Origin of the sequence: Burkholderia seminalis DSM 23518, from assembly GCF_902832885.1 — a bacterium.
Classification (GTDB): Bacteria; Pseudomonadota; Gammaproteobacteria; order Burkholderiales; family Burkholderiaceae; genus Burkholderia; species Burkholderia seminalis.
This window is the reverse complement of the sequence record NZ_CADFDK010000010.1, coordinates 1-52,897: the sequence shown is the minus strand read 5'-3', so window position 1 is coordinate 52,897 and position 52,897 is coordinate 1. Positions and strand designations below refer to the sequence as shown.

Genomic DNA, 52,897 nt, shown 5'->3' with positions numbered 1-52,897 from the left:
CGATATCCGCCATACAACCTCCGACATGAAAATGGATACAAAAAAGGCCACGCGGTCGGCGTGGCCTTGAATGGGGTGTGATGCGATCAGCGGACGATCACGTGTCGCTCGGCGAGATCCCCGCGACCGGCTGCATCGAGCCCCGTGAGCAGCCCGCCAGCGACTTCAGCCAGCCGGACGACGCCCGTCGCCGGTCGCGGCGCTTCGGACGCCGCCAGCGGCGCGTAGAGCACCGCTGCGGCGACTTCAGAACCGTCGTTCGCGGCGTTGTCGTACGGGGCGTATTCGCCGGTACTGGTCACGCCGAGCACCTGCCCGGCCGGCAGCGCCGGACCTGCCTTCACGATGATCCGCTCGCGCGAGATCTGCCCGTTACCCTCCGACACGAGAAATTCGGCCGGGAGATTTGCCTGTACCTTCCAGTTCGACATGAGTTTTCCCCTCCTCGGGTTACGTCAAAGTTACTTGCCGCTCTTGCGAGCCGCGTAGATGGACGCCGCACGCGGCGCATTCGCGACCACGGGGGCGTCTTGCGACGCAACCGGGGCAGCACGATGGTTGATCGGCTTCTGCGAGGCCGTCACGCGCTCGAACAGCCGCGCTCGCACCTGATCGGGCGACAGACCATCCGAGACAAAACCGGCTGTCAGTTCGGTCAGGCTCGCGGCCAGACAGATGCCCGCGATGTCCTGTGCGTTGCGGATTGCCGCGTCGACTGTCGCGCGATCCCGCAGGCCGGTCGCCAGCACGATGCCTTCGGCGCAGTGCTCGATGCGCGCGTCACGGCATGCCGCGTACACATGTGACGCCAGCGCCGCAACGTCCGGCGCTGCCGGCGGCTGCGGCTGCGGCTGCGGCTGCGGCGCAGGATCGGCCGGCGGATTGACCGGAGGCACCTCGCCGTCACTCTCCAGCGCGGCCATGATTTCGGCGGGCACCGACGTGAAGCGTGCCGCGTGCCGCGCTGCGCCCGCGTATGCGGCAATGCGGACCGGATCGACAATCGTGTCGCAAAACCCTTGCTCCTTCGCTTGCGCGGCCGTGAGCCAGGTCTCAGCATCCATGATCGTGCGGACCTCCTCCGCCGTCCGGCCGCTGCGCTCGACGTATGCCGCCAACATACTGTCGGACGTACTGTCCAGCAGATCCGCAAGCCTGCGCAGATCCCCGGCCTCGCCTGCCGCGAACGTATGCGGGTTGTGAATCATCAGCCGCGCATTCGAAGGCATCTCGATCGTGTCGCATGCCATCAGGATCAGCGACGCTGCCGACGCAGCCACACCGTCGACGCGCCCCGTCACCTTGCCGGCGTACCGCCGCACAGCGTTGTAGATCGCGAACGCGTCGAACACGTCGCCACCCAGCGAGTTGATCGCGACGACGATCGATGTCGCTGTCGACGCCACCTCATCGAGCTTCGCGGCGAACATCTCGGCGTCGGTGCCCCAGAATCCGATTTCGCCATAGATCCGGATCTCTACCTCGCTGCCGCCCGTCGCATTCGCCTGCGCACGGATGTCCCACCACCGCTTCTTCTCTTTCATTCGCCATCCCCATTAGAAAGATCGCTCGCCCCGTCGACCGGATCGAGCGTGTCATATCGAATCCCGAGCCGGCGCTCGCGCGCGAGATCGTCCGCGTTCTCCTGATCGACCTGCTCCGGATCGTCACCACGCGAGAGAACTGCCCCTGTCCGGCTTGCCAGCCCAGACCGGATCTCCATCCGCTTGGCCGTGACGTCCTGCACCGGATGGATATACGGCCAGCCCTGCGGCACCCACCGCACCCGCAGATAGTCGCGACGGCGTCGGTAGTAGTCCGCCATCGGCATCGCTCCCGACAACGCGCAGGCGTCGACCCACCAACGCCACACCTTCCGGCAAAACTGGTGAATGAACACGTTCCACTGGAACTGCTCGATCGACCGCCGGAACTCGTTCAAGATCACCCGCAGCACCCGATCGCTCACGTCGCGCAGATCGCCCGTCAGGACTTCGTACGGCATGCCGACCGACGCCGCAGCAGCCATCAGTTGCTGACGCATGAAGGGGCCGTAGTCGGTCCCCGCGCCCGGCGGCTCCGCAAACTTGACGTCCTCGCCGGGGGCTAGCTCCTGCATGCTCCCCGGTTCAAGCGAAACGACCGGCGAAAAGCCGTCGACGTCGTACTGCATTTCCCCGCCCGTGACGGGGTCTCCCGGAAAGCCCGGCTCGGCGGGCGGCTTCGTGATGAATCCGGCAAAGAGGTTGCTGACCTCCTGCCGGAACAACACGGCGTCGTCGAAGTTGTCCAGCGACTTGAGCCGCAGCAGCACGGTCGACAGTTCGGGAACGCCGCGCACCTGGCCGGGCCGCAGCGCGAGAAACACGTGCGCGATCTCGTCGGCCGGCACGCGAACCGTCTGCATGTTGGACGTCGATGCGCGCCCGTACTCACCGGGATGACGCTGCAGCAGGTGATACGCAACGCGTCGACCGTCCGCATTGAACTCGACTCCGTTGACGATCTCGCCTCCGCCGGGAACGATCTCGTTCTTCTCCATCGGCAGCAGATCGCCTTCGAGCAGCCGGATCTGCATCGGGACCGCCAACCCTTCGCTGGGGCTGCGGAACTGGCGACGAACCAGTACCTCCCCGTCACTGAAAAACGCCCGCGCGGCAAGCGTCTGCACGCCCGCCATGTCGAACAGCTCGTCCGCGTCGATCTCCTCGCAGCTATCCTCCCAAAGTTGCTTTTGCATCTTTCGCACCGCAGCGTTCGGATGCTTTGGGTGCGCTTGGATGCCGTTGCCGATCGTGTTCGATACGAGTCGCGCGATCGCCGTCTTCGCCCACGGATCGTTGCGAATCGCGTCGCGAGCGCGCGAGCGCAGCAGCGGCAGGTTTTGCGCCGCCGCCGCGTTCGGCCCCGCGCTCGACGCACGCCACGACTTCGCCCGTGCGCCCGTCGTGCTCGCCGACTCATATGCCGCCGCCTTCAGCCGCGTGGGCACCACGAATCCGCGCCGCGCGAGTGACGGAAAGCCCCCCTTCATCGCACCCCCTTGCCGGCGTGGCGAATCCGGACGATCGACGAACGTCCGGCCGCGCCGTTCAGATCGCGAATGATCTCGGTGCGTGCCTCCCGCAGCTCGCCGATCGAGCGATATTTCACGCGCCGGTCGGCATACTGGACTTCCAGCTCGCCCTTCGCGATTGCAGACTGGATGTTCTGCAGATCCTGTTTTGTGTATGCCATGCCATTCCCTCGTTTAGCGCCGCTTCAGGTACGTCGAGCGACCAACACGACGCCCCTGAATGCGCGAAACCCCGCTCGGTGGCGGGGTTTCGGTGGGTTTTGCTACTTGCGGCGACGGCCGCGGAGTCTCTGTAACGGTCTCTTCAACCGGCGGATCGGGAAGCACCTCGGCAGGCAGCGCTGACGGCAACGCCTCCAGCACCGGCACCGCATCGAACAGCGAGACCTGCGACGCACGATGCTGCTCGACCTGCCAGTGCGCCTCCGTCATCAGGTGCACCTTCACGCTGCGGGCCGCGTGCAGCGCGTAGCCTTCGCAATCCAGTGCCTCGTTGCGCGGGCTGATCTTCTTCCACACGCGCTTGCCGCCACGTGGCCCCGGCACCTTGACCTCTGCAGTGAGCTGCGACAGGTAGTCGCTGCGTACGCCGCTATACCAGTGCATGCGGCCCGGCCCATCGCCTTCGAGCTTCAGCCGGTTTTCGAGGATCAGATCCTTCGCGCGGCTGACGCCGACCATATACGGCCGCAGCCCGTACTTCGCAGCCTTGCTGTTGTTGCGCGTCGAGTCGATCGACGCCTTCGGTACGCTGAAGATCTCCGCATCGACATTACTGCTGCCCTTGACGGCCATGACGTTGTAGCCGGCGTGCTGCGCAGCGCGCACATACTTGTATACCGCGTCCGACGTAGCGCCGTCCGACGAGTCGATCGACGCTGCTCGTACACGCAGCAGCCAGCCGTTCTCATGCCGGTATGCGTGCGACAACAGCATCGTCAATGCGCCCCATACACCGCCTGTCATCGGGTCTTGCTGTTGCTCCGTCACGTTGCCGTAGATCTCGCCCCATGCGACGAGCCAGCTTTCCTCGCCGCGCCCCCATGCACGCAGGACGATCGCGAGCCGGTCGTGCTGCACGTCGACGCCAAGCGTCAACACCAAACCGCCGAGTGGCACGGTCAGCTCCGCGTACGGCAGCGCACGTTGCGCGAGCACGTCCAGCTCGGGCAGATCGGTCTTGTACTTGTACGCCCGGCCCTGCGAGTTGTTCACGAACGAACGCATCTTCGTATCGTCGCCCTCGCGCAGCGCCTTGTCGGCCGTCAGCCACTTCTTGACCAGCTCGGCCATGTTCGAGCCAGGGAACGGCGACACCAGTTCGTTGATGCGGAAGCCGGCAACGCCGTGAAACGGTGCCGTCGCAACCCATCGCCCGCGACGGACAGCGCGAATACGCGTCGCGTCGTCCCACAAAGAGCCGCAATGCGGGCAGGTGTAACGGGCCGTCTCCGGTTGTGCGCGGCCGTAGACCTCATGTACGACTTCGGCGCCCTCGCTCCACGTGACGTTTTCCCACGCCAGCTCATGCTCCTCGTCACAATCAGGGCACGGCACCAGATACACGCGCTGATCCGATGCCGCGTAAGCCTGCTGGATGCGCGACAGGCCGTCGATGGTCGGCGTGCCGCCCAAGATCATCTTGCGTCGCCGGGCCGAGTAGCTCTTGTTCCGCTCCTCCAGCAGCGTGATCGAATCGCCCTGCTCGCGAACGTTCGTATTCGCGTCGTCCGGCTCCTCAACCGCAACGACCGGGGCCGGCGTCGACTTCACTTCGTCCGGCGCGTTCGACGTGATGAACTTCAGGAAGCCACGTGCGAACGTCTTGTGATCCCACAAGTTGTTTTTGTCGCGGGCCGCGTGAACCGGCAATTTCGCCGAGAGGCGAGGCGTCACCTCGACCATCGGCTCGAACTTCTCCAGGTTGAACTTCTTCGCCGTCTTCTCTTTCGGGAACATGACGATCATCGGGCACGGGTCAACGTCGATCCGCTTGCCGATGTAGTTCAGCAGCACGCCATCTGTCCACGCGACCTGCGCCGACTTCATACACACGATCTTCTGCACGGTCGGATCGTCCAGCGCGTCGTGCATACCGAACACCCACGGCGTGATGTTCGGGTTATACCGGCCGGGGCTAGCAGAACCCTTCGCGCTCAACCTACGATGTTTGCGCGCCCAATCCGTCGTCCCAATCCGCTCCGGCGGACGCAGCATCGTCGCGATCCGGCGAATCACCGCGTGGACTGTCTGGGTCGTATTCAGAAAGCTGCTCAAGGCATCCATATATATGCTCGTTCAACCATTCGACGTCCACCTCGACGCCGTATAGCGTGCGCAGCTCCTGCACCAGCTTGTCGGACAGCGACAGCAGCTCCGTTTGAAATGCGCCGACCATCAGGCCGTACGCCTGTTCGAGCTGCGCCGCATTGACGAGCTGCCCCTTCTTCTCGGCCAGCGTCAGGAGCTTGATCTCCCGATCGACGATCTCGGTCTTCGCCCGTTCGGCGACGAGATCGATTCCCGTACCGCTAGACCGGCCGGCCGCGACCTCGCGCAAATGCCGGATGTACGCGACGCGGATCTCGTCGATCGACGCCACGCGGTAATCGAGCTGGACCTTGTCGACGAACCGCGAAACGGCCGACTGGTCAAGGTCGAGATGGTCAGCGATCTGCTGCTGAGTTGGCATGAATATGACCCCCTATGAGAAGTCGCCAGTAGAGAAAAAACGCGGGTGCGAGCCCCCGCATGCGGGGCCTCTTACAGGGTCCCCCGCTTGCCTATCAATGGCTCATCCCGGACTTCCGAGGGAACGTCGGGAGAGATGCCTACGTTCATACGCAACCGGGCCCAAATATTGCGCCTCGGTAATTTGTGCACACTACTAATCGAACGCGTAAAAACCAGAACTGGTACGCGCGCAATGTACGAGGCAAACTGGAGGCTGGCTGCGGGCCTAGGGGCCGCGTTTGCACTCTCGCAACCATGGATGCGGATATGGCGACGATCCTTCTCGTCGAAGACGACGAAGCAACCCTGCATGCGTTTTCACTGCTACTTGAACATGCTGGCTACCGAGTTATTTTGGCTCGGAACGGTCAGGAAGCCCTCGCCAAGATATTGGAAATTGCAGTGGACCTTGTGATAACCGACTGGTCAATGCCCGGCATGGATGGGGTAACGCTTTGTCGGGCACTCCGCACACATCCTACGTTTTCCCGGCTTCCGATCGTGTTGATGTCTGCAAATCAGGCTCCCACGGACGAAGGGCTATGGCACGCATTCCTCCAGAAACCTGTTTCCTGGACGATGATCGCGCAAACCGTGCAGTCTCTTGTCACCGTGCCCCGCACATAGATTCCTATTGACGCGAACGATGCATCGGTCGGACCACACCATCAATTCAACTCGGTTCTATGCCGCACGTCGCACATAGGTGATCTATTCCTCCGGGGCCGCAAGAGACGTCTGCGGAAATCCACGAAGGACCTAACTATTGGACGTGTCGGCGCCCACCGTGACATCCGCGATCGCGCGATCGCGGGCCCGGTCCATCGCCCACACGATTCGGTCCATCGCATCGTCAAACACGAAGCACCGCGCAGTCACGCGCCCCATGCTCCGATCTTCATCCCACGTCGACCAGACCTCACTCGGCCCGGCGCTCGTCGACTCGATTCGCATTTCAGCGCCCCAATGCAAAAAGCCCTGAGGGCTTGCGCACTCAGGGCTTCGATATTCATTTCGTAAGGGCGAACGCCCTCCCAACAGATCCCGGCAGACAGTTATCGTTGTTGGTCGCGGCGCTCCCGCGATTCAGTATGCCTGTCGGGCGAAGGTTGCGACACGAGTATGCGGTCGCGCATTTATCCAGTGACGCGGTAAAGGATGTGCAAAGTTTACGCGATCCGCTCTTGAAATGGAATACGTTTCATCCTCGCAATTGTCGACGCAATGTGTCGTACACCGATCCATCGACCGTATCCAGCAGTGCAAGCATGTCGTGAAAGCGCCACGACCAGTTCTTCCGATACTCGTCGAGCGATACGCCGAGCGCGTGCGCCCGGCCAGCGTCGTCGACCTGCCGCTTGCCGGTACCGGAACAGTCGGGGCAAATGTGCCGGCCCTTCGCATCCGGAGCGGGCGACGCCGCGATCCGCCCCATCCCACCACAGTCGTCGCAAGGTTCGTATTCCCGAAAGACCAGCGGCCCGTTACGCCCTTCGAAGAACGGGATACGCTCCTCCGATACACACACCTTCCCGCTGCCCCCGCATGCATCACACGCGTGCGTTGATGTCGTGACGGCACGCGCGCGACGCACGACGCCACGCCCTTCGCACTCGAAACACTGATCGTTCACCCACTCATCCAGCAACCGCAGCGCGAACCGCTCAACGATGTCGACCTTCGAACGCTCGACAGCGTGCCCCGCACGTTGGTCGCGGCGCTCGTCGCGCGACAGGCCAGTGAACCGCGCACGCTTGAATCGGCCCGACGTCCGGATCATCTGCGCCAACAGCAACGTTGCACGTCGAACCATCGCAGGCGTCGGCAGCGGCCCGGCTTTGATTCGGGCCAGCAAGCTCCCGAGATCGTTCGCAAAGGCGAGCGCGCCCAAAGTAACTTTAGGATCGGCAATCGGGTCGGTGAACTGACCACGAACGCTCATCGCAACGCCCACCCGCTCTTTCAAATCGATCATGACTCTCTCCTACTCGTCCTAATGTCTCAATGTCCCAAGGGAAAAGGCTTGTGGGGGTGCGCGCCTGCGACATGCGCGACATGCGCCGCTCACGTCGCGCATGTCGCGCCCCCGCACACGCGCCCGAGGCCGCGCCTTGGGACATTGGGACATGGGACGTCCGCAGCGCGCCAAGACGGGCCAAGTGGCGCGCTTGCCGTGCAGGCACAGCGCGCCACGCAATCACAACGGACTGTCGTCATCACCCGCCGCGACCAGTTCGCGCTCCGCTTCCGGCTCTTGCTCTTCCTTCACGTAGTACCAACCGCGCGATCCGGTCGACTCGCGCTTGCGCACCCACCCGAGCGACTTCAACGCCTTGCCGATGCGGCGCTGCTCGGCCAGCGTCCACTTAGACGTGTCGAGCTTCAGAATGTCCGCGAGGATCTCTTCCATCGTCGTGCGCGACACGAATTCCAGGGCCTTGGCGATCTTGTCCTCGTACACGTCGCCTTCGTAGCGCTCCGCCTGCTCGATCTCGAACAGCGGGCGCTCATGCTCTTCGACGTGCCACACGACGCCCGAGCGATACAGGTGTACGGCTTCCGCCCATAGTTGTTCCCGAACGGCGAGAATGCCGTCGATGTCGACCAGACCGCCGACACGCAGCGGCCAGTAACGCCGGTTGCCCGATTCGTCTTTCAGGTACGTGTCGAAGTTGACCGAGCCAGCGAACACGCATTGACGCGGGACGTCCGTCGCCCGCTTGCCGTAGAAGTTGCGGAACCGGTCGACGGCCGTCGCGAAGAAGCTCTTCACCGCCGACGAGTCGGCCTTGTTCAGCGAATCCAGCTCGGCCAGCTCGATCACCCACTTCCCGGCCAGCACCGCGTACGTGTCTTTGTTGCCGATCTGGATCGGCGTATCGGTGAACCACGGTGCGCCGGCCAGCACCTTCAGCGCCGTCGATTTGCGATGCCCCTGCTTGCCTTCGAGGATCAGGACGTTGTCGACTTTGCAGCCGGGCTCCATCACGCGCGCGACGGCCGCGATCATCCACTTCATGAACGCGAGCTGCACATACTCGCTGTCGGCGACACGCAGGTATGTCGACGGCATCGTGCGCACACGCGGCACGCCGTCCCATTCCAGCCCTTCGAGGTATTCGCGCACTTCATGAAAGTGCGTCGCATCCGCCACCAACAGAACCGCGTTCATCACGATATCGGTGCGCACCGAGAGACCGTAGCGCTGCGACAACCAGAGCGCGCAGCGCTGATCGTCCATGTCGGTCCACTCGCCCTTCACGCCTTGCGGGAACGGCGGCGCTTTGCGCTTCATCACGCGGCCACCGAAGTCGTCCTGCTCGATGACGCCCTGCCACGCCTTGTGATTGGACAGGATCATGTGCACGTTGCCGAGCGTCGGCAGCAGCGTGCCCTTGTCCGACCGCGCGAGATCCTGCTCCCAGGTGTGTGCGCCGTTCTCTGCCTCGCGGCCATCCCATTCCGGCTGTTTCGCGGCAGCGGACGTCGCGACAGGTTTCGTCGCCGTAGCGTCCGCGGTCGCCACTGTAACCGTCGCCGGCCGGATCTCTTCGTTCGCTGGCGCGATGACGCGCAGGATTGCCGCCTGCACCTGCGCCTGGACGGGGTCGATGCCCTCTTCGACGTGCAGGTCGTTGAAATCGGTCAGCTTGCGCTCGCCGCGATTGGCGAATGCCGGATAGACGACGCTTACGTCGGCGACCGTGGCTGCCGCCTCGTACGCGCGCTTCAGGCCCGTGTTATCGAAGCGCTTACGTCGCAACGGCATCACATCGTTTCCGTAGCTCACCTCAACATACGGCACGCCATTGTCGTCACGACGGCGTGACGCGGCGACCATGTACCACGTGTTCTTCGCCTCGATCCGTACCGGATCAGCACCGAATACCAGCTCACCACTGAAGGCGAACTCGTCGGCGAGCCAGTCGCGCATGCGCTGCACGATCTTCCAGTCGTCGTCGGCGCAGACCAGCACATGCACATCCGGATACGTCGCACGCAGGTAGCGCACGGCCGGGAGGATGCCGCCAGCGTCGAAGCAGACATCGACTGCGAACGCCTCGTCGATCGCCATGCGGATCGATCGCGCGGTCGCGTAGCCTTCGGCGACCAGCACGATCTGATCGTCTGCGCCGACCTCGCCGAGCAGATACGTCGCGCCCTTCTTCTCCATGCCTTTGTTGAAGCGCTTCGCGCCGTCCGGCGTGATCTTCTGCAGACCGACGAGCCGAGCGTCGTCGCCGTACTGATACATCGGCACGAAGATCGTGCCGTCCGCGTCGAAACGCACGCCTTCGGCCGTGATGCGCTTGCGTTCGAGATAGGCAGACTCGCCATGCTCTGCTGCACGGTTCCACTGATCGCGCGCGCGGTTCGCGGCGAGCTTTGCCTGACGCGCATCGCGCTCGGCCTGCTCACGGTCGGCCGCTTCCTGCCGGCGACGCGTCTCCGCGAGCACTTCCTCGCTCATCGGTGCGCCGCTCCATTCGAAGCGCTCCGTGCCGGGATCGTCGCCCGAGAAATGTCCGAACGTGCCGCCATAGCCGATTACCGCGCCCTTGCTGATGACCTCGCGAAGCTGATACCAGTATTTCTTGCGCGGCCCATACCGATGATGTTTGCCGTCCGCGATCGGATGGCCGGCGGGCAGGTCGGGATGCCCCGCAGCACGCAATTGCTGAATAATCTGGTCCAGTGTCGCCATACAAGAATTCCCTCGATCAAAGTTACTTTGGCCGCATGTCGCGGCCAGATCACAATTGGTTGCGCTATGCGCTGTTAGCTCGCACGACGAGCCGCCTCCAGCTCGACGAGACGACGGTCGCGCTCGACCTTGTGAGATAAGCTTCGCCATGCGGCTCGCCCTGCCGCGTAGCACTGTCGTCCGCTCGGCGAGCGGCTGTACTGCGATGCACCGCGTCGCAACGCGCTACTGATTCCGTTCACGTTCACATGGGTCTCCGGTTATTTGCCGCGCAGTCGACGCCATTCCGCCGACATGAGATCGTCGAACGCGGCAAGGTCCAGCGCGCAGAAACGATCGGTAAGCTGGTCGCGGAACGCGTGACGTTCCGCCTTGGTCGCGAGCGTGGCGCATGCGCGCGCAGCTCGCTCGATGAACAAGCGCACGCGCCCCGTTGCGTTCGCTTCCGCAAGAATCGGAGCAAGGCGATCGGGGAACGTGGCGAGCAATTCGGACAGCAAGCGCCCCGCTTCGGCGGGGGCATACTCGAATCGGGATGCGAGTGTCGTGACAGCGCATGCCAATTGCTGCTCGGGCGAGCAGCAAAGGCCGATATGCTCACGGTCGGGACGACAGCACCCCATACCGGGCTTAAACCGCTCCATGACGACGACGTCGACGCGCGGCGAGGTTGCGAGCAGCGTGAATCAAACGCTGGAACAGACGCTGGCCCTTGCGGCCGGTCGCGATGATCTTCTCGGCGTGTTGGTCGTCGATCCGCTGATCAGCCAGCGCACGCGTCACGTCGTCGGCGACGAGGCCAACATGCGCCTGCAGGTGCAGCGCCGTCGAAACAAGGCGCAGCGTGCCGGGTTCGCTGACGTCGTCAGCGGCATGGTCGTCGACGTGTTCGGCAACCAGCCCGAAGCGTGCGTTCAATGCATGCAGCGCGTCGAGCGCGTACGCCTCGCCCTCTGCCTTTTCCTGCATCCACTCGATCAGCAGCTCGAACATTTCCATCGACAAGCGACTGTCGCCAACACCACGCAAGCGAAGGCGAAGGGATTCCGGCGTGATGTTCTTACCGCGCCTGATCGTGAGGTGGTTCGCCGCGTCGGCGACACCGCCGGGCGTGTTGCGAACGGACGTATAAAGCACGTCCAGCCATTCGGTACTGTCGTATCGGCAGGTCATAGCGGGAGATTGGTAGAGAGTGGCTTTCATCCTGTCGCGCGCACGGGGTCGCAACTAAGATCCAGCTCATGAGGTGCGTAACTACGCCTGTCACGCGTCGATGGGCGGTGACAACGAATCGTCGTGTGCGTCTAGAGAGGCAAACAGGTCAGGACGCGCGAGCTTCAAGAACAACAGACGCGCTCGCGGAATGCCGTTCCGACGCCATTCGGATACGGACGGCATCCGGACTTCGCACAGTTGGGCAGTCGCGGCCGTTCCACCGAATGCATCGATCACGGCGCACGCGTACGGGTCTCGATTCAGGAGCGTATTCATGCCGCCATGTTAGGCGTTCCTTACACTAAAAGCAAGGCATTCCTTACGCCCATTCAGTTAGGCTTTCCTAATGACGACACTAGCCGAACGCCTGGAACAGGCAATGAAGTTGCCGCCTGAGAAAAAGGCAGCAGATCTGGCGCGAGCGTGCCGAGTGCGAGCGCCCTCGGTCAGCGATTGGTTAAGCGGGAAAACCAAAAAGATGGAGGGCGCGAACTTGCTGCTCGCGGCCGAATTCCTGAACGTTGACCCGTGGTGGCTCGCCACTGGCGAAGGTCAGATGGTGCGCCGAGCCAATGCGCCCGCCCCACAAAGACAGGAGATGCTCGGCGCGCACGCTCAGACGCTGGTCGACGCACTCGCCAAAGCAGACAAGGTTGGATTGCCATCGACAGCATTTATCGCGCTGCTCGAAACCCTCAAGGTGTTTGAAGATCTACGCGGACAGCAGTCCGATGACCTTCTCGATCTGAATGCACCTGACCCGGAAGAGGGGTAAGGTTCCAGTCGAATACAGCGGCTCTGCGGTGCGTTCCGACGCACCCTGAACGTATCCCGCGCCCTCTGATCAGGCCACCCAGAATCTCAACATCCCAATCGAAGTCATCGCTGCCATGCGGGCCGATGATCCGTACCAGCATGCCGATACGCGACCGGTTTCGGCATCGACTGACGATCGCCACATCGCCCGGTTTGCAGCGCAATTCCCCTGTTGACATATCCCCGCAACAACCTCCCCTCGGCAATATTTTCGCTTAACCACTGTATAAACATACAGTATTTGGTCGGAAGAATACAACACCTTTCAGCAAGGTTCACCGCATTCTCCCGGGCCGCCTCGTGAGCAAAGGGCAATGTTACGGAAAAAATAGTTAGGCACTCCTATTGCGCAATGAAGAAGGAATGCCTAACATTCGGCTTCATCGCTGCCGCTTGCGCAGCCTTCGGAGAAGCCCATGAAAATGCTCGACCATCAGTCCACAGACCGCCACGAATGGCTTCGTGAGGAAAGCACGCCCCGCATCACGCCGTCCGAACCCGCTCGCCAAAGCAACTTTGAAAAATCGAAGATCTTCCGCTGGACGGTCATCGCCGCCCTGCTGTTTGTCGTCGTGAATGTGTTCCAGGACGATCCGGTAGTCGCTCCGACTACCGCTTATCACGTCAGCGTTTAAGCCGCCCCGACCTTGCCGGGGCGTGCGCCCCCGGCGTCATGGAGACCACCATGCCGCGAATCAAAGCCCGAACCCTCCCCCTCGTCGACGTCGAGCGTCGCGACACCCTCTCACTTCGCACCATCACGCGTTACGACCGGAACGCACGCCGTCCGTCGACTCAGATCCTCGTCGGCAAGTACATCGTCGGTCGCCGCCCCTTGGCCGATAGCGTGCATACGGAGTACCTGATCCTTGACGGCATCGAAATCGCCCACAAACAGATCTCGATCCCGAGCGAGGGCGACTGCGCAACCGCGATCAAGCGCCTGCGCGACGCAAAGCGTGCGGCTGGCGTGGCGGCATCGAATGCGATCGATAAAGCGAAGAAGGCAGGCAAGGCGCGCACCCCTGCGGCACGGGAGGTCGCGTAATGGACGACCGCACGCAACAGCTCGACCTCACCGCGCCGATCCCGACCGGCAACATCAAGGCGGCAGCCGCTGCAGCCGGCGCAACATCAGCGGACCTATGGATGGTCCCCTACGGACAGCTTCACTACGACCCGTCCGACAACATCCGACCGGTTGACCCGGAGTGGGTGAAACACCTCACTGCACTGATGATGGAAAACGGGTACGACAAGGGTTCACCTCTCCATTGCTACGCGCGAAAGGTCGCGGGCAAGGATCTGCTGTTCGTGTACAAGGGGCAGCACCGCTACCTTGCGGCCGGAAAGGCAATCGAAGCCGGCAAGGACATCGGCAAGATCCCGGTCGTCGTCCGCGACGCCAAGACGGTCAACCGCGCTGAAATGGTGATCGACGGCTATCTCAGCAACAACGGCAAGCAGTCGTCGCCGCTTGATCTGGCCGCTGCCGTCGCGGAGCTGCGCGACATTCATGGCATGACGCTTGCCGCCATCTGCAAGCGCTTGAACGTCACCGATCAAACGATCCGCGACGTCGGCCTGCTCGAACGGGCACCGGCCGAACTGCATCAGCTCATTCGGATCGGTCAATGTACCGGCACACTGGCCATCGAGCAGATCCGCCTGCACGGCGGCGACAAAGCGCTCGAACGCATCGTCGTCGGGATCTCCAAAGCCGCTGAAGCCGGCAAGACGAAGGTAACGAAGAAGTACCTCGAAGCGGTGCCCCTGCTCGATACGCATTCGGACCAGGAACCGTCGCCCGAGCGCGCAGTCCCTGCAGCCGTCAACAGCGGCATCGACACCGACGCTCACGCCGCACCGCTCGTCGCGTCGACGGCCGCGGATGCCACGATCGAGACGCAGGCACCGATGCAGGCAGCATCGCGGCAAAGCGCCCCCACCAAGATCAGCGAGAAGCAGTCAAAGCAACTTTTGCAGGCACTGCAGGCTGTACTCCATGACAAGAACTTCGGCCGACTGGCAAAGCCGACGATCGAAGCAGTTCATACCGCGCTGATGCCGCTCGCCGATCTACTCGGCCGCCCCTCAACCCCAAAGGTTTGGCCGGTGTCCGAGCCGGATGCAAACGGCTGCTGCGAGCCTGTCGATACGGTATGCGGACCTGAGCGAACCGGAAGAATTAAGGGGCCGCTCGCATACATTCGCGTCGCACAGCCCGCACCCGGCGCATGGATCTACGCGATCGAATACAACACCGGCACCAGCTTTGCGAGTGAACCGCTGAAGGTATCGCACCAGACGCGCGCGGTATGGACGCGCGCCCAAGCGATTCGCTCCGGCGCAGCGCGGCTCATCGAGACTATCAAATCGCCGGTCCACGGGCGATCGAAGGCAGAGCAAGCATCGTTTAAGCGCATTCTCGAATGGGCGAACGAGATCATCGGCATGCCTGACCCCGACATGACCGCCGAATTCTCCGCCGCCACCGCCAAGGGGGAACGCCCCGATCTGTCCGATGTGTTGACTGCCATTGGGCACAAGCAGCGGATCTCGTCGAACAAGGCACTGCTCGATGCCGCATTCCCTGCACGGAAAGCAAAGCCCGCTCTCGATCCCGCGTCCGCATGGCCATTCCCGACTGGAGCCGCAAATTGACCCCGCGCCCGGCCCTTTCTACCCCACGTCCGCTGCCGCGAAAGCGGGAACACGCGAAGAAGCGCCCGGCTATCGCACTGGCGAGCGTCAACGGCACTTCAATGCAGTCGGACAACGACGGGCTGACGCCCGCAAAAGCGATCCAGAAGGACGAAGCGCCGCTCGCGCGGCGCAAACCTATCCAGGCGAACGAAGCCTTGGCGGACACCCGCCAAGGCAGGCTCGCGCGGTTCGACGCCCTTCGCACCGAGATCCGCGCGTTGATCACCGAGATCTCGCACGCGGCCGACGTCGAGTTGCTGGACCTAATGGCCGACGAGAGCGGCTCGTTCGCCCGCCACAAGGCGGCGCAGGACGCGCGCACCTGGGCAGCAACCGCCGGCATCACGCTCGAAACCGGCCTCATGCAACTCGCACGCGCGTTCCCCAACCCCATCACACAGGCAACTCAACATGACTGATCAAGCTCTCTATGCCGCACACATCTCCAAAGCTCGTGAGATCGTGGTCGCGGCCGTGAAGCGCCTGCGTGCCGCTCACATCGACTGCATCGATCTGATGGAGCAGGCGGAGCGATACCTTCATGCAACACGGGCAATCGACCATTTCCACGCTGTCTACGATGCTGACCTAGCATTCGAGCCGAATGATGAGCGGACCATCGCAGGTCTCGCGAACGTGGGCAGCGCGCTTTTCGCGTTGCTGTCACCGATGATCCCGTCGCACACCCCCGACGAGGCGCTGGCTGAAGCTATCAACCGCCTAATCAACATGCGCGCCGAAGCGCGACTTCACCCTGCAACCAACAATCTGAACGGGAGGGCGCTGTGAGCCTGCTGACCCGCGCATACATACTTGAGAAGTACGGCCCGCGCATGACACTGGCGCAGCTCGCACAGCTGCTGCTGATGTCGGAGGGGACCATCCGCAATCAAATCAGTGCCGAGACGTTCCCGATACCCACTTACAAGGAAGGTGGCGGCCGATTTGCCGCATACGATGCAGTCGCGGACTACCTCGATGATATGTCCCGTCGCGCCCGCGCAGAAGCCGCATAGTCCACGTCGGGCGCGACTGGTGGCGCGCCGCGTTAAAATCATGTATATCCTCACCAACTTAATAATATCCGGGGCGAAAGATGGCAGTTAGCGAGCAGTGGTCGACCGCAGAACTCGATCCCAAGAAGATTCAACTGGACCTACGCAATCCACGTATCGAAATTGAACCGAACGCCAAGCCGGCCGAGATTCGCGCGAAACTTCTGAGATTCGAAGACGTGCTTGACCTGGCACGAGGAATCATTCGGAACGAAGGTCTCTTTCATGGCGAGCGCATCATCACCGTTGTTGAGGGAGGGAAGCACGTCGTCCTCGAAGGGAATCGCCGCGTCGCCGCTTGCCAAATGCTGCTAGACCCATCGCTCATTCCTGAGGAGTTTGTCGGCCGATTCCCTGCCGCCCCACCCGCTGTCAAAGCTACACTGCGCAAACTGAGCGCCGACGTAGCGCCGAACCGAGAAGCAGCCGATCCGGTGTTGACGAAGCGCCATACGGAGCGCAGCGCAAAACCTTGGTCGCCGGTAGCGAAGATGCGCCGAGCCGTGCGCATGCTCGAGCACGCCCCAATAGACAAAGTTGCTGAAGCGCTCGGCACAACGCCGGGCCAAATTCGAAAACTTGTGAAGCCGTACAGACTTCTCAAGTTCGCGCTCGATCTCGACACATGGACTGACGACGAACGCGCAGTGCTCGAGAACGAAAAACTTGTCACGAACCCCTATACGCGCTTCTTCACGTTGGCAGACACCCAGCGTATCTTGCAGTTATCGTTCGACGCCGATCAGAACCCTGTCAGCGCCCTGCCTCCGAAAGTCTTCAAAGAGCAGATGATCGCAATAGCACGCGACTTTCTGCTCCCAGACCCCGAGAAAGGCAAGCCACGTTGCGATACCCGTACGGAACCGATGAAGTATTTTGAACGGTTTCTCGAATCGCCCGAAGGCAAGAAGCACGTCAAACCTGCAGAGCCACGTCAGCAACCCAAAGGCGACGGCAAAGACCCCAAAGCACCGGATCAACCTGCAGGCGGCCCCGGTGGCGGCGCACCGCGTCCAAAAACGCAAAAGATATCTATTTTCTTCGAGAAGCTTGAGTGTCACGTAACCGATGACAATTTGATTGCATTAACTCGGGAAATTCGTGGGATCAACCACAAGACCACACCAATTTCGGCGTCTTTAATTCTTCGGGCGCTATTCGAATGCGCATTGGTTTATCAAATTAAAAAGGCCAAAAAATGGGGCGAACTCATGAAGCTCGAAAAGCAACCGGGCCGCGACCCCGCGCTCGCAAGCATGATCAGCTTTTGTTCGAACTTCCATAACGGGGTGTTCTTGGAGAATAAGATTTGTCGAGTTCTCTCCGCCGGCACCACGAAGCAAGCCAAAGACTATCTCGACTCGATGACGCACCTCAAGTATCAACAGGCCGACGCACCGACACTGGAAACAATTGCAAACAACATTCGTGGCGTCATTCAGTATATTTTGGAAGGAAACTGAACATGCCCAAGAAACTCCTCCCTCGCAAGGAACCTCTTAGTCCACTGCGATATCCAGGCGGGAAGGCACGGCTAGCCGCCTATATCAGTGGTGTCATCGAAGAAAATTATCTGAATGGTTGCACCTTTTATGAGCCATTTGCGGGCGGCGCCTCGGTTTCGCTGGAACTGCTTCGTCTAGGCTTTATCTCTAGTGCAGTACTGATCGAGCGCGATCCATTGGTATACGCGTTCTGGTGGTGTGTCTTCAATATCACTGAAGACCTCTGCGCAGCCGTCAATGCATGCCCGGTCACCATGGAGACATGGGCCCAGCTACAACCCACAAGAGAGGTAGCCTATCCGGCAGACGGGCAGTTTACGATCTTGCAGCTCGGTGTAGCTGGCCTATTCTACAATCGAACAAATTTTTCCGGTATTCTCGGAGCAGGGCCAATCGGCGGAGAAGCCCAAGCTTCTCGCTACAAGATTGACTGTCGCTTCAACAAAGAAAAAATAATCCGACAGATTCGCTCAGTGGCTCGCTTTGCCGACCGAGTTAGAATTTATTGCGATGACGCAATTTCCTTCATGCGCACTAATGCAGAGGAAATCGCAACGGGTTTTTCGTTTGTATACGTCGATCCGCCATATTATCAACAAGGCCCGAAGCTTTATCGACACCACTATACAGACGCAGACCACATTGCCCTTGCTCAGTTTCTACAAACTCAAGGCTATCCGTGGCTGTTGAGCTATGATGACCACCCTCGTATTCGCGAACTGTACGCCGCAAATACGGTTCAGCCGATCTATCTCGACTACAACGTCAAATCAAGTCGCACCGCTCGCGAACTTGCCATTTCGAACCTGATGATTCCGGTTCCAGTTTATGACGGCGTGCCCGAATTGCTGGACGTTGACGTAGAAGCGTAACTCAGTCTACTCATTCACCAACTTCAATTGCCCCTTCTTCGCAACCTGATCCGGCCGCAGATTCGTGTAGCGCTTCAGGTTGCGCCAATCCTTGTGGCCTGTCACGGCCGCGACCTCCGGAATATCCCACCCGTCCTCGAAGAGCGCACTCGTCGCTTCGTGCCGCAGATCGTGCAATCGAAGGTCGACGATGCCCTTGTCGACGCAGGCCAGCTTGAAGTACTTGCTCGCCGTGCTCTTGTCGAACCGAAAGATGTACTCGTTCGGATGCGGCTCGATCTTCGGGTCCGCCCTGCGCTTCGCCTCGTATGCAGGCGGCACCGGATATCGCGCCTGACGCAGCAGCACTTCGAGCGAGTCGCCGATCAGCGGCACCCACTCGTCGTTGCCCTTCTTCTGTCGCGGATGTTTGCGATCGCGGACGAGCGCGAGCCGGCGCTCGACGTCGAGATCCGACCACGTCAACCGAAATAGCTCGCCACGCCGGAATGCGCTCTTCATCGCAACGCGGATAACATCCGGCACCGCCTGTTCGCGCTCTGGATGTTCAGAAAACCACTCGAAGATCTTCACGATCTCTTCACGTGTCGGCCGCCGGTCGCGATGCTTCCCCGGCCCGATGAGCTGCAGGTGATCGAGGGTCGGCCGCGCGATGCTCGGAGCATGCGGCAACCGGAGATCCAGTAACGAGGCCATGTGTTTGTACACCGTCCCGAGTTTGGATATGTCCATGTCGATCGTGTACTGCCCCGCCCCCTCTTTCTTGCGCTCCTGGGCAAACTTGACCAGCCGCTTGGTCGACAACTTCGCCGCCACCTCATCATCAAAGTGACTTTCCAGCCGCTTGAGCATGTAGTCTTCGTTCGACTTCTCGGCGACCGGCCGGCCGGAATCGTTGCGAGCGTTTCGATACAAGCGCACCAACTCGCCGACCGTGATCGTGTGCTCGTCGACGGCGGCTTGCCCCTTGTCGATACCGCCCTCGATCTCTCGCGCCCATGCTTCTGCCGCGCCCTTGGTTCGAAACGTCTTTGATATACTCTGTCCCCGCCGGCGGACTTGAGCACGCCAGCGGTCGCCGATCTTGAGGATCGAAGCCATGAAACACCCCGTTTGTGGACTGTAGCAATGCGTCATCCACATACGCTGCTACAGGGTCGATTTGTAGCAGAATTGTAGCAGGCGGGGCGTTAAACTATGCTTCACAACCCGTCATTTCGCGTCATGTGCGGAAAGACGAAAATCCCGGAAAGGCACACGGGACAAGGCTAAGAGCCTGATTCACACGGGTTCAGTCCATCCCGCTCAAACTATCCGCTCCCCGTAGTTCAATGGATAGAACAAGCGCCTCCTAAGCGCTAGATACAGGTTCGATTCCTGTCGGGGGGACCATCTAAGTTCCCAACACTTCCCAAGTTTGCCCAAAAAGTCGCGCACAGCCTTGTGTCGCCTGGACTTTTGCTGCCATCATTGCCCAAGGTTGCCCAGTACAAGCAACCTAACTTGGGGGCATCTTTTGGGACATGCCTCCATGCCCCCAAACTCGATGCCCCCATGCCATGCCGAAGCGCGCTACCCCGCTGACCGAGATGCAGATCCGCAAGGCCAAGCCGGCCGAGAAGCCGTATCGCCTGGCTGACGGCAAAGGGTTGTATCTGGAGGTCATGCCGAACGGGTCACGCTACTGGCGGATGAAGTACCGCTTCGACGGCAAAGAGAAGCGCGCCGCCTTTGGCGTCTATCCAGAGGTGACACTGGCCGAGGCTCGACAGGCCTGCCTCAATGCACGGAAGCAACTCGCCGCCGGCACCGATCCGACCGAACAGAAGCGGGAAGTCAAACGCGCTCGGGCGATCGAAGCAGCGTCGACGTTTGAGGCTGTCGCGCGCGAGTGGTTTGCTGCTCAGAAAGACGGATGGACCGAGGTGTACGCGGCCAAGGTGATCAGTTCGCTTGAAGTCGATGTCTTTCCTAAAGTCGGCCATCGCCCGATCCGAGACATCGAGGCGCCTGACATGCTAGAGATCCTGAGGGCCGTCGAATCCCGCGGTGTACGCGAGACGGCTAAACGCATCCTCCAGCGCTCACGGGCGGTGTTCCAGTACGGAATCATGACCGGGCGATGCCCTCGCAATCCGGCTGCAGACATTGACGCCGAGACCGTTCTCAAGAAAGGCACCGGCGTCAAACACATGGCACGGGTCAAGCCCATCGAAATCCCGCAGCTCATGAGAGACATCGCAGCGTACCAAGGCGATCTCGTCACGCGGCTGGCGCTCCGCTTCATGGCTCTGACGTTCACTCGGACAACCGAGATGATCAACGCGGAGTGGGACGAGTTCGACGAGCGCGCGGCCGAATGGCGGATTCCGCCCGAGCGCATGAAGATGCGCGATCCACACATCGTCCCGCTTTCGCGCCAAGCGCTCGACACACTGGCCGCGTTGCGCGAACTAAACGGCGCCCACCGGCATGTGTTCTATAGCATCCAGGGCCGAAGCCACATCTCGAACAACACGATGCTCTATGCGCTCTACCGCATGGGCTACAAGTCGCGAATGACCGGACACGGATTCCGCGGTCTGGCCGCTACCGTGCTTCGCGAACTCGGTTATAGCCGCGATGTTGTCGATCGTCAGCTTGCCCACGCAGAGCGCAATCAAGTCACCGCGGCATACGTGCATGCTGAGTTTCTGCCTGAACGTCGAAAAATGATGCAGCACTGGGCCGACTATTTAGATGCACTTGAGGCGGGGGCCGCGATCATCCCCCTCGACGTCGCACGATAGGAGTTCGCTGGACTCCGCATCCAGCGAATCCTGTCGTAGATTTTGCGAGATTCCGCCAAGGCAGCAAAGCTCCTTGTACTGGGATGCACACCGTTTGACACCCTCACCCCGCATTGGGGAGTACCCAAAGCAGTTTGATACTCGAGGCGCCAATCGCAAGTGCGATCCCCATCCAAAGACAAAGGAGGTCCCACCAATACAACCCGTCCGACTTCCTACGCTTGGCGTTTCCGATCGCATCCGCAATTTCGCTAGTAGGTAAATCTCCTTGCTGAACTGCGCCCTCCTTGATGTCGGCCATTTGCTTGCTGTGCCCTTGCAAACGAGAGAATCGAATTGCCGGAATGACAACAGCAACTGCGCTAGCAAGCGACATCGACTCGGCGACATACTCAATAAGTCGAGCGGTCACATTTGCACCCATGTTTTTTCCGTAACTGGTGGAACATGAGCCGAAGACCGCTTCTTCTGAACTGCGGCTCCTGAATCAGCGCTTTTCGGTGGCACGAGGCCAACAACCAATCCCGCGCCAACCGCGTGAGCATATCTGACGAGCGTCTCAAGGGTCGGTCCGTGCTTTCCTTCGCCGTTTTCCAGCCGGCTAATATCACCTTGATCGATGTGCGCCAGCTCCGCCACCGTCGACTGACTCAGGCCCTGCTCTACCCGGACTCTTCTCAGCGCATCGCCCAAATCAACCAAGCTGTTTCGCAATGCGGCCCGAGCACTAAGACGCGGGTCATTGAGAATGGCCGCCTCAAGATCGTCAACGCTTGATATTTTCATAACCATAGTTGCCTCCTACGCGCGTTGGACAGCAGCGGCCGTCACAGCAGCCACATCATCCGCGATTGCCAGTACCTCGAGATCCCCTCCAGCATTTGCCCCGGTCGGAGGCCTTCTGAGGACAAAAACGACGTAGCTCGTAGCAGGGCGTCGCTTGTAGAACTTGAATCCACGATCATGGTGGTACCACGCACTCTCGTCAATTTGACGTGTCGCCATTCGCTTCACCAACACAAAGATGTCCGTCGCGTCATCAGGATCTGCATTGGCCAGCTGGATAATCTCGGCCTTAGCTGCAGGATGCCATTTGAGGTTGTACGAGCACATAGCCTTCCTAGTTATTATGGGCTACTCCCCATGAACTACAAGGGATGTTACATAGGGAAAACACACGGGAACACCTGATTCGACACCATTTCCACACCCTCAGTCGAATTAGGGATTTCCCTATCGATGCGGCTCCGGCGATCAAGCTCTCGCAACGACGCCGGACTGCCTTCGTCAATCGCCACAACAGCAATACGTACGACGACCCGAGGCCCTTCAGCATTCAGGCTACTTGCCCGCCTCTAGGCGTCTCCCGAAATGCAGCTCCCGATGACAATTCGGGCACAGCGCAACGGCATTTTCGATCGTGTCCTCACCACCATCTGCCAGTCGCACACGATGATGCACCTCCAAGTATGGACTGCCATCACTTTTCCTCGCGAATGGTGCGGACTTCCCGCATTCTTGACATTGTCCTTGCGCTAGATCCAACACCTCCGCAACCACGTCCGGATTCCGAAGATAGACGTCTGTGGAAACAGTGATCCTTTCAGGTAGCTTGGGTGCGGCTTTTAGCCGTGCCTGTCGTGCAGTTCGCGAATCGAAACTGGACCGCCTTACCGCCTCACCAAAATCAGCCTGAAGAGTGGCTAGGTCGATTTCCTGCCGAATTCCTCTCTCCTTCAGCAAGGCCATGAGATGGTCCGCCTCGAACGCATTCGCAACCGGTAAGCGGGTTTTCATCGGATGGTAGAGGCGAGCCTCCTCTTCGCTGATGGCGTCCCGGACATCGCAGATCACGAATTCCCACCGGACACCTCGCTCGTGCTGATGTGTCGATACCGATCCGAGCGGCACATTGGCATGCAAGCGGTACGTACTATCTCTAAGTACGCATCCGGCTCCAACATAGCCATAGCCACTTGCATAAGCGAGAACTCGGTCCCCCTCGTCCATCGCTCGCAAGTGTTTCTCGCCCTCATCACCGGGCTCGCCATCAAAACCTGCCGTGATTACGCCGCGCCGGACATTCTCGGCCCACCATTCGTTGACATCTCCACCATTTTCGAGATTCCCGATATTGAAGCGATGGCACTTCATGTCACGCAACTCCCAAGGTAAAGAAACGTATAGTTCCGATATCGGCCTTCGAGTATGAATCTTGATCTCCTCGGGCCATAAAGCTAGCGCATTTTTACTCCGCCTTATATTGCAGTGGGTCCGCCAGATACTGGTGTACCTGGTCATTTCGCCAAACCGTGCACCGCGGTGACAATTGAATCGGTTGCGGTGCGCGTCCAGCCAAACACAGCTTTCGCCATGTCTCTCGGCACACGCCCACAAACGGAGCGATTTGCCTCCAGCGCGAGTGACCCACCTCGGGCAGCGTGTCGACGTGCTTATGCATGGCGCACCTCCACCCCAGCAAGCACCTCGCGCCCGTAGACCCGCTCCACCCATGTCCCGCGTCCGTCCCCGTGGCCGAGCCATGTCGACACGCCTGCGGCCGCCTCCCGGCGCGATACGCCGGCAGCCTTCTGTCGCTCCAGATGCTCGGTTGCGTATGCGTAGCGGAGGCTATGCGGCGCGCGCTCATCGGTCATGCCAACCTTGCGCACCACGTAGTGGTAACGTTCCATCGCCCGCCTCAGATCCGGCTTGCGCACCAGCTTGCCGCCGTACTCGTTCGACAGTTCAATCGCACGCCCCACCAACTCGGCAGCGCGCTGCCGATCCAATGGCGGACTCCGTCGCGTCTTGCCACCCTTCGTCCCGTGGATGATGGTCACGAAGCCATCCCCGATCGGGCTCGAAAGCGCGCGCCGCCAATCAGCCAGCGATTTGATGCTTTGAACCGCCTCCCTCGCTCGCAGCCCAAGTTCGAGCTGCAGCTCAAGCACAACCGCAATACCCGGGTCGATCGCAGCAGCGGCAGCGCGGTATGGCTCCAGCTCGTCGCGCATCATCGGCCGCTTCGTTCCGGCCCTGCTCGCGCCCGACAGACCGAGCGCCGCATTGCTCATCTTGTCGGCAAATGGCCGGCGACCGATCCCTTCGAGTGCCGTTCGGATGTGCGTCATGTTGTTGATGGCCGTCCGCTTCGAGCGCCCTCGGCCCGTCATGTCATTCGACCAGGCGATCAGATGCTTCTCTTTGAGCTGACCGGTCGTGTGAACCTGGAAGCCCGTGTCCCACAGAAACCGAGCGAAACGGGCGAGCGACTTCTCTCGACCGTTGGAGGTCGAGTTTGCCTGTTTGCCACGCGCCCCGCGCGCAGCACGGCACAGGTCGGCCGTGAGAGATTTGTGCGACATGCGTACCCCGAATCCATGACGTGAGGCTCGACCCCCAGTTGTCTCCCTGTCCGCTGGACGGGGCCGCGAAAATGCAGCCGGGAGACAACAAACGGGGGCACGAGCCTCGGCCTGGTGAGATTGGGAGCGTTCTACGCCAGCAAGCCGGCGCAGCCCGGCACGCATGAACCCGATGAGGTTCGACGCGTGGCGGGAAGACGCTTCCCCCGTTTGATCCGTGTTTTGGCTTTGCGACCGATCGGGGGGCGCCAATGCCCCGACCGCGCGAGTTGATGCGTACCGAGCGAGTCGGTGCGAAATTTCAGACGCCGAGGCCGAGCACGCCGTCGATCGTCACGAGGACGATTGAGACGGGCGCAGCAAGGCACGGCGTTAGCGCTGGGGAGCGCACGTCACGGATTGATTGCCGCGGGAGCGGCATACGGGGATTGCACATCGCGCCTTTCGCAGGAAGCAAAAGGCGATGGAAGGTCTCGCCAAGCGGCGAAGCAGTCACGAGCCCATCAGGAAACGATGGACGGATTTTGGGCGTGGGCCCTACTCAGTTCATTCGGTGATCGAGTCACCGTGCCCGCAGAGCGGGCTTACATATGGCTGTTCAACAGCTAGGTCTTGCAGTCGATGCCCTTTAACCCGGGCTAGGTGTGAAGCAAGATTAGCGAGGCAAATACGGCTTGGCAACAGTTTTTCAGCGGTCCCTGGCCAGCGCAGAAGAATGGTGGTCACGCCTACAGAGTGACGCACGATACATTTCCTGATGCGCATCGCTTTGCTGGCCGATTCGCAAAGTGACGCCGCAGTCGACGCCGAAATTACACGTTGCAGTTTCGACACAGTGTGGCTCGCGGTGACCGCTACTTCCCCCGGCCCGCGCTCGCCCAATCTCTTCATCCCAGTGGGCACCAGGGAGAGCATGTATTCTCAAGGAGCCCTTTGCTTGGAGCACGACCATGTTCTATCGGAACATCAACGGTTACGACGTCTATCTCTACGTCGAAGTAAAGAACCACGGGTTCGCCGGCATAAATGGCCGGCCGGAGATCTTCGGCTTTCGGATCGCGGCTGTTCCGACGGGGTTGCCGGAAAACTCACTCGAAGCGTGGCGGAAAACGTGCGAACCAGAGGAAGGTTACCGGCGACACGATCTGGCCTTTGCCATTGCAGAGGAGGTTGCCGGTCAGTTCGTATTGTCGTTACCTCAGGTAGGACGGTAGACGACGGGGCGCCGGTCATGGACGCTCGGCGGATCTCGATCCGCGTTGCGGCTCGTTTCTCCGTCGCCTATCCTCAGTGGGATCGTCTGGGATATACCTCATGAGCCTCGCCCCTGCCATTGCCGGAACCGCTGCCGCGACGAGTGCAGCCGGCTTCACACTTACCGACCGCGTGTTCATCTACATCGGCGCGGCAATTCTCTTCGGGTTGATCGGTCTGGTCCCGCTGTTGGCCGGGAAGCCGGAGCCCGAGCTAAAGCCCGCGCCACCGGACTGGGATGTGATGGACGGGGAATCCAAGAATTCGGCCCCCCTCGTCACTGAGCATCCAATGACAATCGACGGCGAGGTGACGGAAGTGCGGGAAGTACCAAAGTTGACCGGCCGTGGTTCCCGCTGGGGACGATAGGCCGATCAATCTGGTGGTTACGGATTCCCTCGAGGACCAGCGAGTTGCGGGACGGCAAGTGCCGGGATGTACTGCAAACGGCCCGACAAACCTTGCATAAGTCCTCCAGCGACTGGGGCGGGTGCGCCCACAGCGCGAGCATCGAGGTACGGCAGGAACTCATGCGGATTGAGCAGCAGTCCAGCCAAGTGCTCGTTCAACCGTGTGCCAACTCGAGAGCCGTTCAGCAAGCCACCAACGCCGCTACCGAGCGCCGCCCCGACGCCGGCGCCAGCCGGCCCGAACATCGCCGCGCCGCCAGCTGCGCCCGCCGCCTGCGCAGCATTTCCGAGAACACTACCGACCATGCCGCCCTGGAAATCGCGTCCGTACAGTTGCCGCGCGAGCCAGCCGTTTGCGGTAAGGTTGTACGCTGTATCGCTGCCGGGCGCCCGGATCGAGTTTGATACCGTCGCACGCTGGAGATCTTGGCCGATCCCTTGCAAGGCGTTCATGGCGTTCGCGTCAATCCCATAAGGAGCACCATTCATCGCTTGCCGCAAAGCACTGCGGTACGGCATTAGTTGGATCTGGGGAACCTGACCGGCATTCATTGCGCGCGTGCCCAGTCCATTGGCAATTTGCTGCCCCACTTCCATCGTGTTCACCGGCACGCTCATCTGTGCATACATCTGCGTTGCTTGACGCTGCGCCGGAATGTAGCGACTCGTCCATGCTTGGAGCTGAGATTGGGCGTCAGCAAGCCCGGACGCGAGTTCCTTGTTGCCTGATGCTTTGGCACTTCCGATCATGTCCCCGAGCGCACGATTCGTGTAGTCGAGTGCACGACCATTGATCGACATATCGCCGCCCTGCTGCGGCCAGACAAGGGTTTCGCCGCGATTCGCCGCGAGTTGGTCCGCCTGTTGAGCGGCCTGTCGCATTGCAGGACGCTGGAACAGATTAATAAGTGCCTTCCCTGCGTTCGCCGTCTGGTCGCCAGCAGTCGAATAGAGTGGGAACGTTGCATCTTCTCGAGCCGTACGAGCGGCCTGTAATGCTTCCGGCGTCTGCGCGACATTCATCAGCGCTTGCCATCGAGCATCGTTGTTGTCGATCGCGCGCTGCTCGAGCGCTGTCTTGAATGCCGGATTGCTGTTCGCCATCGCCGTCTCTGTCTGGGCCAAGAAGGGTGTCGCCCCGACCTGAGCAGTCGTCGGCATCGAACCAGGCACATATACCGGTGCGGTGCGGATATTGGTCGCCACCTGTGCAGCGTCATTTCCGATTGCATTGGCGAATTGCTGCCCAACGTAGCCGCGTGGATTCAGCAGCGGCACCGCTGCGTTATAAGCAGCGCGGCCTGCTCCAAGCAGGCCCCCGACGACAGCCGGCGCGGCGACACCCATACCTGCGCCCACTAGGGCATTACGCCCGACCTGAGGCCAATACGGTTGATTGGGATCGATCGCCGTGCCTGCCGAAAGCGCGGCACCCGTCGCAGCGTTTCCGATCCCAGTGCCAACCATACGGCCGACTGTGCCGCCCATTGCCGGAAGCGCCGTGATGCCATCCCGAATCGCATTTCCCACGCGCAGCGCGCCGCCCATCGGCAAGAGCATCGGCGCCACGATGGCCGATGCCTGCGCGCCGGGCGAGGCCGTTTGCCTGAACTGTTGGTCCGCTGCTGATTGGGCCGAAACATCGTTGTTCGCGGTGTTGGCCAGCCAGTTGCCCGCTGCCGAGCCGCGCACGCCGGGAATCGCGTTCACCCCGGCGGAGATACCTTTCTCGACGAGGTTGGCGGCGTTGCTCGCGAGACTCGAAATGCCGTGCCAAGCGCCGGAGCCGATCTGCTGCAGATTGCTCCATGTGTCAGGCGACGCACCGCCTGCCGCGAGGTCCTGCGCGAGCACCGGCGACGCTGCGCGCGCCGCTGGCGCAGTGGCCTTTGGCAAACCACCCTGCGACGCGATGAAGGTGTCAAGCGGGTCCGCAGCGTTGGCTGGCGGCGTTGCCGCGGTATTCCTGGAGGATCTGCCGCCCGCCAGGCCGCCCTGGGACGAGATGAATGCATCGAGCGGATCAGCGCCGCTCGCGGGCATTTGCGGCGGTTGCGCTCCTGCGCCAGCGCCGGGAGTGATGAAGCCGTATTGGTAGGGCATGGCGACCTCCTTAGCGCAGCAGGCCGACGTTCAAGCCCCAGCGGAGGGCCTGTGCGTCCTGCGGATTGTTTTTGGCCGCAGCGATTGCCTGATTGCGGGCTGGGCCGGACGGCATCTTGATAATTGCGGCGGCGGTGGGCGTCATCACCTGGTCGAACTGGTTTTCGCGCTGGTTGTAGGCCTGCGCATTTCCGTTGGCGTACGCATCGGAAAGATAGTCACCCTTGACCATCCGCATCTGTACCTGCGCCTTGATCTGGCCCAGGCCGGTCTGGATCGCCTGCGGATTCATGCCGTACGATGGGATGGCGCCGTCGACGATCGCCCGGGCAGCGTCAGTGCTCATGCCGCTCGAGTTCGATACCTGCGTAATGAGGTTGTCGCGCGCTTTGTCGAACAACTGGGCGTCCGACGAAAAGATGCCCTGCACGTTGTATAGCTTGTTCGCGAGTGCCGGGCTCTTCGTCTGGGCGAAGTTCGACATGTCGTCGAGCATCGTCAGCGCGTACTGACCGGTGGACCGGGCTTGTCGCGCCTCCTTGTACGAGGCGTTCATAGTGTCGACCTGGCCTTTCGCCTGTGCGGTGGCGTCGGCCTGGGCGCCAAGGGGAGGTTGCGCTGCCATCGGATGGGCGGACTGGGGCATCGCTGGCGAACCTTGCGCCGGTGCGCCGTTGTAGTTCTGCATTTGCGCGTGCACCTGACCGACGAAGCCCTGCGTCTCGGTGGGCAGCATCTTCCACGGCCGACCAGCGGCGATCCATTTGTCGGCGTTCTGCGGCCCCCAGTTATAGGCGACGGCCGCATCCGTATAGTTGCCGTAGCGCTGCTGCATGGCGGTCGCATAATCAGCACCGACTCGCTGCTTCTCGGCCGGAGAATTGTCACGCGCAGGTGTCACGCCAAAGCCCGGGTTCGTCAGAGTCGAGCCCATTGTCTGCATGCTTCCCGATGCGCCGGACGCCGGATTAACAGCCATCGGATTGCCACCGCTCTCGACCTGGCGGATGGCGTTCTGGAACGGCGTTAAACCGGGCACCGCTCCCGCGCCGGTGGAAGCGCCACCATTCGACGCGTCTGCGACATTTGCAGTGGACTGGAAAACGAAGCCGCCCTGACCGCCATTCGCCGACGGGTCCCAGACCTGTTGCAGGTTGTACTGCGCCTTGCCGCCAGCCTGCGCGGCCGAACTACCGCGAACGGCCTCCGCGCCGCCCGCAACTGGCGTGACCGACCATTGGCCGGTCGCATTGTCGTAGCTGTTCATGTACCCGGCGGGTGCCGCACCAGGCGTAGTCACGAGCTTGCCATTCATAACGAATGGCGCGCCAGGGCGCAGCGAGACGATTCCGTCCTTCGTCAGGATGCCGCGCAGTGCATTCTGATATTCGGGCGTCCCATTGCCATACGCGGCGGCTGCATTGCGCTGGACGTCCGTCGGCAATGCCATCTGTACCGACGGATCATACTGAAGCTGCTCCTTTGCGTAATCCATCCCGCCGGGCACACCCATCATGCTGAGTCCCAATCCCTGGTTCAGGATGCGTCTGACATTCGAATCCTTCGCCTGCGCTTGCGTCGGATAGAGGGAAGCCGCGGAGTCCGCTGCTACTTGCGGAGAGGACGCGTATGCCCCCATTCCGGCCGATATCCCGGACAAACCGGGCACGTTTGCCGAACCGACAAGGGCCGGTGCGGGAGCGACGGATTCTTGCGTGGCGGTCGGCGCAGCAGCCGCGTTTGTGTTCCCGGCCATCAGTCCCTGCACCATCCGCAACCCCATCAGTTGCCGTTGCATTGCGAAGGCATCCTGGGCTCCCTGCATGCCCCCCTGCAAACCCATGCCCAGTGCCGCGCCGTTCGTCACGGGCAATCGGGATGCACCCGACGCTTGCAGCAGCGCGCCAGCCATGCCCATCAGGCCGGCGGTGTTCGGATTCGCCATCATTCCCATCAGGCCTCCTCCGAACGCAGGCACCTGATCCGATTCGCTGCTTGTAGAAAGAGCGTCCAACAGTCCCATGAGATTCCCCTGTTAATGAATCAAGATGTCCGAACGCTCGCCGTCAGCGTCCCGCTGAAGCAATGCCTTGTCGGCATCAGCATCGGTTTGCATCTGCTGTGCGCATCGCTTTGCTCCATCGACAATGACCTTCGCCGCCTCGACTGGATCTGCGATTCCCGTCGTCAATTCGTTAAGGCGATTCGTCAGGTAGCCGTGGAGGTTCACCATTTCAACGACACCAGCCATCAGATACCGGCGCTCCTCGCTCGATTCATCAAATTGGTCTGCCACCGGTTGTATGTGCGCATGGATGACCCTCAATTGAGCCAGCGCGACGTTCAACACAAGCTCCATATTCGCAAGCTGGATTTGTTCGTCTGCATCTTTCATTTGCCACCTCCAATCGCCCCACATTGAACGTCCGCCCACGTCGTCCCTTCGGGGACTTCCTCAAAGCCGCTACGTCCAAGCGTCCAAATGAGGTGCGGGAGGCACTCCTTATCCTCGAGGTCAGTAATCACAATCGTGTCTACGGCGTACGACTCAGGCTGCCGTTGCTCGAGGCGCTCAACACGCGTTCTGAGGTTGATGTTTGCCATTGCATTGCTCTCCAATGATCACGACTCGGCATGTCGTCCCGCGTTGGTTACGGCGCCGGCCCTCTCCTTGCGAACGAGAAACCTGCCTGCTACACGTTGACGCTTGATTTCCGCGATCAACTGCTGCTCCAACTCGGATGCAGACTGACCGGGTGCACACGGCACATAGGCTCCATTCACCGTAACGCCGTCGAAATAGCTTTCGTCTTCCGAAGCGATGATTCGGCGAATGATGATCGGCGGATCACTCGTGTCCCGTCGTTGTTCCAAGCACGCAACGCGCGCCTTAAGATTGTTGTTGCTCGCCATCGCCGTTGCCCTCCAAAGCCTCGATGCGTTTCACAAGATCATCGACCTCGACAATCCTCATCTGCGCGGTAACGACCTGCATCACTGCGGCTGCCTCATCGGGCGTGATTTCTCCCGCCGCCATCGCCCGTAAAACTGTTTCGCCCATCTGTGCTGGCGAGCCACCCAAGCTCTTGAGGCTGATTGGCTGATCCTTCGCCTTGATCGTCGGGATGCACCGGTCGATGCAAATCCGCAGCGCCGTCGTGTCGCCGGCCAGCGCCAGCTCCACGGCCTTCTTCACCAAATCGGCGGCATGCGGCTGGAGCAACTCGCGCAGCGCCGTGCGCTTGTCACGCGCACCCTTCGGTTTCCCCGCGGGATTGCCGCTCTGCCCTTTCCTGAACTGGGTCATTGCCCTGATTTTCTCCTGCTAAATTCAGTCTCAGCGACCCAAATCACCGCTGCCAGCCCTGCATCCACGTACCGGAATGCAGATCCAGATACCGCGCGCCGCCAGCACGTACGTCACGAAACTGCAGGCTGGCCATGTCGAACCAGAGGCGCACGGTGCCTTCCCACGTGTGGTGGCGCTGCTTCGCGCAGATCAACGCTGTATCGGCCTGCTGCTCGGCTTCTTCGCGCTTCTCGTCAGAAAGCATCTCCTTGCGGAGCAGCGCCTCCTTGGACTTGTTGCGATGGACGATCAGAACGTTGTCCACCAAATCCGTGATCTCGCCGGCGCCCTTCATATCGAACTTGTCCGGCACGACGGCTTCCTTCTCGCCCTTGCGCGCGTGATGCACGAGGTGGATGTGCACGCCGGTGTCGCGCGCCAGCGAACACAGCGAATCGACAAACGCTTTCTGGCCGCCATAGTCGTCCGGAGCGATGCCGCACTTGAGCAGGCTGTCGATCACGACGTGGTGCACGCCAAGCTCCTTGCGGCAGTACCGGGCTACGGCGAGCATGCGGGTTCGTTCCACGGTACCAACGTGGGCGTACAGCCAAAGCCGCTCGTCCGTCCAGCGACCGAAGCCGCGGATGAATTCAGGAGCCGGCTTATCAGTGGCCGCCGCCTGGCGCGCGAGGCGCTCCATCGTCGCGATCGGGCGCATTTCCATCGACGCGATGCATACCCGGTCGCCGGCCGACATGGCATGAAGCATCACCTCGCCGAGGACGGCGGACTTGCCGTGGCCGTTCACGCCGCCCCACAGCGTCACCTCGCCCTCGCGGAAGCGGAGCGAATCGCCAACGGTGGCCCAAGGCGACTCGGTACCGGGCGCGACTTCCTTCGGGCTGTGCAGGTGCTCGACCAGGTCCTCGATAAACTCGCTCGCGCGGCGCACGTCCGCTCGGCCGTCGTCTGTATCGTTGAGATAGGCGTTCCAGTCGATCGAATCGGGAATCGTTCGGGCCATCAGGCCACCTCCTTGGCATTCTCATGAGCTTCGGCGACCACCTGCATTGCGAGGTCGCAGGCGTCGTCGTACGGATTCGGAATCGTGTCGCCCAATACGTCGAACAGGCGTCGAGCAAGTACGTGCGACGCGGGCCAACAGATCGGTGCGATCGCCATCGGGAACCAGTCAAACAGCGCGAAATCCTGTCCAGGGACAACATGCGCCTCGCCGCAATGCACACGCGGACCTTCGCGGAAGGTCAGCACCAGCGTGTCAGGTACTGCAGCGGCGATATCCGACAGCGTGCTCAGAAGGTCACTCCACGGCACGTGTATGGACGCGAACACCTCGACGTCCAATGCTGTAACCGGTCGCCAGTCGTAACGCTCGCTTGGCGTCGCGCTGAGCGTCACATTCGCCCATGACAACGGGCCGACAAGCGTGACCAACACCGGTAGTTCCGGCACGTTGCCGCTCTTGCGCATAGCTATCAGCTCGGCCGAGTTACGGGGGAAGCGCGGCTTCATGGCTATCATCCGAAGATCCCTTCGGCCTGATGGCCATTAACGCGTCCGGACGGCTCGCTCAACCACGATGCGTTGAAGCCTCCCCATCCACGAATGACGCAGGTGCGCACTGCGTCCGCCATCGAGATCCCCGCCTTGTCTGCCTCGGCTTTTGCATCATCGAAAGCCGTCACAGTCGGCGCCAGACGCTTGGTTTTGCGAACTGCAAGCCAGTCCTTCGCGATCTCAGGCGGAACGCCGAAAGACTCGAGATGCGCCTGCGCATCGAAGCGCGGAGCGCGTTGTTTTTGTTTGTTTGAAGACGAAGATGAAGATGAAGATGAAGAGCCGTCACCTAAGGGGGGCTTTGGTGAAGCTTTGGTGCTATCGCCCAAGGCCACCTTTGGTGCTGCCTTCAGTGCATCATCGCCATCGATTGGGAAGCGAGACGACTCACCACGGACCGAGCGCACATGCTCGTCCTTGACCATCCTCGAGGAGTACCAGATCGGCCCTTCCTGCTCCGCGATGAGCGTTACGGGATCACCGTCACGTCGACCGGATCTCGGAACGTAGATGAACGCAGCACACGTCTGCCCTTTGTCGGCTCCCTTCAGCACGCCCTTGGTGATGATCGATCTGAGCATCGCGAGCGGAGCACCGATCGCCTGCGCAATTTCTTTGAGCGGCCAGCGGAGAACGCCGTACTCTTCGGAATCGTGCAGGAGGCACATCACGTCGATCCAGACGCCCTTCTCAGCATGAGTACAGCGTCGGAGGTTGCTGTTCGCCTGCCAGTCGCCTGGATAGAACTGGAATGACGGCCGCGTCATGCCGCTACCTCCCGCATCAGGTGGTAGCGTGCAACGCGATGCCAACTACCTTCGGGCGTAGCTTCCTGGGTCCAAACAGTCGAGATCTCGACCCCGATGCGCCGCAGTTCCATGATCCGCGCCGCCGGATGCATGACGTCAATTTTGTGCCGCGCATCTAACGTCGATAGCGAGCCGTATTGATGCAGGAAATCAAGAATTCGATGCCGTTGAGCTGCGGCATCGTTGCTGCTATAGTGGGCTTGAGCTTTGTTTTGAGCCGCACCTTCGAGGGTCGCGGCTTTTTTATTGTTTGTCATCGACGCCCCCTTACGCAGCAGCCATCGCTTGCGCTTGGTAGGCGGCTGGGTTCTTCATCCAGCGGTGCACTTCCTCATTGCTGTAAACCGTGCACCGTTCAGTCCAGCGCTGCGGCTGCGGGGCGCGACCTTCTTTCACTAACTTGCGCCACGTTTCACGGCTCACCGGAATGAACAGCTGAAGCTGATTCCAGCGTGAGAAGCCGACCGCGGGAAGCGTCGCGAGGGCCTTGTTGGTTTCGGCATTTGCACGCATGCTTTGTCGCTCCTTGGCGTCGTTTGCATGCGTGACAAGATGTCAGAACCTAAACAGGCGATGAAGTGAGGGAACTTCACTTTCCCTATCGAAGCCCCGCCCGATAAGGCTCAGCGGGCGATGATGGGGATTCGATGAAGTTTGGTAACGTCGATAGCCGGATGCCGGTTTGAATACCGGATGGACGCAAGGTACTCCGCGCACCGCTCCGCGCCCAGCAAGAATTTGAGGAATTGTTGTGGATCACTGGCATCCGGCCCACGGTCGGTCGCCGAGTTTATGATCAGATGCGCCATCCAGAAATGCAGGACGGTAGCAAACTCGCGTTTCACTTCCTCGAAGTACTTCCGCTCCATCTGGTCCGAATCCAGGTCCGGGTACACGTCCGTAAGACGCTTCTTCGTGTCCGCGTAGTTCGCCTGCTTGAACTCTTGCGCTTTGCGATAAGCCTTCGCAAGCGACGGCTTGGAATCGGCGGGGGACTGGAACATATCGACAAACGGCCAAGCGGCCGCCATGCCTCGCCTTGTCGCCTTCTTAACTCGCTCCAATATCTCTGGACGGGACACCTGTGAGCAGGAAGTCAGAAACAGGTAATCCTCCGCGGATAACCCGATACGCTCCCCCTTCAGTGCCGCGCGATCGTGACGAAGGTAGAGGCCGAACGCTCTACGCGCGGCTTCATCGGTGGGGAAAGCCATCAACGCTTGGAGATCGTCGGCGGCAATAGGCGGTCCGGAGTTCAAACCCATCATGCGCCCTCGCGCAATCCCCTCAGAGGTCGGGCACCCCTGACGGCCGGCGAGGGAACCGGTTTTCGCCCCGTCGGGCTAATCAAGGGTGTCTGTTCGTGGCTCGCCTATCGGAAAATGAGCCGCCACAAGATGTTCGTGAACGTATCGACTCCGGTGTGACAAGCGTGGCGCGATAGCTCAGTTTGCGGTCGATCTGACGGTGCCGCTGGAGCCAACTCCAACTGCCGTTAGATCAACTCGCGGTAGCCACCGTCCCATTGTCAGTGATTTCCATCAATCCGCTTGCCAGCTTCTCGATCTCTTCACGAAGGTCGACAAGAGTGCAATGCACTGGGAGTTCGCCCGGGTTGTCTTCGGGAAGCGCTTCTACCATGAAGGAGAGTACGTTATAGATCTTCCATGCTTCCGCTGATTTGGTCATCAACAGCTCTCTAACATGCTTCACCGCGGCGTTGTCCCCCGCTCTCCACTGCCGCACTCGGACAGCATCGTTGTCGTCAGATACCGTTGCGCCGGAAGATGCCGGAGACGATTCTTGATTGATTCGCATGTTGTTCCCCTAGTACGCCGAGTCATTGGCGGCGTGTTGTGACGAGAAGCGCTTGAGCTGCCAATCCCGAATCTGAACGAGCGCAGCGGCCCATTCGGCTGGTGACAGCCGGCGCCAACGTTTTTCGGGTTTCGGCCATACGCGCCGCACCCGAAATTCTTCAATATCGTGCCAAGCGGGGCTGGCCGGATTTGCCTTCGACGCTGGACTGTATAGAGCCACGAATGCCGGAAGCCCAGCCATACGTGCAAGCTGGTGGATCACACCGGTTGCCTTGTCTTGTCCGATGTCTCGTGCGACCTCTACCAGTGCCAGAGGCAGCTTGTTCGAGCAACCGAACTCGACAAAAAGCACACTGTCCAGATCAGCCATCGTCAATGCCTTGGCCTCACGTGTGCCGATGAACCGGCTGATCGAACGCGTCCGATGCCACACGCCGTAGGCTCGATCGCGGATGAGGAATTGTTCTTCTTGCATGGTCGTCTGAAGCGCCGAACCGCCTCTGTTGAATCGCCTTGATCGAAATGTAGCACGGTGCTTTATTGATTTCAAGCACGGTGCTACATTACAATGCCCGCATGGCCCGAGACGATCCGCAAATCAACCTTCGCATCCCGCTCGAATTGAAAGAGCGGTTGGATGCCGCGTCAACCCAAAAGAGACGGTCCTTGACCGCGGAAGTGGTTGCCCGATTGGAAGCGAGCTTTTCGACTGGCGGCGAAGATGGGGGCCTTCATATCGACGATCGAACACTTGATTTGTTCGCTGAGCACATCGCGGAAAAGGTCGTTGGGGCGCTAGACAATCGAGAGAAGCCGAAGCGTCAGCCACGGACACGAGATTGATGCGCTACTAAAGAGCCCCGCGCAGGCGGGGCTTCATGGTGCTCGTGGGAGGTGGATCAGTGATGGGCCTTCATTCACGCTTTCGATCCGAAGCTCCCTTGGCAGCGCCGGACCATAGAGATCCATATCTCCAAATTACTGCATGCAATCCGCCTCACCGGCGACGCGCAAAATATCGCCGACAAGGTCACTCGCCAGCCACAAGAGCGTGGCGTCCTCTTCTCTGCCGGCTGCTGCCGCGGCATCGCGATGCATGTTCCACAGCAGTGCACGTAACTTAAGCGCGTTGTTCTCGATTTCGTTCATTCGCCCATGGTCGGCCATGCGCGGTAAAGGCGGCGTGCCAGACTGTGCTTCGGTAGAGTTGCTACTTGCCATGACGAACCCCGCGCGCGTCGAAACCCGCCTTCGCCGCTCTTTCGCGAATTCCATCGATATCGTTCGCCTGTAGGTCTGCTTGCAGAGCACCGTGCTCACAAAGAACCTTGATTTCGCGGTCGCTCGTCAGCCGGGAAATGCTGCGAAAGATTGCACTCATCGCCTCGGCCTGCTCGTAGGTGATGTTTGCGGTGTATTCGATGTCATCGACGGACACAGGTTCAAATCCGTCTATGAGAACGCGTTCGGTAGAATCTGCGTTAGCCATGATACGAACCTCCATTACAGGTCGTGTTGCGGTCAGGCGGTCTTGGTGCGCCAACACCTTGGCCGCCGCTCTTCGTTGCTAGATACGTCGAAATGACTCTGCACGATGACGCCGGATATCGTATTCGGCGCCCCACAGCAAGGCACTCCTCGCGACAACGGCGACGCTGCGAAGCTGCCGCTATCGCAGTTATTCCTCGTGGGTGGAGTCCAGCACTTCGGCGTTGAGATCGATGGTCGCGCCGATGTCCTGCATACGTTTAAGTACGCGATTGAGCGTCTTTTCATCCAATTCAAGCCGAGCCGCCGCAAAGAACAGCATCTGCGGCCCCATTGGGCGCGGTGTGTTTCCGCCCGTATATTTGCGCCACTGGTGATCGCCAGCTAGGCCGAATAGCTCGGCAAGCTGCTTACCGGTATATCCCAGCTCGTGCTTGAGATCGGCAAGGTTCTTCGTCGTCGGGGGGATGTACAGCATTGCGGTGTGCCTCGAATGGGCGAGCGTGAAACAGGAACTTCATGGTCTTTCCTTTCGGGATGAGGGCTGCGCAAAGTGCACTACCACACGAACACAATATTAGACCCCTAGGGTCTAATGTCAAGAAATATCACAGCCCCGAGACAAGCAGTTATGAAAGGTCATGAGCCGCCACCGACATCGAGGCTCGTCCGTCGCCACACTTCAATTTTCTAGGAGTACTACTCAGTTCATGGAAGGAAATAGATTGCTCAGTAGCAACCTCGCCGCGGCGAAATCACTATTCGAGCTTCCAGTTTGTCACCTCGGCGTACACATGCGTATAGCCGAGTGCTGCAAACAAGTGATACCTATGAAACCCTGCGAGCAATTCGTAGCGTGGTTCCCCTGACCGTTGGTACAGCATCAATGGCGGCAATGGAACACCATCCCTCACTGCGTCTAGGATGCTCGTGCTTCGAATCACGCCAGGCCTGTCAGGATCGGGTTTGTTGAAGTTTGGAGTGCCAGCATTCCTCCGAGGCGAATCGATCAAATCGATCGCAACCAGTTCACCGCCAGTACTCGCCGGCGCCGCACTTGCCGGGAGGAAATCGGCCATACCAGCGTCGGCAATTAGGGCCCGCGCCTCTGACAAAACGCACGAATCGATATAGTCCATCATGCAATGGTCGCATCCAGATGTCTCGTCGGTCCAACATAGCGCTGCGCGACGTCACGGTAGCAATTGGTGCACGACATGCACGTGAACCGCGCACCCCGCCACGCGCGAGCGTCGACGTACGATGCTTGTCGTCGAATCAACTCTCATGCCGAAGCTCAAACGCGCACAGCAGTGATGGCATTCGCTCCGCGCCATGCTCGACGCATGCGAGCGACTTCGGCGCTGCGGTAACGCCTCCTTAGACTCGGCAAATCACATCAATCGTCATTCGCATAGCCGCCAGGTGCCGGCAACCCGCCGAGCGCGAGAAGGGCACTAACTCCGAAGAACAGAACGACGAACGTCAGCACGCCGACCCAAAAACGCCCGCTCAGTCGGCGTGCACGCACACCAGCCCATATCGCGCCCGCGAGCACGCCGAGATAGATGACGAACGAGCCGAGTTGGAGGGCAAAGGAGTTCAGCATAGCAGGCCGATCAAACGGAGGCAGATATGAAAAGCCCCGCTCGAGGCGGGGAGTGCGAACAGGCAGGGGCGTCGTCAGCCTTGGTTGTTGATCCACCAGCGATATGGCGCATAGTCGACCCACAATGGCTCTGGTTGAGGTGGGTTGAAAAACAAACTCTTCTGCATCACGTGTGGACTGAGCGTCTTGTACGCCTGGCTACTCTTGAACTCATGGTGCCCCCATACAACGCCAGCCAGAATGTCGACAAATTGCAGCGGAAGGCAGTCCTTGCTTTCCCACGGTGTAGTTTGTAAGAACGCTCCCGACCCACATGCGGCCAGTTCGGTCCGTAGGTAGTCGTGCATCGAGTGCTTGAGCTCTACCTTAATTGTGCGCGCATCAGGAATGAAATGCACCGCCTCCTCCTGAGCCATAAGCTTGAGGAGGAGCAATTTCACCATGTAGTTATACAGGCCATTTGGATGGCGCCGGAAGCCATCTTGGACATGCTCTTTTCGAACGGTGATTGTCGCAAACGTGATGCCAGGATAGTTTTGCTTGATCCCAGAAAGTTGCGTAGCGAAATGGTCACGTTCACCGGACGATAGCGATACGGACTTTAATTCATTGTCCGTGGACCGCCTCCTCTTCTTGTACAGGCCACGTATGACTCGATTCAGCGCCTTTTCATGGTCGTCAGGGATTACGGCGGCGGCTAACGTGAAATAGCGACTCGATCCCCCGCGGCCGTATGGCTGGTCGAGGCTCCAGCCCAGACACCCGCTCTCGTCCAAGTATATTGTTTTCGCCATATGAAAATAGCCTCCGCAAGGGAGGCTATTGAGAAGAGGTGGTACCCGGGCCTGACGTACTTACAGTACGCTTACGATTGACGGTATCGATTTGTCGCAGGGCTGGTCCAGGCGTATTTAAACCGTGATACCGCTACGGGACTATTATGCGGTTGCCTGCCCAAGTTTTCAAGGAATTTCCCCTACTTTCCCCCCTTTCCTGCTCGCTTGGGACAGCCCGGATTGTTCCCCATTTTCGAGTGGCGTGATCACCAAGATGGCGAGCACTCCTCTATCGAACGAGCCCCTACAGGCGGCTCTATCCCAGGGGGCTACTTGCGATGCTCGTAACGATCTCCGGTGCGAGCGTTCTTGTATTTGCCGCCCTTGTGAGAAGATCCGTGGCCGCCGGCATAGTGGCCACCGCGCGCGAGGACGATGGTGGGCGCCACCAAGGCGGCACAAAGCAGGGCTGCGATGATCCGTTTCATAAAGTGGTCTCTCTCAATGTTGCGTTTTTTGGACTTCGGCCTGCTGAGGGCGGCGCTTACGTGCCGCCAAATGATTGTATCGGGCGATTCGCGCATCGTGCTCTGAGTGAGCGCCGAATCGTTCGGGGCATTTTTGGGGGCACAATTACAAAAAATATCTCTCAAGCCAAATCCCATCGTACAGACATGAATTCTGTCGGGGGACCAACATTCCCCCCGCCAGCCTCACCCTGCCCAGTCCGCTCTCACATCAACCCCGTCCTCACCTGCGGCATCAAACTCGCATCCGCCCCCGTCACGGAAAACGCCCCTTTCGCAGCCGACACCCCCGCCGGCTGCGCCAGCAAGCTGCCATCGCCCAACCGATTCGCATCGACGACCATCTGGCTCGCCGCACACCCGCTCGCCAGCAGCGACACGGGCGAACCGGCGATCGACGAGAACGTGTTCCCCGTCACGCTGAACGAGCACACGTTCCCATACGCCCGGAAACCCGCATAACCGGAGCCGGACACGCTGTTGCCCGTCACCGCGACATTCGTCACCGTGCCCGTCGACGTGTCCAGTTCGAGCGCCGCCTGCTGCGTCGGCTGCAGCCCGTTGTTCGCGTTCGAGTTCTGGATGTTGGTCACGACGTTGCCGCTAATCATCACGTTCGACGCACCGAACGAGTTCCAACTGTCCTCCTGCGCCACCAGGATGCCCGCCGCCTTCTGCACGCCGTCGACCGTATTGTTCGAGATCGTCACGGCCTGGCCGCCGACCACCGCCATGCCGCGCCCCCACACGTTGCCGGACACCGCGTTATGGTCGATCAGCACATTGCTGCTGACGCGGCCGTCCCCCCGATAGCTGACGACCGCGATCATGTCGTCGCCGGTGGCCGTCACCGTATTGTTCTGCACGAGCACGTTGATCGATCCGTTGGTCGTATGGATCCCGTCCGCCAGTGTGGCGCTCACCGTATTGCCGACAATCGCGACGTCGCTGCCGCCGAACACGAAGATCCCGGCGCTGGCGCCGCCCTGGATCGTCACGCGCAGCACCTGGACGCCCGCACCGGTCACGTCGACCTTGGTTGAGGCCGGCGTCGTGAGCCGCGTCGTGCCGGTACCGACCAGCGTCACGCCCACGAGCGTCGAACCTGTGCCACTCATCACGATCGTCTGGTCCGCGGGATTCGTGGCGGCCAGCGTCGCGCCGTATCCGGAAATCACCGCCTGCGGCACGCTGACCGTGAGCGAATGCCCGACGACGTAACGCCCCGGCGAGATGACGAGGCGCTGGCCGGCTTTCAGGCTGTCGAATGCCTTTTGCAGCGCGTCGGCCTGATCGCCGCCGTTGGCTGCCGGATAGACGGTCACATCCGCGACGAGCCCGGAATTGGCACCCTGCGTGGGCGCGCGCGCCGCGCCGGGCGTCGTACCGGCCGCGGTGGACGCGGGCACGGGGCTGGCGGGATTCGCCGACGACGGCGAGCCGCCGGACGCCGCGCTGGCAGGCTCGGCAGGCGATGCCGGCGGAACGGGTGTGCCCGCAACGGTCTGCGCGGGCGGCGCCGCACTGTCGCCGCCACCGCCGCACGCGGCAACGCCAAGGCAAAGCGCGGCGAGCATCGCGCGATCGACTATATGCATAGGATTTCTGACGGACCGGAGGTGGCGTCATCCTAAGGATGCGTCGCGCCTTTGTAAATGAGGCCTTCGTCCGCCCCGGCGCACTGTATGTCCGACGCACGAACCGTTGGCGCGCCCCTCCGATTCATCGCCGTGTCATGCGACATGTGATCGCACTTTGTCCGTGCACCACGGTGAGGCACCGCGCATTGCGTAGAATCCCGAACCTTCGCTCGCACCGGACCCGATCATGATTCGAACCATCGCGGCACTGGCCGCCCTTTCGGCGCTGACCTGCACGGCGAACGCCACCGACACCGATATCGGCACGGCTCGCGCCACGCCGCGCTATGTCAGCCCGGGCATCGCCAACGTCACGACGGCGGCAGCACCACTTCGGGACAGCACATCGCCCGACGCACGCTGCCGCGAACTGGCCGCGCGCATCGACGCGGTCACGCACGCCCCCGACCGCGGCCACAAGGTCGTGCGCCGCGTCGGCCCGGACGGCAAGCCGCGCAACGAACTGCACGCCTACGACAAACGGGCCGACCTCGAAACCGAGCATCAACGGCTCGGCTGCCGATAACGAACGTCGCGCCGCCCGGCCGGATCCCGCCGGGCGCGGCCCTTACGCGTTCGCACCGCCGTCGATCGTCAGGCCCGTGCCGTTGATCGACCGCCCTTCCGGCCCGACGACGAAGGCCACGAGCGCGGCGACGTCATCGGCCTTGCCGTACTGCGGAATCGCCATGCGCGAACGCTGGGCACTGGCGTGTTCGCCGTCGGCCGGATTCATGTCGGTATCCGTCGAACCCGGATGCACGATATTGACCGTGATGCCGCGCGAGCCGAGGTCGCGTGCGAGCCCCTGCGTCCAGCCGATCAGCGCGGCCTTGCTCGCCGCATAGAGACTCATTCCCGCATCGGGCACGCGCGTCGCGAGGCAACTGCCGGTCGACACGATGCGCCCGCCCTCCCCGAGATGGCGCGCCGCCGCCTGCGACGCGACGATCACCGCGCGCACGTTCACGTTCAGCGTCGCGTCGATGTCGTCGAGCGTGAGGTCGTCCAGCGCGCCGGCCCGGAAAATCCCCGCGTTGTTGACGAGGATGTCGAGGCCGCCGAGCGCCTCCGCGGCACGGTCGACCGCGTCGCGCACGGCAACCGGATCGGCGCTGTCGGCCTGGATCGCGACGGCGCGGCGGCCCTGCGCCTCGATGCCCGCGACGACGGCCTGCGCCCGCTCGGCCGATTTCTCGTACGTGATCGCGACGTCCGCGCCCTCGTCCGCCAGCCGTTTCGCGATTGCCGCGCCGATGCCGCGGCTGCCGCCGGTGATGAGTGCACGCTTGCCCTGAAGTCGGTTCATGTCGGTTCCTTTCCTTATTTATGTAACGACCGACACAGAATGTAGCGAGTTGCGTCGCACAGTCAATTGATTTATTTTATCGATCGATACAGAAATCGACGCAGGGATGGACGCAATGGCTGAACGGGGCCGACCGAGAAGCTTCGACAAGGAAGCGGCGCTGGATCGCGCGATGGAGGTGTTCTGGCGCCTCGGCTACGAAGGTGCGTCGATGACGGACCTGACGGCCGCGATGGGCATCGCGTCGCCGAGCCTGTATGCGGCGTTCGGCAGCAAGGAAGCGTTGTTCCGGCAGGCGCTCGAGCACTACGTCGCGACGGAGGGACGGGAAATCTGGGGTGGCGTCGAACGGGCGGACAGCGCACACGACGCCGTGCGGAACTACCTGATGGATACGGCGCGCGTGTTCACCCGGCGCTCGAAGCCGCCCGGCTGCCTGATCGTGCTGTCGGCGCTGCATCCGGCCGAACGTTCCGACACGGTCCGGCAAACGCTGATCGGGATGCGCGAGGGCACGGTCGAGGCGCTGCGGGATCGTCTCCGGCAAGGCGTCGCGACCGGCGAGATCTCGGCGCACGCGAACCTCGATGCAATCGCCCGTTACTACGTGACGGTTCAACAGGGCATGTCGATCCAGGCGCGCGACGGCGCGAGCCGCCGCGATCTGGAGGCCATCGCGCAGGCCGCGCTGGGCGCATGGCCCGCGCTCGTCGGTGCGGGCAGCACGGGCGGCGCGTAGCGTCTGGACACTGCCGCACGCAACCGCGCCGGCGGGTGGCTTACTGCTTCGTGGCCTGCTGCACGTCCTTCGACGCATGCCACACGCGATAGCGCACCTCGAAGCCGTCCGGCACGTAGACGACGAGCGGCAGGCGGCTGTTGTAGCGCAGCAGCTGTCCGTCGCCGCGCATCTGCACGAACCGTTGCTGCGGCGCCTGGCCCGGGCATGCCATCAGCGTCGATGCCGGCCCCTTCACGTCGGTGAGCTGGTAGTACGTATAGCCCCAGCCCTTCACGTCCTCGGCGGTCAGCTCGCCGCCGAACCATTGCTGGTTGCAGTCGGTCTGCAGCGTCTTGCCGATCATCAGCTCGACACGCGCATCGCCTTCGTTCTCGAGCGCGGGCAGCCCGATCACGACGCGCTGCTGGCCGGCCGCCGCCTGCGGAAACATCTTGATCGACTCGGCCGGCACGGCGGGCGCCGATGCGGGGCTCGCCACGCACGCGGCGGCAGTCGTTACGCAGATAGCGGCCAGGGCGGCCCGGATCGCGAATTTCATCGATGTGCTCCTGAAAAACAAAAGAGCCCCGGATCCTAACACTTTCGCATCAAGACCTTACTGAGCTGTAATTTGCGGACACAATTGCAAACAGCTGTCGGTTCCCGTGCGCGGTACTTATACGGCAACCAACGGAGAACATCATGCTGAAGCTCATTGCTGCCGCCGGCGTCGCCACCTTGCTGGCCGGCTGCGTCGTCGCCCCGGACGCCGGATACGGCTACGGACAGCCCTATTATTCCGATCCCGGCTACGCGTACGCGCCGTCGCCCGTGTACGGCACGGTCAACATCTGGGGCGGTGGCGGCGGGCGCGACTGGGATCGCGGCCGGCGCGACTACCACCGCTGGGACGGCGATCGCGGCAACCGCGGCAACGGCTGGGGACGCGGCGGACGCCGCGGCGACTGGAACGACGGCGGCGGGCGCGGTGACGGCGGTGGCGGCCATCGTCACTGACGCGCAATTGCAACCGTTTGTATCCGCGCACGGCCCGCCGGTGGCCGGTCGCGCGTCACGCAGGCAAACGGACGGTCGCACAAAAGCACCGGCCCTCGCATGAAGCGAGGGCCTTTTGTCGTCCGGTCCCGCGAATGAACCCCGGCGGGTGCCGGCCTGCCGGCGCCCTGTCCGTTCACGCGTCGCGTGCGCCCGCTTACCAGCCGGCCGGCTGCGCGTAGCCGCCCCGCACCGGCGCACCGCACACATACGCGCGCTGGTAACGGTCGTAGCAATAGTTCGGGCCGTCGTCCTGGTACTGCGCCTGCTGATAGGTCGGATACGCCGGCTGCTGGTATGCCGGCGCCTGGTAGTACGTCGGCGGCTGATAGGCCGGTGCCTGGTAGGCGGGCGCCTGATACGCGACGGGCGGATTCATCGCGGACGTCACGATCGCGCCCAGCACCGCGCCGCCGATCAATGCGCCGATGACGGCGCCGCCGTCGCGGCCATGCGCGGACGCCGGGCCCGCGATGGCGAGCGAACCGGCGAGGACACACACTGCGGCAATCTTTTTCATGATGGACTCCCACGCGAAGTGGTACTGGATGCGATGCATTGTGGCGGCACGCGGCCGTAATAGATGCAGCAAGTGGTAACGCGCGATTACCGGCATCGGGCCCACCGGAACGCCGCGCCGCCGTGCTACGATTTTCGGCACACAGGAGACGCCTTCATGCAGCCCGAAACCGCCCGCCGTTTCGATACCGAATTCGCGCCGCGCATCGCGCAGGCAATCGCCGCCTTCTTCGCCGAGCACGTACTGACCGACGTCGTCCCGTACGGTGGCCACGGGCATCCGACGCGCGTGCAGATCCGCAGCGCGCCGCACGAGCATGTGAGCGGCTTCGAGCATCCGCTGAATCTCGAGCTGACCTGGGACACCGACGAAATCGAGCGGCTGATGGAGCCGGACGGCCCGCAGCGCTTCGAGCACTACCTGGCCGCGCTGCCGAGAAAGCTGGGCGCGTGGCAGGGCGCGCGCGACATCGATCTCGCGTCGCGCACGCAGGCCGATCCGCTCGTGCGGCTCGGCGGCCTCGACTTCGAAGGCTGAGTGCCCGCGCCGGCCCGCGGCCGAGCATGCCGGCGTCGCGTCATGCGGCCCGGTGATACACTCGACCGGCCCCGTTCCGGTGCCGCCGCACCGAGCGGGCCGTTCATCGCCGCCACCCTCGCGCATGGTTGCGCACGCAACCGGCAACCGGGTGCGCGGACAACCAAGCTCTCGCTCCCGTCATGAACGCCGATACCGGCCTGCCGCTTCCGCAACGCTACTGGGCGATCGTCTGCGTCGCCCTGGGCATCACGCTCGCCGTGCTCGACGGCGCCATCGCGAACGTCGCGCTGCCGACGATCGCGCGCGACCTCCACGCGTCCGACGCCGCATCGATCTGGATCGTCAACGCGTACCAGCTCGCGGTCACGATCACGCTGCTGCCGCTCGCGTCGCTCGGCGAGCGCATCGGCTATCGCCGCATCTACATCGCCGGGCTCGCGCTGTTCACCGCGGCCTCGCTCGGCTGCGCGCTGGCCGGCTCGCTGCCGATGCTGGCCGTGATGCGCGTGATCCAGGGGTTCGGCGCGGCCGGCATCATGAGCGTCAACGCGGCGCTCGTGCGGATGATCTACCCGTCGTCGATGCTCGGGCGCGGGCTGTCGATCAATGCGATGGTCGTCGCGCTGTCGTCGGCGATCGGGCCGACGGTCGCCTCCGCGATCCTGTCGTTCGCATCGTGGCCGTGGCTGTTCGCGGTCAACGTGCCGATCGGCATCGCCGCGGTCCTCGGCAGCCTGCGCGCGCTGCCGGCCAACCCGCTGCACGACGCGCCTTACGATTTCCCGAGCGCGCTGATGAACGCGTGCGTGTTCGGCCTGCTGATCACGGCCGTCGACGGGCTCGGCCACGGCGAACGCCATGCGTACGTCGCGGCCGAGCTGGCGGTGGCGTTCGTCGTCGGCTACTTCTTCGTGAAGCGCCAGCTGTCGCAGCCGGCGCCGCTGCTGCCCGTCGACCTGATGCGCATCCCGATGTTCGCGCTGTCGATCTACACGTCGATGGCATCGTTCACGTCGCAGATGCTTGCGTTCGTCGCGCTGCCGTTCTGGCTGCAGAACTCGCTCGGCTTCTCGCAGGTCGAGACGGGCCTGTACATGACGCCGTGGCCGCTCGTGATCGTGTTCGCCGCGCCGCTCGCGGGCGTGCTGTCGGACCGCTATTCGGCCGGCATCCTCGGCGGGATCGGGCTCGCGCTGTTCGCGGCCGGGCTGCTGTCGCTCGCGACGATCGGCGCGCATCCGGGCACCGTCGACATCGTGTGGCGGATGGCGCTGTGCGGCGCGGGCTTCGGGCTGTTCCAGTCGCCGAACAACCGCGCGATGCTGTCGTCCGCGCCACGCGAGCGCAGCGGCGGCGCGGGCGGCATGCTGAGCACCGCGCGCCTGACCGGCCAGACGCTCGGCGCCGCGCTGGTCGCGCTGATTTTCGGGCTGTCGCCCGATCGCGGGCCGACGATCGCGCTCTATGTCGCCACGGCATTCGCGGCGGTGGCGGCCGTCGTGAGCATGCTGCGCATCACGTCGCCAAGGCCGGACACGGCGACCTGAGACTACCGCGCGACGGGCGTCACGCGCCGTCGAGCGCGTCCATCACGAAGCGCACGCGCGCCTTGACGCCGACGCGCGGCAACTCGATCAGCCGGTAGCCGTACGACGTGTAGCACTCGACCATCGCGTCGTAGGTCCGCTCGGCTTCCGCGAAATCCTGCCGGCGCTCGGTGTCCTGCATATAGATGTCGGGCCACGGCGGCGCGATGAACACACGCCGGTGATAGCGAAAACGGCGGGCCGCCGCTTCCGCGTGCGCGGGGACCGGCAGGCCCGTCAGCCGCAGGTAGCCGACCACGTCCGGCACGCCGCGATCGAAGAACACGGGCCCGCGCGCCTGCCGCGCGAGGTGGTACGAACGCATCTCCCAGCTCAGCATCAGCTCGGCGAACGCCGCCGGGTCGCGCCACGGCAGCGCGAGGCCGTCGATCGCCATCTGGTCGCGGATCACGCCGCGCCCGGCTTCCTGCGAGCGCGCAAAGCCGGCGCGCTCCAGCGCATCGAGCAGCGTGCTCTTGCCCGAACCCGGGCCGCCCGTCACGACGAAGAAACGGCCGGCGGCGTCCGTCTCTTCGTCCTCGGCACCCGCGCCCGGGGCGAACTCACGCATGCGCGACGCGCCGGCCCGCGCGCCGCGTGACCGACGCGGCCGCCGCGACACTGCGCAAGTCGGCGACGAACGTGTCGCGCCAGACCGACAGGTCGTTTTCACGGAGCCGCGCGAGGTTTTCCTCGTGACGCGCCTGCCGTTCCGCGAGCGGCATCGACAGCGCACGTTCGAGCGCTTCCGCCATCTGCGACAGGTCGTACGGATTGACGAGCAGCGCACCGGTCAGCTCGGCCGCCGCACCGGCAAACTCCGACAGCACCAGCACGCCGGGATCGGCCGGATCCTGGGCTGCGACGTACTCCTTCGCGACGAGGTTCATCCCGTCGCGCAGCGGCGTCACGTAGCCGACCTGCGACATCCGGAAAAACGCCATCAACAGGTTGCGTTCGTACTTGCGGTTCAGGTACTGGATCGGCGTCCAGTCGAGTTGCGAGAAGCGGCCGTTGATGCGGCCGGCTTCGCCTTCGAGCGTTTCGCGAATGTCCTGGTAGGTCTGCACGTCCGAACGCGTCGGCGGCGCGATCTGCAACAGCGACACGCGCCCCTGCCAGCCCGGCGCGTTCGCGAGCATCCGCTCGAACGACTGGAAACGTTCCACGAGCCCCTTCGAGTAGTCGAGACGGTCGACGCTCATCACGAGCTTGCGGCCGTCGAGCGCCTCGCGCAGCATCTTCACCGGCTTGCGCGTGCCGTACTGGACGGCCGCCTGCGCGATCGCGTCGGGATGCACGCCGATCGGATAGGCGGCGACCTTCACGACACGGCCGTGCGCATGCAGCATCCCGTCGTCGCTGGCCGCGCCGATTCCGCGCCGTTCGATATAGTCGGTGAACGCCTGCTTGTCGGCGTCGGTCTGGAAGCCCGCGACGTCGTACGCGCACATGAACTTCACGAGTTCCTCGTGCGGCGGCACGAGGCGCAGCATGTCGGGCGACGGAAACGGGATGTGCAGGAAGAAGCCGATCGGGTTCTTCACGCCGAGCTCGCGCAGATAATGCGCGAACGGCAGCAGATGGTAGTCGTGCACCCAGATCAGGTCGTCGGGCCGCAGCAGCGCGGCGAGCTGCTTCGCGAGCATCGCGTTCACGCGCAGATAACCGGCGTACTCCTGACGATCGAAGCGCGCGAGATCGCCGCGGTAGTGGAACACCGGCCACAGCGTCGCGTTCGAGAAACCGCGGTAGTACTGGTCGTAGTCGCGCCGGGTCAGGCCGACCGTCGCGTACGTGACGTTGCCGTCCCGCTGGATCGCGGGTTCGGCGTCGGGCGCGCCGACGATCTCGCCGTTCCAGCCGAACCAGACGCCCCCGCTTTCCTTCAGCGCGTCCATCACGCCGACGGCCAGGCCGCCCGCGCTCGGGCGCGTGTCCTCGCCGGCGGCGACACGGTTCGATACCACGATCAATCTGCTCATGCGGTTTCCCTCCTCGATTCGATAAGCTCGCGCGCGGCGCGCGCCGAAGCGGGCGCGGCGGCCCGAAGGCGGCCGCGCGGCGATTCAGTTCCGAGAAATGCAATGAAATACGGCGGTGGAATGCAACGCCGACGACATCAAGCGTCCTGCTCCTGACCGAGGTCGCGTTGATAGTCGAGCCCTTCCGGGCGAGCGCCGCCCTGGTTGTGATCGCCGTCGGACGGCGTCTCGTCGGGCGCGCCGGCGGGCGGCGCCGGTGGCGCGTCGGTCCGCGGACGCGGGCGGTCTGCTCCCGCGTCGGGCGGCCGGTGTGACAACCGTTTTGAACGGCGCATGGCTGGGTGTCTCATGTGCGGCGCGGCTCGAGGCCGTCGGAGAAACATTCCATAGCAAAACAGTCTAGGTCGGTTCGCGGCACGCCAAGGTAACAATTACCTTCAATTTGTAACGTTTCGACCCCTCGCCAATCATCTATCCGACAATAGCGCCGCGCGTGCGCGCGGCATGCCGGCCGGCGATTTGTCAAAGCTTTGCAATTTTCCTATGACAATTGCGAAACAATGATGCGGCATCAGGGCGTGCATGCGCCGCCGCTCACCCAGACAGGACTTGCACTCAGGGATGAACATTCGCTTCGAATCGCCGCGTCGGGCCATGCCGGCGCGCATCGTGCTGGCCGTCATCGCCACGGCCGCACTGCTGTCAGGCTGCAACTCGCTGTACAGCGAAGGCGCGACGGCCGGCGCCGGTATCGCGGGCGCCGCGATCGCGTCCAAGGTCACGAACAACGCCGCCGTCGCGACGGGTATCGGCCTCGGCGCCGTGGCCGGCGCGCGGGCCGGGGTCCAGTACTCGCAGCGCGTCGCCCACCGTTACACCCAGGAACAGATCGCGAAGGCGGCCGGCCCGCTCGATGTGGGCGGCGTCGCGCCGTGGTCGACGCACCACTCGTTCCCGATCGAGGACGACGAACAGGGCCGCGTGACGGTCAGCCGGATGATCAGCGTCGGCCCGCTCGACTGCAAGGAAATCGTGTTCGCGGTCGACACGCCGGCGAAGGCCGACAAGGCCGCGCAATCGGCGTTCTACGTCGCCACCATCTGCCGCGACGGCCCCGCATGGAAATGGGCGTCCGCCGAGCCGGCGACCGAGCGCTGGGGCGCGCTGCAATGAGCGTCGCCCTCCGTCTCGCGGCGATCGGCGCGCTGTGCGCGGCAACCGCCGCGCTGTCCGGCTGCGGCTCGGTCGGCGCGGCAAGCGGCGCGCTGGCCGGCGCGGCGACGGGCCTCGTCACCGCGAATCCGGCGGTCGGCGTCGGCGTCGGGATCGCCGTGCAGGCCGCGACCGACGAGGCCGTCAACCGCACGATGAAGCAACTCCATCAGAACCAGCAGGACGCGATCGCGAAGACGGCCGGCGGCCTGGCCGTCGGCGAAGTGAAGCCGTGGAAGGTGAAGAACACGCTGCCGCTGGAAAACGGCGAAGGCGAAGTGCGCGTCACGCGCGCGTACGCGTCGGCGCTCGCGATCTGCAAGGAATTCGCGTTCTCGGTGAAGGACGGCGACAAGGCCGACTGGTATTTCGCGAATGCATGCCAGCAAGGCACGCACTGGAAGTGGGCGTCGGCGGAGCCGGCGGTCGACCGGTGGGGGAACCTGCAGTAACGGACGATGCGCGCCGCGTCACGCGCGGCGCCTGCGAATGCCGGGCCGACGGCCCGGCATCGTCGATCAGGACTCGACGTCCTCGAGACTGAAGATCTCGGTCTGGTCGTTGTACGAGAAGATCTCGCCGTAACGGCCCCAGTCGATCACCGCGTCGAGCGTTTCCTCGGCCGCGCCGTCCGACAGCGAATCCTCCAGCTCCTGCTCGAAGCGCACGCGCGGCGCGCGATGGCCCGGGCGCTCGTTCAGCACCTTCTTGATCCGGGCCGCCAGCGGCACGTGCTTCAGCAGGTGATCGGCAAACATCAGCTTGCGCTCCTGCGTGCCGAATTCCGCGAACACGCGCCCCGGCGGCGTCAGGAACACATCGCCTTCGCGCACGTCCGCGAAACCGAGGTACTGCAGCACTTCGGCGATCGGGAACAGGTCGTCGACTTCCAGATGCAGCGTACGCGCGATTTCCGGCATGTCCGCGCGGCCGTGGTACGGCGCCATCGCGAGCGTCTCGATCAGGCCGGCCATCAGGTTGGTCGACACCTGCGGCAGCCAGCTGCCGAGTTCGAGTCCCTTCTTCGTCGCCTCGCCGGTCTGGCGCGCCGTCATCTTCGCGTAGATGTCGTCGACGAGCTTGCGGAACGCCGGGTCGAGCCGGTTGCGCGGATGCTTGAACGGCACCTTGATCTCGGCGATCACGCGGCCCGGGTTCGACGACAGCACGAGGATTCGGTCGCACATGAACACGGCTTCCTCGATGTTGTGCGTGACGATCAGCACCGACTTGATCGGCATGCGGCCCTGCGTCCACAGATCGAGCAGGTCGGTACGCAGCGTTTCGGCCGTCAGCACGTCGAGCGCCGAGAACGGCTCGTCCATCAGCAGGATCGTCGGGTCGACCACGAGCGCGCGCGCAAAACCGACGCGCTGGCGCATGCCGCCCGACAGCTCGCGCGGGTACGCGTTCTCGAAGCCGTCCAGACCGATCAGGTCGATCGCGGCCAGCGCGCGCTCGCGCCGCTCGCGCGCGCCGACGCCGAGCGCCTCGAGGCCGGCTTCCACGTTCTGCAGCACGGTGAGCCACGGGAACAGCGCGAAGGTCTGGAACACCATCGCGACGCCTTCGGCCGGGCCGGTCAGCGGCTTGCCGAGGTAGGTCACCTCGCCGCCGGTCGGTTCGATCAGGCCGGCGATGATGCGCAGCAGCGTCGACTTGCCCGAGCCGGAACGGCCGAGCAGCCCGACGATCTCGCCTTCGCGCAGCGACAGGTTCGCATCGTCGAGCACGAGCAATTCGCCCTGCGTCTTGTTGAAGCCGCGGCAAACGTGATCGACGCGCAGGATTTCCTCACCGAGGCGCGGCGGCTGGGACGTCT

The 52,897-nt window shown here is 62.3% G+C and carries 65 protein-coding genes and 1 tRNA gene (1 of these 66 cut by a window edge); 22 read left to right on the top strand and 44 right to left on the bottom strand.

Annotation, left to right across the window (positions count from 1 at the left end; all coding sequences use genetic code 11):
* The 7 genes from HWX00_RS26165 to HWX00_RS26135 all read right to left on the bottom strand — a co-directional run.
* On the bottom strand, positions 1–13 hold the start of the coding sequence (locus HWX00_RS26165; protein ID WP_027808007.1) for a major capsid protein. It extends 983 nt beyond the left edge of the window; 13 of the gene's 996 nt are visible here — the first part of the coding sequence; it begins with the start codon at positions 11–13; the stop codon falls past the left edge of the window.
* 73 nt (positions 14–86) lie between these two features.
* Positions 87–431, bottom strand: a complete 345-nt coding sequence (locus tag HWX00_RS26160; RefSeq protein WP_175027554.1) for a head decoration protein — start codon at positions 429–431, stop codon at positions 87–89.
* Positions 432–461: 30 nt separating this feature from the next.
* Positions 462–1,544 (bottom strand): head maturation protease, ClpP-related, encoded by a 1,083-nt coding sequence (locus HWX00_RS26155; protein WP_053524096.1) that lies wholly within the window; start codon positions 1,542–1,544, stop codon positions 462–464.
* The gene (locus tag HWX00_RS26150; RefSeq protein WP_175027555.1) at positions 1,541–3,034 is read right to left on the bottom strand and encodes a phage portal protein; all 1,494 of its coding nucleotides are present in this window, start codon (positions 3,032–3,034) and stop codon (positions 1,541–1,543) included. The genes HWX00_RS26155 and HWX00_RS26150 overlap by 4 nt, the downstream gene beginning before the upstream one ends.
* Positions 3,031–3,237, bottom strand: coding sequence for a phage head-tail joining protein (locus HWX00_RS26145; protein ID WP_006497114.1), 207 nt, complete (start codon positions 3,235–3,237; stop codon positions 3,031–3,033). The genes HWX00_RS26150 and HWX00_RS26145 overlap by 4 nt, the downstream gene beginning before the upstream one ends.
* A 13-nt stretch (positions 3,238–3,250) precedes the next feature.
* Positions 3,251–5,293: a phage terminase large subunit family protein gene (locus tag HWX00_RS26140; RefSeq protein WP_319001537.1), complete on the bottom strand. Its 2,043-nt coding sequence runs from the start codon at positions 5,291–5,293 to the stop codon at positions 3,251–3,253.
* On the bottom strand, positions 5,238–5,768 hold the full coding sequence (locus HWX00_RS26135; protein ID WP_175027556.1) for a MarR family transcriptional regulator: 531 nt from the start codon (positions 5,766–5,768) through the stop codon (positions 5,238–5,240). The genes HWX00_RS26140 and HWX00_RS26135 overlap by 56 nt, the downstream gene beginning before the upstream one ends.
* A gap of 308 nt (positions 5,769–6,076) precedes the next feature.
* On the opposite strand from HWX00_RS26135, the gene HWX00_RS26130 reads away from it, so the two are divergent.
* Positions 6,077–6,436 (top strand): response regulator, encoded by a 360-nt coding sequence (locus HWX00_RS26130; protein WP_175027557.1) that lies wholly within the window; start codon positions 6,077–6,079, stop codon positions 6,434–6,436.
* A gap of 574 nt (positions 6,437–7,010) precedes the next feature.
* Here HWX00_RS26130 and HWX00_RS26125 read toward each other — a convergent pair.
* From HWX00_RS26125 to HWX00_RS26110, 4 genes are all read right to left on the bottom strand, one after another.
* Positions 7,011–7,784 (bottom strand): DnaJ-like cysteine-rich domain-containing protein, encoded by a 774-nt coding sequence (locus HWX00_RS26125; RefSeq protein WP_060044611.1) that lies wholly within the window; start codon positions 7,782–7,784, stop codon positions 7,011–7,013.
* Between the two features lie 222 nt (positions 7,785–8,006).
* Positions 8,007–10,514, bottom strand: coding sequence for a virulence-associated E family protein (locus HWX00_RS26120; RefSeq protein WP_175027558.1), 2,508 nt, complete (start codon positions 10,512–10,514; stop codon positions 8,007–8,009).
* Positions 10,515–10,774: 260 nt separating this feature from the next.
* Entirely contained in the window at positions 10,775–11,158 is a 384-nt protein-coding gene (locus HWX00_RS26115) for a hypothetical protein (RefSeq protein ID WP_175027559.1), read from the bottom strand.
* Positions 11,145–11,687: a phage regulatory CII family protein gene (locus tag HWX00_RS26110; RefSeq protein WP_060044608.1), complete on the bottom strand. Its 543-nt coding sequence runs from the start codon at positions 11,685–11,687 to the stop codon at positions 11,145–11,147. The genes HWX00_RS26115 and HWX00_RS26110 overlap by 14 nt, the downstream gene beginning before the upstream one ends.
* Positions 11,688–12,075: 388 nt before the next feature.
* Here HWX00_RS26110 and HWX00_RS26105 point away from each other — a divergent pair, with 388 nt between their 5' ends.
* From HWX00_RS26105 to HWX00_RS26065, 9 genes are all read left to right on the top strand, one after another.
* On the top strand, positions 12,076–12,504 hold the full coding sequence (locus tag HWX00_RS26105) for an XRE family transcriptional regulator (RefSeq protein ID WP_059990623.1): 429 nt from the start codon (positions 12,076–12,078) through the stop codon (positions 12,502–12,504).
* A 457-nt stretch (positions 12,505–12,961) separates the two neighbouring features.
* On the top strand, positions 12,962–13,180 hold the full coding sequence (locus tag HWX00_RS26100; protein ID WP_124616818.1) for a hypothetical protein: 219 nt from the start codon (positions 12,962–12,964) through the stop codon (positions 13,178–13,180).
* Positions 13,181–13,230: 50 nt separating this feature from the next.
* Positions 13,231–13,593, top strand: a complete 363-nt coding sequence (locus tag HWX00_RS26095; protein WP_175027560.1) for a beta-hexosaminidase — start codon at positions 13,231–13,233, stop codon at positions 13,591–13,593.
* On the top strand, positions 13,593–15,209 hold the full coding sequence (locus HWX00_RS26090) for a ParB/RepB/Spo0J family partition protein (RefSeq protein WP_175027561.1): 1,617 nt from the start codon (positions 13,593–13,595) through the stop codon (positions 15,207–15,209). The genes HWX00_RS26095 and HWX00_RS26090 overlap by 1 nt, the downstream gene beginning before the upstream one ends.
* Positions 15,179–15,670: a hypothetical protein gene (locus tag HWX00_RS26085; RefSeq protein WP_319001536.1), complete on the top strand. Its 492-nt coding sequence runs from the start codon at positions 15,179–15,181 to the stop codon at positions 15,668–15,670. The genes HWX00_RS26090 and HWX00_RS26085 overlap by 31 nt, the downstream gene beginning before the upstream one ends.
* Positions 15,663–16,040 (top strand): hypothetical protein, encoded by a 378-nt coding sequence (locus HWX00_RS26080; protein WP_175027562.1) that lies wholly within the window; start codon positions 15,663–15,665, stop codon positions 16,038–16,040. The genes HWX00_RS26085 and HWX00_RS26080 overlap by 8 nt, the downstream gene beginning before the upstream one ends.
* Positions 16,037–16,267: a hypothetical protein gene (locus tag HWX00_RS26075; RefSeq protein ID WP_175027563.1), complete on the top strand. Its 231-nt coding sequence runs from the start codon at positions 16,037–16,039 to the stop codon at positions 16,265–16,267. Before HWX00_RS26080 ends, HWX00_RS26075 begins: the two co-directional genes overlap by 4 nt.
* A gap of 80 nt (positions 16,268–16,347) precedes the next feature.
* Positions 16,348–17,769 (top strand): hypothetical protein, encoded by a 1,422-nt coding sequence (locus HWX00_RS26070; protein ID WP_175027564.1) that lies wholly within the window; start codon positions 16,348–16,350, stop codon positions 17,767–17,769.
* 2 nt (positions 17,770–17,771) lie between these two features.
* Complete coding sequence (locus HWX00_RS26065) at positions 17,772–18,683, top strand: DNA adenine methylase (protein WP_175027565.1); 912 nt, start codon at positions 17,772–17,774, stop codon at positions 18,681–18,683.
* Between the two features lie 6 nt (positions 18,684–18,689).
* Here HWX00_RS26065 and HWX00_RS26060 read toward each other — a convergent pair whose 3' ends face one another.
* Positions 18,690–19,826, bottom strand: coding sequence for a site-specific integrase (locus HWX00_RS26060; protein ID WP_175027566.1), 1,137 nt, complete (start codon positions 19,824–19,826; stop codon positions 18,690–18,692).
* A gap of 174 nt (positions 19,827–20,000) precedes the next feature.
* Here HWX00_RS26060 and HWX00_RS26055 point away from each other — a divergent pair.
* Together HWX00_RS26055 and HWX00_RS26050 are read left to right on the top strand one after the other, a co-directional pair.
* Positions 20,001–20,075, top strand: a tRNA-Arg gene (locus HWX00_RS26055).
* 167 nt (positions 20,076–20,242) lie between these two features.
* Positions 20,243–21,472, top strand: coding sequence for a tyrosine-type recombinase/integrase (locus tag HWX00_RS26050; RefSeq protein ID WP_175027567.1), 1,230 nt, complete (start codon positions 20,243–20,245; stop codon positions 21,470–21,472).
* Between the two features lie 103 nt (positions 21,473–21,575).
* Here HWX00_RS26050 and HWX00_RS26045 read toward each other — a convergent pair whose 3' ends face one another.
* The 4 genes from HWX00_RS26045 to HWX00_RS26030 all read right to left on the bottom strand — a co-directional run bounded on the left by HWX00_RS26045 (position 21,576) and on the right by HWX00_RS26030 (position 24,840).
* Positions 21,576–21,896 carry a hypothetical protein gene (locus tag HWX00_RS26045; protein ID WP_175027568.1) on the bottom strand — a complete coding sequence of 107 codons (321 nt, stop codon included), beginning with the start codon at positions 21,894–21,896 and terminating at the stop codon, positions 21,576–21,578.
* Positions 21,881–22,264, bottom strand: a complete 384-nt coding sequence (locus HWX00_RS26040; RefSeq protein ID WP_124534186.1) for a helix-turn-helix domain-containing protein — start codon at positions 22,262–22,264, stop codon at positions 21,881–21,883. The genes HWX00_RS26045 and HWX00_RS26040 overlap by 16 nt, the downstream gene beginning before the upstream one ends.
* Before the next feature lie 549 nt (positions 22,265–22,813).
* Positions 22,814–23,626, bottom strand: a complete 813-nt coding sequence (locus HWX00_RS26035; protein WP_226194182.1) for an HNH endonuclease — start codon at positions 23,624–23,626, stop codon at positions 22,814–22,816.
* A gap of 299 nt (positions 23,627–23,925) precedes the next feature.
* Positions 23,926–24,840: an integrase domain-containing protein gene (locus HWX00_RS26030; protein ID WP_175027570.1), complete on the bottom strand. Its 915-nt coding sequence runs from the start codon at positions 24,838–24,840 to the stop codon at positions 23,926–23,928.
* Positions 24,841–25,790: 950 nt separating this feature from the next.
* Here HWX00_RS26030 and HWX00_RS26025 point away from each other — a divergent pair.
* Both HWX00_RS26025 and HWX00_RS26020 read left to right on the top strand, forming a co-directional pair.
* A complete protein-coding gene (locus tag HWX00_RS26025; protein ID WP_175027571.1) occupies positions 25,791–26,054 on the top strand; it encodes a hypothetical protein in 264 nt (87 codons plus the stop codon).
* 100 nt (positions 26,055–26,154) lie between these two features.
* Positions 26,155–26,463, top strand: coding sequence for a hypothetical protein (locus tag HWX00_RS26020; protein WP_175027572.1), 309 nt, complete (start codon positions 26,155–26,157; stop codon positions 26,461–26,463).
* 17 nt (positions 26,464–26,480) lie between these two features.
* Here HWX00_RS26020 and HWX00_RS26015 read toward each other — a convergent pair whose 3' ends face one another.
* From HWX00_RS26015 to HWX00_RS25955, 13 genes are all read right to left on the bottom strand, one after another.
* Positions 26,481–28,607 (bottom strand): hypothetical protein, encoded by a 2,127-nt coding sequence (locus HWX00_RS26015; protein WP_175027573.1) that lies wholly within the window; start codon positions 28,605–28,607, stop codon positions 26,481–26,483.
* Positions 28,608–28,617: 10 nt separating this feature from the next.
* A complete protein-coding gene (locus HWX00_RS26010) occupies positions 28,618–30,630 on the bottom strand; it encodes a lytic transglycosylase domain-containing protein (RefSeq protein WP_175027574.1) in 2,013 nt (670 codons plus the stop codon).
* 12 nt (positions 30,631–30,642) lie between these two features.
* The gene (locus tag HWX00_RS26005) at positions 30,643–31,002 is read right to left on the bottom strand and encodes a hypothetical protein (protein WP_175027575.1); all 360 of its coding nucleotides are present in this window, start codon (positions 31,000–31,002) and stop codon (positions 30,643–30,645) included.
* Between the two features lie 227 nt (positions 31,003–31,229).
* Entirely contained in the window at positions 31,230–31,520 is a 291-nt protein-coding gene (locus tag HWX00_RS26000) for a hypothetical protein (protein WP_175027576.1), read from the bottom strand.
* On the bottom strand, positions 31,498–31,914 hold the full coding sequence (locus tag HWX00_RS25995) for a DUF5681 domain-containing protein (protein WP_175027577.1): 417 nt from the start codon (positions 31,912–31,914) through the stop codon (positions 31,498–31,500). Before HWX00_RS25995 ends, HWX00_RS26000 begins: the two co-directional genes overlap by 23 nt.
* A 43-nt stretch (positions 31,915–31,957) precedes the next feature.
* Positions 31,958–32,923 carry an AAA family ATPase gene (locus HWX00_RS25990; RefSeq protein ID WP_175027578.1) on the bottom strand — a complete coding sequence of 322 codons (966 nt, stop codon included), beginning with the start codon at positions 32,921–32,923 and terminating at the stop codon, positions 31,958–31,960.
* Positions 32,923–33,432 (bottom strand): histidine ammonia-lyase, encoded by a 510-nt coding sequence (locus HWX00_RS25985; protein WP_226194184.1) that lies wholly within the window; start codon positions 33,430–33,432, stop codon positions 32,923–32,925. Before HWX00_RS25985 ends, HWX00_RS25990 begins: the two co-directional genes overlap by 1 nt.
* A 5-nt stretch (positions 33,433–33,437) precedes the next feature.
* Positions 33,438–34,244, bottom strand: coding sequence for a hypothetical protein (locus HWX00_RS25980; protein WP_175027580.1), 807 nt, complete (start codon positions 34,242–34,244; stop codon positions 33,438–33,440).
* Entirely contained in the window at positions 34,241–34,543 is a 303-nt protein-coding gene (locus HWX00_RS25975; RefSeq protein ID WP_175027581.1) for a helix-turn-helix domain-containing protein, read from the bottom strand. The genes HWX00_RS25980 and HWX00_RS25975 overlap by 4 nt, the downstream gene beginning before the upstream one ends.
* Positions 34,544–34,553: 10 nt before the next feature.
* Positions 34,554–34,799, bottom strand: a complete 246-nt coding sequence (locus HWX00_RS25970) for a helix-turn-helix transcriptional regulator (RefSeq protein ID WP_175027582.1) — start codon at positions 34,797–34,799, stop codon at positions 34,554–34,556.
* A 110-nt stretch (positions 34,800–34,909) separates the two neighbouring features.
* Positions 34,910–35,554: a hypothetical protein gene (locus tag HWX00_RS25965; protein ID WP_175027583.1), complete on the bottom strand. Its 645-nt coding sequence runs from the start codon at positions 35,552–35,554 to the stop codon at positions 34,910–34,912.
* A 232-nt stretch (positions 35,555–35,786) separates the two neighbouring features.
* Entirely contained in the window at positions 35,787–36,104 is a 318-nt protein-coding gene (locus HWX00_RS25960; protein WP_175027584.1) for a hypothetical protein, read from the bottom strand.
* 9 nt (positions 36,105–36,113) lie between these two features.
* A complete protein-coding gene (locus HWX00_RS25955; RefSeq protein ID WP_175027585.1) occupies positions 36,114–36,581 on the bottom strand; it encodes a hypothetical protein in 468 nt (155 codons plus the stop codon).
* 101 nt (positions 36,582–36,682) lie between these two features.
* Between HWX00_RS25955 and HWX00_RS25950 the strand changes: the two genes are divergently transcribed.
* The gene (locus tag HWX00_RS25950; protein ID WP_175027586.1) at positions 36,683–36,949 is read left to right on the top strand and encodes an Arc family DNA-binding protein; all 267 of its coding nucleotides are present in this window, start codon (positions 36,683–36,685) and stop codon (positions 36,947–36,949) included.
* A 135-nt stretch (positions 36,950–37,084) separates the two neighbouring features.
* On the opposite strand, the gene HWX00_RS25945 is transcribed toward HWX00_RS25950, so the two are convergent.
* The 8 genes from HWX00_RS25945 to HWX00_RS25910 form a co-directional block, all read right to left on the bottom strand.
* Positions 37,085–37,255: a hypothetical protein gene (locus HWX00_RS25945; protein WP_175027587.1), complete on the bottom strand. Its 171-nt coding sequence runs from the start codon at positions 37,253–37,255 to the stop codon at positions 37,085–37,087.
* 61 nt (positions 37,256–37,316) lie between these two features.
* Entirely contained in the window at positions 37,317–37,595 is a 279-nt protein-coding gene (locus HWX00_RS25940; RefSeq protein WP_175027588.1) for a hypothetical protein, read from the bottom strand.
* A 189-nt stretch (positions 37,596–37,784) separates the two neighbouring features.
* On the bottom strand, positions 37,785–38,072 hold the full coding sequence (locus tag HWX00_RS25935; RefSeq protein WP_175027589.1) for an XRE family transcriptional regulator: 288 nt from the start codon (positions 38,070–38,072) through the stop codon (positions 37,785–37,787).
* Positions 38,073–38,352: 280 nt separating this feature from the next.
* On the bottom strand, positions 38,353–38,736 hold the full coding sequence (locus tag HWX00_RS25930) for a hypothetical protein (protein ID WP_226194186.1): 384 nt from the start codon (positions 38,734–38,736) through the stop codon (positions 38,353–38,355).
* A 257-nt stretch (positions 38,737–38,993) separates the two neighbouring features.
* A complete protein-coding gene (locus HWX00_RS25925; protein WP_175027590.1) occupies positions 38,994–39,203 on the bottom strand; it encodes a hypothetical protein in 210 nt (69 codons plus the stop codon).
* Positions 39,204–39,277: 74 nt separating this feature from the next.
* Positions 39,278–39,997, bottom strand: coding sequence for a DUF3800 domain-containing protein (locus tag HWX00_RS25920; RefSeq protein WP_175027591.1), 720 nt, complete (start codon positions 39,995–39,997; stop codon positions 39,278–39,280).
* Positions 39,998–40,308: 311 nt separating this feature from the next.
* Positions 40,309–40,467 carry a hypothetical protein gene (locus tag HWX00_RS25915; RefSeq protein WP_175027592.1) on the bottom strand — a complete coding sequence of 53 codons (159 nt, stop codon included), beginning with the start codon at positions 40,465–40,467 and terminating at the stop codon, positions 40,309–40,311.
* A gap of 245 nt (positions 40,468–40,712) precedes the next feature.
* Positions 40,713–41,831, bottom strand: a complete 1,119-nt coding sequence (locus HWX00_RS25910; RefSeq protein WP_059558214.1) for a right-handed parallel beta-helix repeat-containing protein — start codon at positions 41,829–41,831, stop codon at positions 40,713–40,715.
* Between the two features lie 502 nt (positions 41,832–42,333).
* Here HWX00_RS25910 and HWX00_RS25905 point away from each other — a divergent pair.
* On the top strand, positions 42,334–42,672 hold the full coding sequence (locus tag HWX00_RS25905; RefSeq protein ID WP_175027593.1) for a hypothetical protein: 339 nt from the start codon (positions 42,334–42,336) through the stop codon (positions 42,670–42,672).
* A gap of 42 nt (positions 42,673–42,714) precedes the next feature.
* Here the strand turns inward: HWX00_RS25905 and HWX00_RS25900 are convergent, their stop codons facing one another.
* Positions 42,715–43,455 carry an SDR family NAD(P)-dependent oxidoreductase gene (locus tag HWX00_RS25900; protein ID WP_049032606.1) on the bottom strand — a complete coding sequence of 247 codons (741 nt, stop codon included), beginning with the start codon at positions 43,453–43,455 and terminating at the stop codon, positions 42,715–42,717.
* A gap of 115 nt (positions 43,456–43,570) precedes the next feature.
* On the opposite strand from HWX00_RS25900, the gene HWX00_RS25895 reads away from it, so the two are divergent.
* Positions 43,571–44,194: a TetR/AcrR family transcriptional regulator gene (locus HWX00_RS25895; protein ID WP_175027594.1), complete on the top strand. Its 624-nt coding sequence runs from the start codon at positions 43,571–43,573 to the stop codon at positions 44,192–44,194.
* A 40-nt stretch (positions 44,195–44,234) separates the two neighbouring features.
* On the opposite strand, the gene eco is transcribed toward HWX00_RS25895, so the two are convergent.
* On the bottom strand, positions 44,235–44,735 hold the full coding sequence (eco, locus tag HWX00_RS25890; RefSeq protein WP_175027595.1) for a serine protease inhibitor ecotin: 501 nt from the start codon (positions 44,733–44,735) through the stop codon (positions 44,235–44,237).
* Between the two features lie 143 nt (positions 44,736–44,878).
* Between eco and HWX00_RS25885 the strand changes: the two genes are divergently transcribed.
* Positions 44,879–45,193, top strand: a complete 315-nt coding sequence (locus tag HWX00_RS25885) for a hypothetical protein (protein ID WP_034190701.1) — start codon at positions 44,879–44,881, stop codon at positions 45,191–45,193.
* Between the two features lie 196 nt (positions 45,194–45,389).
* Here HWX00_RS25885 and HWX00_RS25880 read toward each other — a convergent pair whose 3' ends face one another.
* On the bottom strand, positions 45,390–45,791 hold the full coding sequence (locus HWX00_RS25880) for a hypothetical protein (RefSeq protein ID WP_175027596.1): 402 nt from the start codon (positions 45,789–45,791) through the stop codon (positions 45,390–45,392).
* A 117-nt stretch (positions 45,792–45,908) separates the two neighbouring features.
* Here HWX00_RS25880 and HWX00_RS25875 point away from each other — a divergent pair, with 117 nt between their 5' ends.
* Positions 45,909–46,289 (top strand): DUF5594 family protein, encoded by a 381-nt coding sequence (locus HWX00_RS25875; RefSeq protein WP_034190699.1) that lies wholly within the window; start codon positions 45,909–45,911, stop codon positions 46,287–46,289.
* 182 nt (positions 46,290–46,471) lie between these two features.
* Positions 46,472–47,839: an MFS transporter gene (locus tag HWX00_RS25870; protein WP_034190698.1), complete on the top strand. Its 1,368-nt coding sequence runs from the start codon at positions 46,472–46,474 to the stop codon at positions 47,837–47,839.
* A 19-nt stretch (positions 47,840–47,858) separates the two neighbouring features.
* Here HWX00_RS25870 and HWX00_RS25865 read toward each other — a convergent pair whose 3' ends face one another.
* The 3 genes from HWX00_RS25865 to HWX00_RS36975 all read right to left on the bottom strand — a co-directional run bounded on the left by HWX00_RS25865 (position 47,859) and on the right by HWX00_RS36975 (position 50,198).
* A complete protein-coding gene (locus tag HWX00_RS25865) occupies positions 47,859–48,449 on the bottom strand; it encodes an AAA family ATPase (protein WP_059558215.1) in 591 nt (196 codons plus the stop codon).
* Entirely contained in the window at positions 48,442–49,863 is a 1,422-nt protein-coding gene (gene otsA / locus HWX00_RS25860) for an alpha,alpha-trehalose-phosphate synthase (UDP-forming) (RefSeq protein WP_034190697.1), read from the bottom strand. The genes HWX00_RS25865 and otsA overlap by 8 nt, the downstream gene beginning before the upstream one ends.
* 137 nt (positions 49,864–50,000) lie before the next feature.
* Positions 50,001–50,198, bottom strand: a complete 198-nt coding sequence (locus HWX00_RS36975; RefSeq protein WP_080287933.1) for a hypothetical protein — start codon at positions 50,196–50,198, stop codon at positions 50,001–50,003.
* Between the two features lie 286 nt (positions 50,199–50,484).
* On the opposite strand from HWX00_RS36975, the gene HWX00_RS25855 reads away from it, so the two are divergent.
* Complete coding sequence (locus HWX00_RS25855) at positions 50,485–51,036, top strand: hypothetical protein (RefSeq protein WP_034190696.1); 552 nt, start codon at positions 50,485–50,487, stop codon at positions 51,034–51,036.
* Positions 51,033–51,527 (top strand): hypothetical protein, encoded by a 495-nt coding sequence (locus HWX00_RS25850; RefSeq protein ID WP_034190695.1) that lies wholly within the window; start codon positions 51,033–51,035, stop codon positions 51,525–51,527. The genes HWX00_RS25855 and HWX00_RS25850 overlap by 4 nt, the downstream gene beginning before the upstream one ends.
* Positions 51,528–51,593: 66 nt before the next feature.
* On the opposite strand, the gene HWX00_RS25845 is transcribed toward HWX00_RS25850, so the two are convergent.
* A partial coding sequence (locus tag HWX00_RS25845) for an ABC transporter ATP-binding protein (RefSeq protein ID WP_244131195.1) occupies positions 51,594–52,897 on the bottom strand: 1,304 nt, incomplete at its 5' end.

Excerpts from the sequence above, each read along its gene's own strand:
- HWX00_RS26140 (WP_319001537.1), bottom strand. The coding sequence starts at position 5,293 with ATGCTGCGTCCGCCGGAGCGGATTGGGACGACGGATTGGGCGCGCAAA.
- HWX00_RS26150 (WP_175027555.1), bottom strand. The coding sequence starts at position 3,034 with ATGAAGGGGGGCTTTCCGTCACTCGCGCGGCGCGGATTCGTGGTGCCC.
- HWX00_RS25915 (WP_175027592.1), bottom strand. The coding sequence starts at position 40,467 with ATGAAACGGATCATCGCAGCCCTGCTTTGTGCCGCCTTGGTGGCGCCC.
- HWX00_RS26110 (WP_060044608.1), bottom strand. The coding sequence starts at position 11,687 with ATGACCTGCCGATACGACAGTACCGAATGGCTGGACGTGCTTTATACG.
- HWX00_RS26160 (WP_175027554.1), bottom strand. The coding sequence starts at position 431 with ATGTCGAACTGGAAGGTACAGGCAAATCTCCCGGCCGAATTTCTCGTG.
- otsA (WP_034190697.1), bottom strand. The coding sequence starts at position 49,863 with ATGAGCAGATTGATCGTGGTATCGAACCGTGTCGCCGCCGGCGAGGAC.
- HWX00_RS26050 (WP_175027567.1), top strand. The coding sequence starts at position 20,243 with ATGCCGAAGCGCGCTACCCCGCTGACCGAGATGCAGATCCGCAAGGCC.
- HWX00_RS25870 (WP_034190698.1), top strand. The coding sequence starts at position 46,472 with ATGAACGCCGATACCGGCCTGCCGCTTCCGCAACGCTACTGGGCGATC.
- HWX00_RS25875 (WP_034190699.1), top strand. The coding sequence starts at position 45,909 with ATGCAGCCCGAAACCGCCCGCCGTTTCGATACCGAATTCGCGCCGCGC.
- HWX00_RS26000 (WP_175027576.1), bottom strand. The coding sequence starts at position 31,520 with ATGGCGAGCAACAACAATCTTAAGGCGCGCGTTGCGTGCTTGGAACAA.
- HWX00_RS25855 (WP_034190696.1), top strand. The coding sequence starts at position 50,485 with ATGAACATTCGCTTCGAATCGCCGCGTCGGGCCATGCCGGCGCGCATC.
- HWX00_RS26030 (WP_175027570.1), bottom strand. The coding sequence starts at position 24,840 with ATGTCGCACAAATCTCTCACGGCCGACCTGTGCCGTGCTGCGCGCGGG.
- HWX00_RS26035 (WP_226194182.1), bottom strand. The coding sequence starts at position 23,626 with ATGAAGTGCCATCGCTTCAATATCGGGAATCTCGAAAATGGTGGAGAT.
- HWX00_RS26020 (WP_175027572.1), top strand. The coding sequence starts at position 26,155 with ATGAGCCTCGCCCCTGCCATTGCCGGAACCGCTGCCGCGACGAGTGCA.
- HWX00_RS26015 (WP_175027573.1), bottom strand. The coding sequence starts at position 28,607 with ATGCCCTACCAATACGGCTTCATCACTCCCGGCGCTGGCGCAGGAGCG.
- HWX00_RS26090 (WP_175027561.1), top strand. The coding sequence starts at position 13,593 with ATGGACGACCGCACGCAACAGCTCGACCTCACCGCGCCGATCCCGACC.
- HWX00_RS25850 (WP_034190695.1), top strand. The coding sequence starts at position 51,033 with ATGAGCGTCGCCCTCCGTCTCGCGGCGATCGGCGCGCTGTGCGCGGCA.
- HWX00_RS26080 (WP_175027562.1), top strand. The coding sequence starts at position 15,663 with ATGACTGATCAAGCTCTCTATGCCGCACACATCTCCAAAGCTCGTGAG.
- HWX00_RS26025 (WP_175027571.1), top strand. The coding sequence starts at position 25,791 with ATGTTCTATCGGAACATCAACGGTTACGACGTCTATCTCTACGTCGAA.
- HWX00_RS26095 (WP_175027560.1), top strand. The coding sequence starts at position 13,231 with ATGCCGCGAATCAAAGCCCGAACCCTCCCCCTCGTCGACGTCGAGCGT.
- HWX00_RS25920 (WP_175027591.1), bottom strand. The coding sequence starts at position 39,997 with ATGGCGAAAACAATATACTTGGACGAGAGCGGGTGTCTGGGCTGGAGC.
- HWX00_RS25950 (WP_175027586.1), top strand. The coding sequence starts at position 36,683 with ATGGCCCGAGACGATCCGCAAATCAACCTTCGCATCCCGCTCGAATTG.
- eco (WP_175027595.1), bottom strand. The coding sequence starts at position 44,735 with ATGAAATTCGCGATCCGGGCCGCCCTGGCCGCTATCTGCGTAACGACT.
- HWX00_RS26120 (WP_175027558.1), bottom strand. The coding sequence starts at position 10,514 with ATGGCGACACTGGACCAGATTATTCAGCAATTGCGTGCTGCGGGGCAT.
- HWX00_RS25945 (WP_175027587.1), bottom strand. The coding sequence starts at position 37,255 with ATGAACGAAATCGAGAACAACGCGCTTAAGTTACGTGCACTGCTGTGG.
- HWX00_RS26060 (WP_175027566.1), bottom strand. The coding sequence starts at position 19,826 with ATGTGGATGACGCATTGCTACAGTCCACAAACGGGGTGTTTCATGGCT.
- HWX00_RS25955 (WP_175027585.1), bottom strand. The coding sequence starts at position 36,581 with ATGCAAGAAGAACAATTCCTCATCCGCGATCGAGCCTACGGCGTGTGG.
- HWX00_RS26115 (WP_175027559.1), bottom strand. The coding sequence starts at position 11,158 with ATGGAGCGGTTTAAGCCCGGTATGGGGTGCTGTCGTCCCGACCGTGAG.
- HWX00_RS25980 (WP_175027580.1), bottom strand. The coding sequence starts at position 34,244 with ATGACGCGGCCGTCATTCCAGTTCTATCCAGGCGACTGGCAGGCGAAC.
- HWX00_RS26100 (WP_124616818.1), top strand. The coding sequence starts at position 12,962 with ATGAAAATGCTCGACCATCAGTCCACAGACCGCCACGAATGGCTTCGT.
- HWX00_RS25940 (WP_175027588.1), bottom strand. The coding sequence starts at position 37,595 with ATGGCTAACGCAGATTCTACCGAACGCGTTCTCATAGACGGATTTGAA.
- HWX00_RS26155 (WP_053524096.1), bottom strand. The coding sequence starts at position 1,544 with ATGAAAGAGAAGAAGCGGTGGTGGGACATCCGTGCGCAGGCGAATGCG.
- HWX00_RS25930 (WP_226194186.1), bottom strand. The coding sequence starts at position 38,736 with ATGATGGACTATATCGATTCGTGCGTTTTGTCAGAGGCGCGGGCCCTA.
- HWX00_RS26010 (WP_175027574.1), bottom strand. The coding sequence starts at position 30,630 with ATGGGACTGTTGGACGCTCTTTCTACAAGCAGCGAATCGGATCAGGTG.
- HWX00_RS25925 (WP_175027590.1), bottom strand. The coding sequence starts at position 39,203 with ATGCTGAACTCCTTTGCCCTCCAACTCGGCTCGTTCGTCATCTATCTC.
- HWX00_RS25900 (WP_049032606.1), bottom strand. The coding sequence starts at position 43,455 with ATGAACCGACTTCAGGGCAAGCGTGCACTCATCACCGGCGGCAGCCGC.
- HWX00_RS26065 (WP_175027565.1), top strand. The coding sequence starts at position 17,772 with ATGCCCAAGAAACTCCTCCCTCGCAAGGAACCTCTTAGTCCACTGCGA.
- HWX00_RS25905 (WP_175027593.1), top strand. The coding sequence starts at position 42,334 with ATGATTCGAACCATCGCGGCACTGGCCGCCCTTTCGGCGCTGACCTGC.
- HWX00_RS25880 (WP_175027596.1), bottom strand. The coding sequence starts at position 45,791 with ATGCATCGCATCCAGTACCACTTCGCGTGGGAGTCCATCATGAAAAAG.
- HWX00_RS25985 (WP_226194184.1), bottom strand. The coding sequence starts at position 33,432 with ATGAAGCCGCGCTTCCCCCGTAACTCGGCCGAGCTGATAGCTATGCGC.
- HWX00_RS26125 (WP_060044611.1), bottom strand. The coding sequence starts at position 7,784 with ATGATCGATTTGAAAGAGCGGGTGGGCGTTGCGATGAGCGTTCGTGGT.
- HWX00_RS26145 (WP_006497114.1), bottom strand. The coding sequence starts at position 3,237 with ATGGCATACACAAAACAGGATCTGCAGAACATCCAGTCTGCAATCGCG.
- HWX00_RS25865 (WP_059558215.1), bottom strand. The coding sequence starts at position 48,449 with ATGCGTGAGTTCGCCCCGGGCGCGGGTGCCGAGGACGAAGAGACGGAC.
- HWX00_RS26005 (WP_175027575.1), bottom strand. The coding sequence starts at position 31,002 with ATGAAAGATGCAGACGAACAAATCCAGCTTGCGAATATGGAGCTTGTG.
- HWX00_RS25885 (WP_034190701.1), top strand. The coding sequence starts at position 44,879 with ATGCTGAAGCTCATTGCTGCCGCCGGCGTCGCCACCTTGCTGGCCGGC.
- HWX00_RS25995 (WP_175027577.1), bottom strand. The coding sequence starts at position 31,914 with ATGACCCAGTTCAGGAAAGGGCAGAGCGGCAATCCCGCGGGGAAACCG.
- HWX00_RS25960 (WP_175027584.1), bottom strand. The coding sequence starts at position 36,104 with ATGCGAATCAATCAAGAATCGTCTCCGGCATCTTCCGGCGCAACGGTA.
- HWX00_RS26135 (WP_175027556.1), bottom strand. The coding sequence starts at position 5,768 with ATGCCAACTCAGCAGCAGATCGCTGACCATCTCGACCTTGACCAGTCG.
- HWX00_RS25935 (WP_175027589.1), bottom strand. The coding sequence starts at position 38,072 with ATGCTGTACATCCCCCCGACGACGAAGAACCTTGCCGATCTCAAGCAC.
- HWX00_RS25895 (WP_175027594.1), top strand. The coding sequence starts at position 43,571 with ATGGCTGAACGGGGCCGACCGAGAAGCTTCGACAAGGAAGCGGCGCTG.
- HWX00_RS25975 (WP_175027581.1), bottom strand. The coding sequence starts at position 34,543 with ATGACAAACAATAAAAAAGCCGCGACCCTCGAAGGTGCGGCTCAAAAC.
- HWX00_RS26130 (WP_175027557.1), top strand. The coding sequence starts at position 6,077 with ATGGCGACGATCCTTCTCGTCGAAGACGACGAAGCAACCCTGCATGCG.
- HWX00_RS26070 (WP_175027564.1), top strand. The coding sequence starts at position 16,348 with ATGGCAGTTAGCGAGCAGTGGTCGACCGCAGAACTCGATCCCAAGAAG.
- HWX00_RS25990 (WP_175027578.1), bottom strand. The coding sequence starts at position 32,923 with ATGGCCCGAACGATTCCCGATTCGATCGACTGGAACGCCTATCTCAAC.
- HWX00_RS25970 (WP_175027582.1), bottom strand. The coding sequence starts at position 34,799 with ATGCGTGCAAATGCCGAAACCAACAAGGCCCTCGCGACGCTTCCCGCG.
- HWX00_RS26040 (WP_124534186.1), bottom strand. The coding sequence starts at position 22,264 with ATGGTTATGAAAATATCAAGCGTTGACGATCTTGAGGCGGCCATTCTC.
- HWX00_RS25965 (WP_175027583.1), bottom strand. The coding sequence starts at position 35,554 with ATGATGGGTTTGAACTCCGGACCGCCTATTGCCGCCGACGATCTCCAA.
- HWX00_RS36975 (WP_080287933.1), bottom strand. The coding sequence starts at position 50,198 with ATGCGCCGTTCAAAACGGTTGTCACACCGGCCGCCCGACGCGGGAGCA.
- HWX00_RS26105 (WP_059990623.1), top strand. The coding sequence starts at position 12,076 with ATGACGACACTAGCCGAACGCCTGGAACAGGCAATGAAGTTGCCGCCT.
- HWX00_RS26085 (WP_319001536.1), top strand. The coding sequence starts at position 15,179 with ATGGCCATTCCCGACTGGAGCCGCAAATTGACCCCGCGCCCGGCCCTT.
- HWX00_RS26045 (WP_175027568.1), bottom strand. The coding sequence starts at position 21,896 with ATGGGTGCAAATGTGACCGCTCGACTTATTGAGTATGTCGCCGAGTCG.